Annotated in this window: 54 protein-coding genes and 1 riboswitch (1 of these 55 only partly in view); of the genes, 32 read left to right on the forward strand and 22 right to left on the reverse strand. The window is 73.0% G+C overall.

Annotated features, from left to right (window positions below; translation table 11 throughout):
* The 3 genes from ABZ478_RS17370 to ABZ478_RS17380 form a co-directional block, all read left to right on the forward strand.
* Nucleotides 1-462 (forward strand): C40 family peptidase (locus tag ABZ478_RS17370; RefSeq protein ID WP_359550055.1); only part of this gene is annotated, 462 nt, incomplete at its 5' end.
* A 235-nt stretch (nt 463-697) separates the two neighbouring features.
* Nucleotides 698-1,720 (forward strand): NlpC/P60 family protein, encoded by a 1,023-nt coding sequence (locus ABZ478_RS17375; protein WP_359550058.1) that lies wholly within the window; start codon nt 698-700, stop codon nt 1,718-1,720.
* Nucleotides 1,721-1,749: 29 nt separating this feature from the next.
* Entirely contained in the window at nt 1,750-2,952 is a 1,203-nt protein-coding gene (locus tag ABZ478_RS17380; RefSeq protein ID WP_359550060.1) for a hypothetical protein, read from the forward strand.
* Here the strand turns inward: ABZ478_RS17380 and ABZ478_RS17385 are convergent.
* Nucleotides 2,909-4,138 carry a glycosyltransferase family 87 protein gene (locus tag ABZ478_RS17385; protein WP_359550062.1) on the reverse strand — a complete coding sequence of 410 codons (1,230 nt, stop codon included), beginning with the start codon at nt 4,136-4,138 and terminating at the stop codon, nt 2,909-2,911. The genes ABZ478_RS17380 and ABZ478_RS17385 overlap by 44 nt on opposite strands.
* Before the next feature lie 83 nt (nt 4,139-4,221).
* Between ABZ478_RS17385 and ABZ478_RS17390 the strand changes: the two genes are divergently transcribed.
* Nucleotides 4,222-5,364 carry a glycosyltransferase family 4 protein gene (locus ABZ478_RS17390; RefSeq protein ID WP_359550065.1) on the forward strand — a complete coding sequence of 381 codons (1,143 nt, stop codon included), beginning with the start codon at nt 4,222-4,224 and terminating at the stop codon, nt 5,362-5,364.
* Nucleotides 5,365-5,507: 143 nt separating this feature from the next.
* On the opposite strand, the gene ABZ478_RS17395 is transcribed toward ABZ478_RS17390, so the two are convergent.
* Nucleotides 5,508-7,304 (reverse strand): AMP-dependent synthetase/ligase, encoded by a 1,797-nt coding sequence (locus tag ABZ478_RS17395; RefSeq protein ID WP_359550068.1) that lies wholly within the window; start codon nt 7,302-7,304, stop codon nt 5,508-5,510.
* A gap of 307 nt (nt 7,305-7,611) precedes the next feature.
* Between ABZ478_RS17395 and ABZ478_RS17400 the strand changes: the two genes are divergently transcribed.
* From ABZ478_RS17400 to ABZ478_RS17425, 6 genes are all read left to right on the forward strand, one after another.
* The gene (locus ABZ478_RS17400) at nt 7,612-8,409 is read left to right on the forward strand and encodes a metallophosphoesterase (RefSeq protein WP_359550070.1); all 798 of its coding nucleotides are present in this window, start codon (nt 7,612-7,614) and stop codon (nt 8,407-8,409) included.
* 127 nt (nt 8,410-8,536) lie between these two features.
* A complete protein-coding gene (locus ABZ478_RS17405) occupies nt 8,537-8,977 on the forward strand; it encodes an SRPBCC family protein (protein WP_359550072.1) in 441 nt (146 codons plus the stop codon).
* A 123-nt stretch (nt 8,978-9,100) separates the two neighbouring features.
* Nucleotides 9,101-10,321 carry an ArsA-related P-loop ATPase gene (locus tag ABZ478_RS17410; RefSeq protein ID WP_359550075.1) on the forward strand — a complete coding sequence of 407 codons (1,221 nt, stop codon included), beginning with the start codon at nt 9,101-9,103 and terminating at the stop codon, nt 10,319-10,321.
* A gap of 56 nt (nt 10,322-10,377) precedes the next feature.
* The gene (locus ABZ478_RS17415; RefSeq protein ID WP_359550078.1) at nt 10,378-10,860 is read left to right on the forward strand and encodes a DUF5304 domain-containing protein; all 483 of its coding nucleotides are present in this window, start codon (nt 10,378-10,380) and stop codon (nt 10,858-10,860) included.
* Nucleotides 10,861-10,926: 66 nt separating this feature from the next.
* Entirely contained in the window at nt 10,927-11,880 is a 954-nt protein-coding gene (locus ABZ478_RS17420; RefSeq protein WP_199210230.1) for an ROK family glucokinase, read from the forward strand.
* 68 nt (nt 11,881-11,948) lie between these two features.
* Nucleotides 11,949-12,701 carry an endonuclease/exonuclease/phosphatase family protein gene (locus ABZ478_RS17425; protein ID WP_359550081.1) on the forward strand — a complete coding sequence of 251 codons (753 nt, stop codon included), beginning with the start codon at nt 11,949-11,951 and terminating at the stop codon, nt 12,699-12,701.
* 30 nt (nt 12,702-12,731) lie between these two features.
* On the opposite strand, the gene ABZ478_RS17430 is transcribed toward ABZ478_RS17425, so the two are convergent.
* Both ABZ478_RS17430 and ABZ478_RS17435 read right to left on the reverse strand, forming a co-directional pair.
* Nucleotides 12,732-13,292 (reverse strand): hypothetical protein, encoded by a 561-nt coding sequence (locus ABZ478_RS17430; protein WP_359550084.1) that lies wholly within the window; start codon nt 13,290-13,292, stop codon nt 12,732-12,734.
* Nucleotides 13,285-14,064, reverse strand: coding sequence for an alpha/beta fold hydrolase (locus ABZ478_RS17435; protein WP_359550086.1), 780 nt, complete (start codon nt 14,062-14,064; stop codon nt 13,285-13,287). The genes ABZ478_RS17430 and ABZ478_RS17435 overlap by 8 nt, the downstream gene beginning before the upstream one ends.
* A gap of 150 nt (nt 14,065-14,214) precedes the next feature.
* Between ABZ478_RS17435 and ABZ478_RS17440 the strand changes: the two genes are divergently transcribed.
* The 4 genes from ABZ478_RS17440 (at nt 14,215) to ABZ478_RS17455 (ending at nt 18,051) form a co-directional block, all read left to right on the forward strand.
* Complete coding sequence (locus tag ABZ478_RS17440) at nt 14,215-14,967, forward strand: lysophospholipid acyltransferase family protein (protein WP_359550483.1); 753 nt, start codon at nt 14,215-14,217, stop codon at nt 14,965-14,967.
* Between the two features lie 30 nt (nt 14,968-14,997).
* Entirely contained in the window at nt 14,998-16,230 is a 1,233-nt protein-coding gene (locus ABZ478_RS17445; RefSeq protein ID WP_359550089.1) for a DUF5931 domain-containing protein, read from the forward strand.
* Nucleotides 16,227-16,898, forward strand: a complete 672-nt coding sequence (locus ABZ478_RS17450) for a response regulator transcription factor (RefSeq protein ID WP_359550092.1) — start codon at nt 16,227-16,229, stop codon at nt 16,896-16,898. The genes ABZ478_RS17445 and ABZ478_RS17450 overlap by 4 nt, the downstream gene beginning before the upstream one ends.
* Before the next feature lie 124 nt (nt 16,899-17,022).
* Complete coding sequence (locus ABZ478_RS17455) at nt 17,023-18,051, forward strand: 6-phosphofructokinase (RefSeq protein ID WP_359550093.1); 1,029 nt, start codon at nt 17,023-17,025, stop codon at nt 18,049-18,051.
* A gap of 80 nt (nt 18,052-18,131) precedes the next feature.
* Here the strand turns inward: ABZ478_RS17455 and ABZ478_RS17460 are convergent, their stop codons facing one another.
* Both ABZ478_RS17460 and ABZ478_RS17465 read right to left on the reverse strand, forming a co-directional pair.
* On the reverse strand, nt 18,132-20,030 hold the full coding sequence (locus ABZ478_RS17460; RefSeq protein ID WP_359550096.1) for an anthranilate synthase family protein: 1,899 nt from the start codon (nt 20,028-20,030) through the stop codon (nt 18,132-18,134).
* A 104-nt stretch (nt 20,031-20,134) separates the two neighbouring features.
* Complete coding sequence (locus tag ABZ478_RS17465; protein ID WP_115913573.1) at nt 20,135-20,191, reverse strand: trp operon leader peptide; 57 nt, start codon at nt 20,189-20,191, stop codon at nt 20,135-20,137.
* A gap of 105 nt (nt 20,192-20,296) precedes the next feature.
* Here ABZ478_RS17465 and ABZ478_RS17470 point away from each other — a divergent pair, with 105 nt between their 5' ends.
* Nucleotides 20,297-21,649, forward strand: a complete 1,353-nt coding sequence (locus ABZ478_RS17470) for a class II 3-deoxy-7-phosphoheptulonate synthase (protein ID WP_359550099.1) — start codon at nt 20,297-20,299, stop codon at nt 21,647-21,649.
* A 136-nt stretch (nt 21,650-21,785) separates the two neighbouring features.
* Entirely contained in the window at nt 21,786-22,010 is a 225-nt protein-coding gene (locus tag ABZ478_RS17475) for a (2Fe-2S)-binding protein (RefSeq protein ID WP_359550101.1), read from the forward strand.
* Nucleotides 22,011-22,033: 23 nt separating this feature from the next.
* Here ABZ478_RS17475 and bfr read toward each other — a convergent pair whose 3' ends face one another.
* Nucleotides 22,034-22,552 carry a bacterioferritin gene (gene bfr / locus ABZ478_RS17480; RefSeq protein WP_359550486.1) on the reverse strand — a complete coding sequence of 173 codons (519 nt, stop codon included), beginning with the start codon at nt 22,550-22,552 and terminating at the stop codon, nt 22,034-22,036.
* A 174-nt stretch (nt 22,553-22,726) separates the two neighbouring features.
* On the opposite strand from bfr, the gene ABZ478_RS17485 reads away from it, so the two are divergent.
* Entirely contained in the window at nt 22,727-23,359 is a 633-nt protein-coding gene (locus ABZ478_RS17485) for a sulfite oxidase-like oxidoreductase (protein WP_359550103.1), read from the forward strand.
* Nucleotides 23,360-23,378: 19 nt separating this feature from the next.
* Here ABZ478_RS17485 and ABZ478_RS17490 read toward each other — a convergent pair whose 3' ends face one another.
* The 6 genes from ABZ478_RS17490 to thiO form a co-directional block, all read right to left on the reverse strand.
* Nucleotides 23,379-23,915, reverse strand: a complete 537-nt coding sequence (locus ABZ478_RS17490; protein WP_359550106.1) for a DUF4396 domain-containing protein — start codon at nt 23,913-23,915, stop codon at nt 23,379-23,381.
* A gap of 77 nt (nt 23,916-23,992) precedes the next feature.
* A complete protein-coding gene (locus tag ABZ478_RS17495; RefSeq protein WP_359550109.1) occupies nt 23,993-24,895 on the reverse strand; it encodes a deoxyribonuclease IV in 903 nt (300 codons plus the stop codon).
* A 65-nt stretch (nt 24,896-24,960) separates the two neighbouring features.
* Nucleotides 24,961-26,886 carry a Stk1 family PASTA domain-containing Ser/Thr kinase gene (gene pknB, locus ABZ478_RS17500; RefSeq protein WP_359550111.1) on the reverse strand — a complete coding sequence of 642 codons (1,926 nt, stop codon included), beginning with the start codon at nt 26,884-26,886 and terminating at the stop codon, nt 24,961-24,963.
* Nucleotides 26,887-26,988: 102 nt separating this feature from the next.
* On the reverse strand, nt 26,989-27,783 hold the full coding sequence (locus ABZ478_RS17505; protein WP_359550113.1) for a thiazole synthase: 795 nt from the start codon (nt 27,781-27,783) through the stop codon (nt 26,989-26,991).
* Between the two features lie 2 nt (nt 27,784-27,785).
* Nucleotides 27,786-27,986, reverse strand: a complete 201-nt coding sequence (gene thiS, locus ABZ478_RS17510) for a sulfur carrier protein ThiS (protein ID WP_358931296.1) — start codon at nt 27,984-27,986, stop codon at nt 27,786-27,788.
* A gap of 2 nt (nt 27,987-27,988) precedes the next feature.
* Nucleotides 27,989-29,149: a glycine oxidase ThiO gene (thiO, locus tag ABZ478_RS17515; protein WP_359550115.1), complete on the reverse strand. Its 1,161-nt coding sequence runs from the start codon at nt 29,147-29,149 to the stop codon at nt 27,989-27,991.
* A riboswitch (TPP riboswitch) is annotated at nt 29,147-29,258 on the reverse strand. It overlaps the preceding gene by 3 nt.
* A gap of 52 nt (nt 29,259-29,310) precedes the next feature.
* On the opposite strand from thiO, the gene ABZ478_RS17520 reads away from it, so the two are divergent.
* The 6 genes from ABZ478_RS17520 (at nt 29,311) to ABZ478_RS17545 (ending at nt 34,146) form a co-directional block, all read left to right on the forward strand.
* Nucleotides 29,311-29,661: a hypothetical protein gene (locus ABZ478_RS17520; protein ID WP_359550118.1), complete on the forward strand. Its 351-nt coding sequence runs from the start codon at nt 29,311-29,313 to the stop codon at nt 29,659-29,661.
* A 32-nt stretch (nt 29,662-29,693) separates the two neighbouring features.
* Complete coding sequence (locus tag ABZ478_RS17525; protein WP_359550120.1) at nt 29,694-30,926, forward strand: FAD-dependent oxidoreductase; 1,233 nt, start codon at nt 29,694-29,696, stop codon at nt 30,924-30,926.
* 66 nt (nt 30,927-30,992) lie between these two features.
* Complete coding sequence (locus ABZ478_RS17530) at nt 30,993-31,358, forward strand: Rv2175c family DNA-binding protein (RefSeq protein WP_359550123.1); 366 nt, start codon at nt 30,993-30,995, stop codon at nt 31,356-31,358.
* Nucleotides 31,359-31,448: 90 nt separating this feature from the next.
* Nucleotides 31,449-32,096 carry a thiamine phosphate synthase gene (gene thiE / locus ABZ478_RS17535; RefSeq protein ID WP_359550126.1) on the forward strand — a complete coding sequence of 216 codons (648 nt, stop codon included), beginning with the start codon at nt 31,449-31,451 and terminating at the stop codon, nt 32,094-32,096.
* A gap of 137 nt (nt 32,097-32,233) precedes the next feature.
* Nucleotides 32,234-33,157, forward strand: coding sequence for a methylenetetrahydrofolate reductase [NAD(P)H] (gene metF / locus ABZ478_RS17540; RefSeq protein ID WP_359550128.1), 924 nt, complete (start codon nt 32,234-32,236; stop codon nt 33,155-33,157).
* A gap of 56 nt (nt 33,158-33,213) precedes the next feature.
* Nucleotides 33,214-34,146: a hypothetical protein gene (locus ABZ478_RS17545; RefSeq protein WP_359550131.1), complete on the forward strand. Its 933-nt coding sequence runs from the start codon at nt 33,214-33,216 to the stop codon at nt 34,144-34,146.
* A gap of 22 nt (nt 34,147-34,168) precedes the next feature.
* On the opposite strand, the gene ABZ478_RS17550 is transcribed toward ABZ478_RS17545, so the two are convergent.
* The 5 genes from ABZ478_RS17550 to ABZ478_RS17570 all read right to left on the reverse strand — a co-directional run bounded on the left by ABZ478_RS17550 (nt 34,169) and on the right by ABZ478_RS17570 (nt 40,310).
* The gene (locus ABZ478_RS17550; protein WP_359550132.1) at nt 34,169-35,683 is read right to left on the reverse strand and encodes an NAD(P)/FAD-dependent oxidoreductase; all 1,515 of its coding nucleotides are present in this window, start codon (nt 35,681-35,683) and stop codon (nt 34,169-34,171) included.
* Nucleotides 35,684-35,740: 57 nt separating this feature from the next.
* On the reverse strand, nt 35,741-36,355 hold the full coding sequence (locus ABZ478_RS17555; protein WP_359550135.1) for a DUF4126 domain-containing protein: 615 nt from the start codon (nt 36,353-36,355) through the stop codon (nt 35,741-35,743).
* 373 nt (nt 36,356-36,728) lie between these two features.
* The gene (locus ABZ478_RS17560) at nt 36,729-37,358 is read right to left on the reverse strand and encodes a TetR/AcrR family transcriptional regulator (RefSeq protein ID WP_143636475.1); all 630 of its coding nucleotides are present in this window, start codon (nt 37,356-37,358) and stop codon (nt 36,729-36,731) included.
* Nucleotides 37,359-37,405: 47 nt separating this feature from the next.
* Nucleotides 37,406-39,490 (reverse strand): YhgE/Pip domain-containing protein, encoded by a 2,085-nt coding sequence (locus ABZ478_RS17565; RefSeq protein WP_359550136.1) that lies wholly within the window; start codon nt 39,488-39,490, stop codon nt 37,406-37,408.
* Nucleotides 39,462-40,310 carry an ATP-binding cassette domain-containing protein gene (locus ABZ478_RS17570; RefSeq protein ID WP_359550139.1) on the reverse strand — a complete coding sequence of 283 codons (849 nt, stop codon included), beginning with the start codon at nt 40,308-40,310 and terminating at the stop codon, nt 39,462-39,464. Before ABZ478_RS17570 ends, ABZ478_RS17565 begins: the two co-directional genes overlap by 29 nt.
* 163 nt (nt 40,311-40,473) lie before the next feature.
* On the opposite strand from ABZ478_RS17570, the gene ABZ478_RS17575 reads away from it, so the two are divergent.
* From ABZ478_RS17575 to ABZ478_RS17585, 3 genes are all read left to right on the forward strand, one after another.
* The gene (locus ABZ478_RS17575) at nt 40,474-41,037 is read left to right on the forward strand and encodes an SAV_6107 family HEPN domain-containing protein (RefSeq protein ID WP_359550142.1); all 564 of its coding nucleotides are present in this window, start codon (nt 40,474-40,476) and stop codon (nt 41,035-41,037) included.
* Between the two features lie 180 nt (nt 41,038-41,217).
* Nucleotides 41,218-41,988: a methyltransferase gene (locus tag ABZ478_RS17580; protein WP_359550144.1), complete on the forward strand. Its 771-nt coding sequence runs from the start codon at nt 41,218-41,220 to the stop codon at nt 41,986-41,988.
* A 276-nt stretch (nt 41,989-42,264) separates the two neighbouring features.
* Entirely contained in the window at nt 42,265-42,651 is a 387-nt protein-coding gene (locus tag ABZ478_RS17585) for a DUF3040 domain-containing protein (protein WP_359550147.1), read from the forward strand.
* 124 nt (nt 42,652-42,775) lie between these two features.
* Here the strand turns inward: ABZ478_RS17585 and ABZ478_RS17590 are convergent, their stop codons facing one another.
* From ABZ478_RS17590 to ABZ478_RS17605, 4 genes are all read right to left on the reverse strand, one after another.
* Nucleotides 42,776-45,166, reverse strand: a complete 2,391-nt coding sequence (locus ABZ478_RS17590) for a DUF3488 and transglutaminase-like domain-containing protein (protein ID WP_359550149.1) — start codon at nt 45,164-45,166, stop codon at nt 42,776-42,778.
* Nucleotides 45,166-46,524, reverse strand: a complete 1,359-nt coding sequence (locus ABZ478_RS17595) for a DUF58 domain-containing protein (protein WP_359550152.1) — start codon at nt 46,522-46,524, stop codon at nt 45,166-45,168. Before ABZ478_RS17595 ends, ABZ478_RS17590 begins: the two co-directional genes overlap by 1 nt.
* The gene (locus ABZ478_RS17600) at nt 46,524-47,540 is read right to left on the reverse strand and encodes a MoxR family ATPase (RefSeq protein WP_358931298.1); all 1,017 of its coding nucleotides are present in this window, start codon (nt 47,538-47,540) and stop codon (nt 46,524-46,526) included. Before ABZ478_RS17600 ends, ABZ478_RS17595 begins: the two co-directional genes overlap by 1 nt.
* Before the next feature lie 324 nt (nt 47,541-47,864).
* Nucleotides 47,865-48,413: a carbonic anhydrase gene (locus ABZ478_RS17605; protein ID WP_358931038.1), complete on the reverse strand. Its 549-nt coding sequence runs from the start codon at nt 48,411-48,413 to the stop codon at nt 47,865-47,867.
* A 384-nt stretch (nt 48,414-48,797) separates the two neighbouring features.
* On the opposite strand from ABZ478_RS17605, the gene rsmH reads away from it, so the two are divergent.
* From rsmH to mraY, 6 genes are all read left to right on the forward strand, one after another.
* Nucleotides 48,798-49,754, forward strand: coding sequence for a 16S rRNA (cytosine(1402)-N(4))-methyltransferase RsmH (rsmH, locus tag ABZ478_RS17610; protein ID WP_359550153.1), 957 nt, complete (start codon nt 48,798-48,800; stop codon nt 49,752-49,754).
* A 63-nt stretch (nt 49,755-49,817) separates the two neighbouring features.
* Nucleotides 49,818-50,396 carry a septum formation initiator family protein gene (locus ABZ478_RS17615; protein WP_359550155.1) on the forward strand — a complete coding sequence of 193 codons (579 nt, stop codon included), beginning with the start codon at nt 49,818-49,820 and terminating at the stop codon, nt 50,394-50,396.
* A 5-nt stretch (nt 50,397-50,401) separates the two neighbouring features.
* On the forward strand, nt 50,402-52,405 hold the full coding sequence (locus tag ABZ478_RS17620) for a penicillin-binding protein 2 (RefSeq protein ID WP_359550157.1): 2,004 nt from the start codon (nt 50,402-50,404) through the stop codon (nt 52,403-52,405).
* 30 nt (nt 52,406-52,435) lie between these two features.
* Nucleotides 52,436-54,088, forward strand: coding sequence for a UDP-N-acetylmuramoyl-L-alanyl-D-glutamate--2,6-diaminopimelate ligase (locus tag ABZ478_RS17625; protein ID WP_359550160.1), 1,653 nt, complete (start codon nt 52,436-52,438; stop codon nt 54,086-54,088).
* Between the two features lie 4 nt (nt 54,089-54,092).
* Complete coding sequence (murF, locus tag ABZ478_RS17630) at nt 54,093-55,499, forward strand: UDP-N-acetylmuramoyl-tripeptide--D-alanyl-D-alanine ligase (protein ID WP_359550162.1); 1,407 nt, start codon at nt 54,093-54,095, stop codon at nt 55,497-55,499.
* On the forward strand, nt 55,496-56,256 hold the 5' portion of the coding sequence (gene mraY, locus ABZ478_RS17635) for a phospho-N-acetylmuramoyl-pentapeptide-transferase (protein ID WP_359550165.1). The gene runs 313 nt beyond the window's last position; only the first 761 of its 1,074 coding nucleotides appear in the window; the start codon lies at nt 55,496-55,498; its stop codon lies off the right edge, out of view. Before murF ends, mraY begins: the two co-directional genes overlap by 4 nt.

Below are 56,256 nucleotides of genomic sequence, written 5' to 3' on the forward strand. Positions count from 1 at the left end.
CAGAAGCTGCTCAACACCCTGACCGCCAAGGAGAAGGCGGCCCTCGCCGCCGAGCAGCAGCGGGCCAACCGCTCCTCCAGCGACCGGGTGGACCTCGGCAACGACTCCTCCGCGTCCGGCCGGGCCGCCGCGGCGTTCTCCGCCGCGCAGAGCAAGATCGGCACCCCGTACGTCTACGGCGCCTCCGGTCCGTCCTCCTTCGACTGCTCGGGCCTGACCTCCTGGGCCTACGCCCAGGCCGGCGTCTCCATACCCCGCACCTCCGAGGCCCAGGCGAACTACGGCGCCCACCTGTCGCAGAGCCAGCTCCAGGTCGGTGACCTGGTGTTCTTCTACGGCGACCTGCATCACGTCGGCCTCTACGCCGGCAACGGCCAGGTGCTGCACGCCCCGCACACCGGCGCCGTGGTCCGCTATGAGGCGATCGGCAACATGCCGTTCCAGTTCGGCGTCCGCGTCTGACCCCGTCCGACGCCGGCTCCCGGGCGCCCGAACGGGCGAATCCCGAGTACCACGACTGACTCCCCGCCCCGCCCTGACCTGCGTCAGTGGCGGGGCGCGCTGGTCGTGGGGCCGTTGACGGCCTTTGGCCGCCGTCCTTCCGCACGGTTACTGTCTGCCGCGTTTCCCCGGCGCGGGGGTCTCCCCGTCCCCCGCGCCGGGGAGACCGTTCCTGTCCGCCAGCAGAAGGACCGCCGTGGGTTCGCATCGCCGTCTCGCACCGTCCGGGTTCGACCGGGGCACCTCGACCGCCCTGTGCGCGTTGTCGGCGGCGGCCGCCGCCCTGGGGGCCGTACCGGCCGACGCGGCGCCGCACCACAACACCCGTGCCGAGGTGGACCGCCTCTACGAGGAGGCCGAGAAGGCGACCCAGGCCTACGACAAGGCCGACGAGCGGGCCGACGCGCTGCGCCGCGAGGTCCGGGACGCGCAGGAGCACATCGCGCGCCGCCAGCAGCGCGTGAACACCATGCGGGAGCGCCTGGGTTCGCTGGCCGGCGCCCAGTACCGCTCCGGCGGCCTCGACCCGGCCGTCGCGCTGCTCCTGTCCGACGACCCGGCCGACTACCTCGCCAGGGCCGCCACCCTCGACCGCATCGGAGTCCAGCAGGCCGGACGGCTGCGGGAGTTGCGCGTGCAGATGCGGCAACTCGCCCAGGAACGGGCCCAGGCCGCCGGGAAGCTCGCCGAGCTGGAGCGCGGCCGCAAGGCCGTCGACGGCCACAAGCGGATCGTGGAGCGCAAGCTCGCCCGGGCCCGGCAGCTGCTCAACTCCCTGCCCGCCGGTGAACGCGCCGCCTACGACCGCGCCTCCCGCGGCGGCCGCGCCGATCTGCCTGGACTGCCGGACCTGGCCGGCGCCGTCGTCCACGACGCCCGCGCCGCGGCCGCCGTCGCCGCCGCCCGGTCCGCGCTCGGCCGCCCCTACGTGTGGGGCGCCAGCGGACCGTCCGGCTTCGACTGCTCGGGGCTGATGCAGTGGTCGTACGCCCAGGCCGGCGTGCATCTGCCGCGCACCTCCCAGGACCAGCGGCACGCCGGCCGGCAGATCCCGCTGTCCCAGGCGCGCCCCGGCGACCTGGTCGTCTACCGTTCCGACGCCAGTCACGTGGGGATGTACGTCGGCAACGGCCGGGTGATCCACGCGCCCCACCCGGGCGCCCCGGTGCGCTACGACCCGGTCGGGATGATGCCGATCTCCTCCGTCACCCGTCCCTGACCTCGGCCCCCGCGCCGTACGATCGGCGGGTGACTGTTCGTGGACGGGCGCGGCGGACGTGGCGCGCCGCGGCGGCGGGGCTCTGCCTGCTGCTCCTGCCGCCCCTGGCCGGCTGCGGCGGGCGGACCACCGCCGACCCGGTCACCGCAGAGGTGCAGCGGGTCCTCGACCGGCGGTCGGCGGCCCTGCTCGGACACGACGAGACGGCCTTCGGCGCGACCGGCTCCCGCACCGCCTACGTCCGGCTGCGGGCCCTGCCCCTGGCCTCCTGGGCGTACCGCGTGACGGCCCTGCGCCGCGGCGGCTCCGGCGCCACCGCCGACACCGAGCTGCGCTACCGGGTCGCCGGCTACGACCGGGCACCGGTCAGCGTCCGCCGCACCCTCACCCTGCGCCGTACCGGCGGCGGCCGGTGGTACGTCACCGGTGACCGGCCCGCCGCCAAGTCCGGGCAGCAGCTGTGGGACCAGGGCCCGGTCACCGCCGTCCGGGGCGCGCACAGCCTGGTCCTCGGGGCCGGCCAGAGCGCCGCCGAGCTGCGCCGTTACGCCCGGCTCGCCGACCACGCCGTACCGGCCGTCTCCGCGGCGTGGGGGACGGCCTGGACCCGGCGGCTCGTCGTCCTGGTCCCGCGGAGCCTCACGGGCATGGCCGGACTGCTCGGCTCGCCCGCCTCCGGCTACCGGGGCATCGCCGCGGTCACCACCGGCGAGGCGGGGAGCCCGGGGAGCACGCCGGCGGACCGGGTGGTGGTCAACCCGGAGGCGTACGCGGTGCTCGGCGACACCGGCAAGCAGGTGGTGCTCACCCACGAGACCACCCATGTGGCCACCCGGGCGCACACCACCGCCGCCACCCCGCTCTGGCTGTCCGAGGGCTACGCCGACTGGATCGGCTACCTCGGCACCGGCCGCACCCCGGCCGAGGCCGCGCCGGAACTGAGCCGCGCGGTCCGGGACGGCAAGGTGCCGGCGGCCCTGCCCACCGACAAGGACTTCGCCTTCAGCGGCGACCCCGACCGCCTGGCCCAGGCCTACGAGGGCGGCTGGCTGGCCTGCCGGATGATCGCCGCCCACTGGAACGAGAGCCGTCTCGGCGCCTTCTACCGCGCCGTCGGCGCCCACGACAAGCGCGCGGGCGCCCTCGACGAGGCCCTGCGCAAGACCCTCGGCACCACCCCGGAGGCGTTCACCGCCCGGTGGCGCGACTACGTGCGGGATCAGCTGGGCTGACCGGTACCGGCGCGGTGGTCGCCGGGACGGTGGCGCGCCACAGGGCGCGGGCCGCGGTGAGGGCAGCGGCGAGGAGGAGGGCGTTGCGCAGCAGGAGCAGGGCGACGCCGTAGGTGTCGCTCGCGATGACGTGCGCGAAGCCGATGGGGAACTCCAGCAGCGTGACGAGGGCGGCCGCCAGGACCAGGGCGGCTGGCCTGCGCGTGCGGCTCGCCGGGAAGCACCCGCAGACGGCGGCCAGGCCGATCAGCCACACCAGGTACTGCGGGCTGATCACCCGGCTGGTGACGGTGAGGAGCAGCACCGCGGTGAAGGCCGCGTCCGCGAGCGTGTGCGGCTCGGACCGGGCCGACCGCAGCCGCCACAGCAGCAGCCAGCTGAGGGCGCCGGCGCTCAGCGCCACCGCCGCCTTGCCGGCGAACCCGGCGTACGGGCCGAGGAACTCCGCCGAGCCGTAGTTCAGCACCACCTCGCCCGGCCAGCCGAAGCGCCGGGCCACATGGAGGACCAGGCCGCCCAGCGACTCCACCTCGGTGCCCCGGTCCCGCTGGAAGGCCAGGAAGGCGAAGGCGCCCGGCATGGCCACCCCGAACAGCGCCGCGACCCCGCCCGCGGTCACCGCCGCCGAGAGCCACGCCCGCAGCCGTGCGGCGCCCACCAGCAGCAGGGCGGGCCACACCTTCAGCAGTGCTGCGAAGCCCGCCAGCGCGCCCATCAGCCGGGGGTACCGGGTCCCCGCGAGCAGGGCCGCCACGGCCACCGCGGTCACCATCAGGTCGTACCGGGCGTACGCCGTCGGGCCGAGCAGCGGCAGACCCGCCACCCAGATCCACGCACCGCGCGACGACCGCTCCGGCCGCCGGCCCGCGTACGTCAGCAGCCCGGACACGACCAGGTCGGCGAGGCAGCTCAGGACGAAGAAGGCGGGCGCGTAGCCGAGGAACGGCAGCAGGGCGGGGGACAGGACGGCCAGGGCGGCCGCGGGCGGATACTGCCAGGTCACGTCGTTCACCGGGAACGTGCCCTGGCGCAGCACCTCGGACCAGCCCTGGTAGATCACCGACACATCGGTGGTGACGTCCGCGCCGGGGAGGGAGACCACCCGGAAGACCAGGAGCAGCAGCGCCAGCCGGGTGGCGCACCAGGTCCACGGCAGCGCCGCCGGCCATCCGCCCGTCCTCTTCACCCGTGCTCCCGCCGTCCGACGTCCATGGGCCAGGGAACCATGATTCCCCGGCCCGCCGCAGGCGCGCGGTAGGGTCGGCGGCGATGCACAAGACCCTCATCGTCACCAACGACTTCCCGCCCCGGCCGGGCGGCATCCAGGCCTTCCTGCACAACATGGCCCTCCGGCTGGACCCCGAGCGGCTCGTCGTCTACGCCTCCACCTGGAAGCGCGGCCAGGAGGGCGCCCGGGCCACGGCCGCCTTCGACGAGGAGCAGCCCTTCACCGTCGTACGCGACCGTACGACCATGCTGCTGCCGACGCCCGCGGCGACCCGGCGGGCGACCGCGCTGCTGCGGGAGCACGGCTGCGCCTCGGTGTGGTTCGGGGCGGCGGCGCCGCTCGGTCTGATGGCGCCGGCCCTCAGGAAGGCGGGCGCCGAGCGGCTGGTGGCGACCACTCACGGGCACGAGGCCGGCTGGGCCCAGCTGCCCGCCGCCCGGCAGCTGCTGCGCCGGATCGGCGATTCCACGGACACCCTCACCTACCTCGGCGAGTACACCCGCTTCCGGATCGCCACCGCCCTCACCGAGGACGCGGCCCGGCGCATGACGCAGCTCCCGCCCGGGGTCGACGAGAAGACCTTCCACCCGGACTCGGGCGGCGACGAGGTGCGGGCACGGCTCGGGCTCACCGAGCGGCCGGTGGTGGTGTGCGTCTCCCGGCTGGTGCCGCGCAAGGGCCAGGACACCCTCATCCGGGCCATGCCGCGGATCCTGGCCGCCGAGCCGGACGCCGTGCTGCTGATCGTCGGCGGCGGGCCCTACGAGCGGGACCTGCGCCGGCTGGCCCGGGAGACCGGCGTCGAGGCCTCGGTCCGCTTCACCGGCGCCGTGCCCTGGTCCGAGCTGCCCGCGCACTACGGCGCCGGTGACGTCTTCGCCATGCCGTGCCGCACCCGGCGCGGCGGCCTGGACGTGGAGGGCCTCGGCATCGTCTACCTGGAGGCCTCCGCCACCGGGCTGCCGGTCGTCGCCGGTGACTCGGGCGGCGCCCCGGACGCGGTGCTGGACGGCGAGACCGGCTGGGTCGTCCGGGGCGGCGAGCCGGCCGAGGCGGCCGAGCGGATCACCGCCCTGCTCGGCGACGCCGGGCTGCGCCGCCGGATGGGCGAGCGCGGCCGCCAGTGGGTCGAGGAGAAGTGGCGCTGGGACCTGCTGGCGGAGAAGCTCAGAGCCCTGCTCTAGGCGAACGCGCGACGCGCACGGCCGACGCGCCGACGCACGCGGAACGCGGAACGCGGAACGTAGAACACAGAACGCACGACCGACGCACGACGGCGCGGGTCCTCACCGAGGACCCGCGCCGTGAGGCGTTTTCAGCGGGCGGTCTACTTCGCGTAGATCGCCTCGATCTCGTTCGCGTAGTCCTTCGCCACCACGTTCCGCTTGAGCTTCAGCGACGGGGTGAGATGGCCCGACTCCTCCGTGAACTGGGAGGGCAGAATGCGGAACTTGCGCACCGACTCGGCCTTCGACACCGCGGCGTTGCCGTCGTCGATCGCCGACTGGATCGCCGCTCGCAGCTCGGGGTCCTCGCGCAGCGACGCCGCGGTGCAGCCGGCCGGCTTGCCGTGCTCCTCGGCCCAGCGGCCCAGGAACTCCTCGTCGATGGTGACCAGCGCGCCGACGAACGGCCGCCCGTCGCCCACCACCATGCACTCGGCGACCAGCGCGTGCGCCCGGATCCGGTCCTCGATCACGGCCGGGGCCACGTTCTTGCCGCCCGCCGTGACGATGATCTCCTTCTTGCGGCCGGTGATCCGCAGATAGCCGTCCTCGTCGAGGGTGCCTATGTCACCGGTGTGGAACCAGCCGTCCGCCAGTGCCTCGGCGGTCGCGCCCGGGTTGTTCCAGTACTCCTTGAACAGGTGTTCGCCGTGCAGCAGCACCTCGCCGTCGTCCGCTATCCGGACCACCGAGCCGGGCAGCGGCTGGCCGACCGTGCCGATCTTCTGCCGGTCCCACGGGTTGAACGCGGTGGCCGCGCAGGACTCGGTCAGGCCGTAGCCCTCCAGCACCGTGAAGCCGATGCCCCGGAAGAAGTGGCCGAGCCGCTCGCCCAGCGGGGCACCGCCGGAGATCGCGTACTCGCCCCGGCCGCCGAGGACCGCGCGCAGCTTGCTGTAGACCAGCCGGTCGAAGACCTTGTGCTTGATCTTCAGGCCGATGGACGGGCCCGACGGGGCGTCCAGCGCCTTGCTGTAGGCGATCGCGGTGTCGGCCGCCTTGTCGAAGATCGCGCCCTTGCCGTCCGCCTGCGCCTTGGCGCGGGCCGTGTTGTAGACCTTCTCGAAGACCCGCGGCACACCGAGGACCAGGGTCGGCCGGAACGCGGCCAGCTCGTCGGTGAGGTTCTTGATGTCCGGGACGCAGCCCAGCTTGATCGGCGCCATCATGGGGGCGATCTGCACCAGGCGGCCGAAGACGTGCGCGAGCGGCAGGAAGAGCAGCACCGAGCACTCGCCGGTGCGGAACAGCGGACGCAGCCGCTCGACGATGTTGCCGCACTCGGCGAAGAAGCTGCGGTGGGTGAGCACACAGCCCTTGGGGCGGCCCGTCGTACCGGAGGTGTAGACGATCGTCGCCGGGTCGTCGGCCCGGGCGAGCGAGCCGCGCTCCTCGACGGTCGCGTCCGCGACGCCCTGGCCGAGCCGGGCCAGCTCCTCGAGGCCGCCGGCCTCGATCTGCCAGACGTGCTTCAGCGCGGGCAGCGAGGCCCGCACCGACTCGACGGCGGCCGTGTGGCCGTCCAGTTCCACGACACAGGCGGTCGCGCCCGAGTCGGACAGGATCCACTGCACCTGCTCCGGCGAACTGGTCTCGTACACCGGCACGGTCACCGCGCCGGCGCTCCAGATCGCGAAGTCCATCAGCGTCCACTCGTACCGGGTGCGGGACATCAGCCCCACCCGGTCGCCCGGCTGCACACCGGCGGCGATGAGGCCCTTGGCGGCGGTGTGCACCTCGGCGAGGAACCGCGTCGCCGTGACGTCCTGCCAGACACCGCCCACCTTGCGGGCGATGACGGCGACGTCGGGATGCTGCGCGGCGTTTCTGCGGACGATGTCGGTCAGGTTGCCGTCGGCAGGGACCTCGTACAAAGCCGGAAGGCTGAACTCGCGCAAGACTGCTGCTCCTCATAGGGCGCCGGCGCCACGACTCTGTGTGATGCGACGGTGCGGTCCAAGGCTCGGGAGTGCTCCGGGAATCACATGCGGATTCACATGTTGAAATCCAGAGCACGACTGGACGGGCCGGACGTTACCCGCCGGTATGGCTTCTACGACAGGGGGTCCCGGTGAGATGTTCGCTGCGTCACACAGGTTGGCGTTCCTTCGCGCACAGTAGTCCACGGCACAACCGACCGGCGAGTAACCGCAGGCCGGGCCGCCACTGTTCACAAGGGCCGCGCGCCACCTACCCTTGATCGCCATGGCACCCACACCCACCGGCAGCCGAAGGACACGTGTCCACGTGGTCAGCGACGTGCACGGCAACGCCCGTGATCTCGTCCGGGCCGGCGAGGGTGCGGACGCCCTGATCTGCCTCGGCGACCTCGTCCTCTTCCTCGACTACGCCGACCACTCGCGCGGGATCTTCCCCGACCTGTTCGGCGAGGAGAACGCGGACCGGATCGTCGAGCTGCGCACCGCCCGCCGGTTCGAGGAGGCGCGTGCCTTCGGCGCCCGGCTGTGGGCCGGGATCGGCACCGACCGGGCCGCCGCGATCGAGCGCGCGGTGCGCAAGCAGTACGCCGAGCTGTTCGCCGCGTTCCCGACACCGACATACGCCACCTACGGCAATGTCGACATGCCGCCGCTGTGGCGGGAGTACGCCCGGCCCGGCACCACGGTGCTGGACGGCGAGCGGGTGGAGATCGGCGGCCGGACCTTCGGCTTCGTCGGCGGCGGGCTGAGGACGCCGATGCGCACGCCGTACGAGATCGACGACGAGGAGTACGCGGCGAAGATCGAGGCGGTCGGCGAGGTGGACGTGCTGTGCACCCACATCCCGCCGGAGGTGCCGGAGCTGGTCTACGACACGGTCGCCCGCCGTTTCGAGCGGGGGAGCCGGGCGCTGCTGGACGCCATCCGCCGCACCAGACCGCGCTTCGCCCTGTTCGGGCACGTCCACCAGCCGCTGGTGCGCCGGATGCGGATCGGCGCGACCGAGTGCGTGAACGTGGGGCACTTCGCGGGCACGGGCCGGCCGTGGGCGCTGGAATGGTGATCGGAACGCCGATGCGGACGGGGTGAAGGCGGCAGGTCGGGGGCGCGGTAGCCTTCACGCTGCACACACGTGCGCGGCCCGCGCACGGCAAGAGTCTCTTCGGTCCGTATCTGGAGGAGCCACGGCGATGGCGGAACACACCAGTTCGAGCATCACGATCGAGGCGGCTCCGGCCGACGTCATGGCGGTGATCGCCGACTTCGCCCGCTATCCGGACTGGACCGGCGAGGTCAAGGAGGCCGAGGTGCTCGCGACCGACGAGCAGGGCCGCGCCGAGCAGGTCCGCCTCGTCATGGACGCCGGCGCCATCAAGGACGACCAGACGCTGGCGTACACCTGGGCCGGGGAGAACGAGGTCTCCTGGACGCTGGTGAAGTCCCAGATGCTGCGTTCCCTGGACGGCTCCTATCTGCTGAAGCCGGCCGGGCAGGGCGCCACCGAGGTGACCTACCTGCTCACCGTCGACGTCAAGATCCCCATGCTCGGCATGATCAAGCGCAAGGCCGAGAAGGTCATCATCGACCGGGCCCTGGCAGGTCTGAAGAAGCGCGTGGAGTCGGACCACTAGAACCGCCGGGACCGCTCCGGCTCCGCGGCCCGCGGCGCCGGGTGCCCCGGGCGCACCGCCGGCGGCGGCCCAGACCTCGGCGGCGGCACGGGGCGCCCTCCCACTCCGTTACCGTTCACCCTCATGCGCACCCTCCTGATCACGGGCCCGGGCGGCGGCGGCCGTACGACCATCGCCGCCGCCACCGCACAGCGCGCCGCGGCCGCCGGCACCCGCACCCTCCTGCTCGGCGCCGATCACACCGACACCCTCGGAGCGGCGCTGGGCACCGGAACAGGACCGGCCCCCGCCGAGGCCGCCGAGAACCTCACCGTCTGGCGTCCCGACGCCGCCGACCGCTTCCGGCAGGACCTGACCGCCTTCCAGTCCCGCGCCGCGAACGTCCTGGACCTCCTCGGCGCCGCCCGGCTGGATGCCGAGGAGGTCACCCCGCTGCCCGGCGCTCAGGAACTCTCTTTCCTACGGGCCCTGCGGGACGCCGCCCTCTCCGAGCGCTACGACCTCCTCGTCGTCGACCTCCCGCCCCTCCCGCAGGCCCTGCCCCTGCTCGCCCTCCCCGAGGAACTGCGCCGCTATCTGCGCCGGCTGCTCCCGCCCGAGCGGCAGGCGGCCCGCGCCCTGCGCCCGGTCCTCGGCCGGCTGGCCGGCATCCCCATGCCCGCCGAGTGGCTCTACGAGACGGCGGCCCGCTGGGACATGGAACTGGCGGCCGTGGAGGCGGTGCTCACCGACCGGCACACCTCCGTACGCCTGGTCGCCGAACCCGGCCCGGCCGGCGCCGACGCCGTACGCGCCGCGGGCCTCGGCCTCGCCCTGCGCGGCCTGCGCACCGAGTCCCTGGTCGCCAACCGCGTGCTGCCCGACACCGTGCCCGACAGCTGGCTGCCCCACCCGTCGCCCGACCACCGCCCCTCAACGAGCTTCGCGCCCCTGCTGACTCTCCTCGCCCAGCAGCGCAAGGCGCTCGCCGAATGGCAGACGGAGCACGACGTCCACTGCGTCCCGCACCTCGGCCGCGACCCGCACGGCACCGACGACCTCGACGCCCTCGCCGTGCCCGGCGTCAACCCGGCGCCCGCCCCGGTCGAGTGGCCCGTCACCGACGCCCTCGCCACCGACGGGGTGCTGGTCTGGCACATCCCGCTGCCCGGCGCCGTACGGGACGACCTGGACCTGATCCGGCGCGGCGACGAACTCGTGGTGACCGCGGGTCCCTTCCGGCGGATCGTTCCGCTGCCCTCCGCCCTGCGCCGCTGCACCGTGGCCGGCGCCGGGCTGCGCGAGGGCGAGCTGCGCGTCCGGTTCGCCCCCGACCCCGCGCTGTGGCCCGCGGCCGGCCGGTGAACCGGGTGGGCCGTTCGGGTAACGTCGTAGGGGCGAACCGTAGTCAGGAGTCCGCCATGAGCGAAGAGCGCCCCGCACCCGACCCCGCCGCGGAGGTCCGTGAGGAGGGGGCGACCGACGCCGACGCCTGGTCCACGGCCTGCGCCGAGGATCTCGCCGCCGAGAAGGCCCGCCGCCGCTCCGAGCAGGGCCCGCCCCCGGGCTCCGCCGCCGAGGAACTGCGCAGACTCGTGGACACCGTGGCCGACAAACTGTCCGGCCTGCAGTCCCCGCTCCTCGGGGGCCTCGCCGGACCCGCCGCCCAGCAGGCGGTGCGGCAGGCCGTCCAGCAGGCCAAGGCCGCCGTGGAGCCCGTCCTCGAGCGCAACCCGGACGTGTTCGACCACCTCGCCGCCGCCGGCAACGAACTGCTGGCCGCCTACCGGTCGGCCGTCCAGAACCAGGAACGCCGCTGGACCACCGGCTCCGGGGAGCAGTGGCCCGACGGCCCCGGCCGGGGCGAGGACGGCGGTCCGGGGGAGCGCATCGACCTGGACTGAAGCCCTCCCACGGCAGGGCCTCGGGTACGGTTGGCCGTAGCGGGGCTCGACCGAACTGAGGGATTCATGGGACTCACCATCGGCGTCGACATCGGCGGCACCAAGATCGCGGCCGGCGTGGTCGACGAGGAAGGCAACATCCTCTCGACCTTCAAGGTGCCGACCCCCACCACGCCCGAGGCCATCGTGGACGCCATCGCCTCGGCGGTGGAGGGCGCGCGTGCCGGGCACGAGATCGTCGGCGTGGGCATCGGTGCGGCCGGTTACGTGAACCGGCAGCGCTCGACGGTCTACTTCGCGCCCAACATCGACTGGCGCAACGAGCCGCTCAAGGAGAAGGTCGAGGCCCGCGTCGGCCTGCCCGTCGTGGTCGAGAACGACGCCAACGCCGCCGCCTGGGGCGAGTACAAGTTCGGCGCCGGCAAGGGCCACCGCAACGTCATCTGCATCACGCTCGGCACCGGCCTCGGCGGCGGCATCATCATCGGCAACAAGCTGCGCCGCGGCCACTTCGGCGTGGCCGCCGAGTTCGGCCACATCCGGATGGTGCCGGACGGCCTGCTGTGCGGCTGCGGCTCGCAGGGCTGCTGGGAGCAGTACGCCTCCGGCCGCGCCCTGGTGCGCTACGCCACGCAGCGCGCCAACGCCACCCCCGAGCGCGCCGAGGTGCTGCTCTCCCTCGGCGACGGCACCCCCGACGGCATCGAGGGCAAGCACATCTCCATGGCGGCCCGCCAGGGCGACCCGGTCGCCGTCGACTCCTACCGCGAACTGGCCCGCTGGGCCGGCGCCGGCCTCGCCGACCTCGCCTCCCTCTTCGACCCCTCCGCGTTCATCGTCGGCGGCGGCCTCTCCGACGAGGGCGACCTGGTCCTGGACCCGATCCGCAAGTCCTACAAGCGCTGGCTGGTGGGCGGCAACTGGCGTCCGGTCGCCGATGTGATCGCCGCGCAGCTCGGCAACAAGGCGGGCCTGGTGGGCGCGGCCGACCTGGCCCGCGAGCCCGACCCGATCATGTAGCGAGCCCGTACGGCAGTGCCCGCCGAGTCCGGTCCCGGGACGGCGGGCATCGTCGTATGTTGATCGTCATGGCAACCCCGACGCTTCCCAACTCCCGTACCGAACCGGACGGTTCCGCCGTCATCCGGGTCCTCGCCTACAACGTCCGCTCGATGCGCGACGACACCGACGCGCTCGCCCGGGTGATCACCGCCTGCGCCCCCGACCTGGTCCTCGTCCAGGAGGCCCCGCGCTTCTTCCGCTGGCGCAAGAAGCTGGCCCGGCTCGCCGCGGCCTCCGGCCAGACCGTCCTCACCGGGGGCGCGACGGCGGCGGGGCCCGCGATCCTGTGCTCGCTGCGGGCCACGGTCGAGCGCACGCGGGACGTGCTGCTGCCGCTCACCCCGGGACTGCACCGGCGCGGATTCGCCACCGCCGTCGTACGGTTCGGCGGCGTCCGCCTCGGTGTGCTGAGCTGCCATCTGAGCCTGCGGCAGGACGAGCGGTACGAGCAGGGCGGGATGCTCCTGGACCGCCTCGCGGCGCTGGGCGTGGAGCACGCCGTGGCGGGCGGTGATCTCAACGAACGCCCCGACGGGCGCACCTTCCGCCGCCTCGCCGCCGCCCTCCGGGACTGCCGGGCCGTCAGCCCCTGGGGCGGCGAGTTCACCTCCACCGCCACAGACCCCCACCAGCGCATCGACGCCCTGTTCGCCACCGAGGGCGTCGAGGTCCTCGGCTGCGGGGTGCCGCTCGGCCTGCCGGGCTTGAGCGAGGCGGATCTGAGGAGAGCCACGGACCACCTTCCGGTCCTGGCCGCCCTCAGGATCCCGGCGTCGTAGCGTCGAGCGGCGGGTCAGCGGGTCAGCGGGTCAGACCACGGCCCCGCGCCCCGGGTCGTCCCCGTCCTCGTCCGTCCGCATCCGCGTCACCAGCGTCACGAAGCCACCGAGGAACCCGCCGATGCCCAGGGTCGCCAGATACCAGGTCATCTCCCAGCCGAGCAGCACGGCCAGCAGGAGCAGGACCGGTCCGCCGACCACCCCCAGCCAGGCGAACCTGGCGGTCGTGTCGGCAATCGGCAGCGGCGGCGGCTCGGGCGGCACGAAGTGGCCCTCGTCGTCCTCGCCGAGGTCGTCCTCGGAGGGCTCGGCCACGCGGTAGTCGCGCGGCCCCACCCCGGGCGCGAACGAGACCGAGCTGCCCAGCGGCCGGTCGGACCGCGGCTCACCGGGTCCTTCGGCGTCCTCGCCGGGGGGTTCCTTCTCGAGCAGCGCGAGATCCTCGACCGGCTTGTAGGGCCGGCTGCCCGGCGGGTCCGGCGGCTCGGCGCCGTAGCCCGCGACGATCGCCTGCCACGCGGCCTCCTCGTCGAAGGGGACTCCCTTCTCGTCCGGCTCGCGGTCCCCGCGGTCGGACTCGTGCTCAGCCAACTGCGGCCGTCCCTTCCTTGCCGGTCATGGGTGCGAGCCGGCCGACGAAGGCGAGGCTCCCCTCGAAGATCCGGTCCGCGTCGTAGTCCAACGTCGCCACATGGCGGCTCTGTTCCAGCACGGTCTCCGTGACGTCCCTGGAGGACACCCGGCTCAGCACACGCGCCGAGTCGGCCGCCGGGACCACGTGGTCGTGGGCGCTGCGCAGCAGCAGCAACGGCTGGGTCACCTGGGGCAGCTCGCCGTCCAGCCGGCGCAGGAACTCCCGCAGGGAGTGCGCCGCGTGCAGCGGCACCCGGTCGTAACCCAGCTCCGCGGCGCCCTCCTTGGCGATGTCACCGGTGACGCCCTTCGTCGTGCGCGCCAGGTGCCGGGCCACCGGAAGGGCGTACGCCGACAGCCCGTGCACCCGGTTCACCGGGTTGACGACCACCACACCCGCGACGTCGTCACCGTGCCTCGCGGCGAGCCGCAGCGCCAGTGCCCCGCCCATCGACAGGCCGCCGACGAACACCCGGGAGCAGCGCCCGGCCAGCAGCCGCAGCTCGCGGTCCACCTCCGCGTACCAGTCCTGCCAGCCCGTGACCTGCAGGTCCTCCCAGCGGGTGCCGTGCCCGGGCAGCAGCGGCAGCGACACGGTCAGACCGTGTGCCGCGTGGTGCTCCGCCCAGGGGCGCAGCGACTGGGGCGAGCCGGTGAAGCCGTGACAGAGGAGGACACCCACCTCCCCGCCCTCGTGGCGGTACGGCTCGGCTCCGGGGAGAACCGGCACCTTTCGGACTCCTGTTCCTGAGAAAGGCGTGAAGAACTGGCGGATGTGGTTCACCGTACGCGACCGCACCGACACCGACCAGGGTCGTCGGGCCCATTGGCGGCACTCCGGGTTATGGTCTGACCGTCGGAAACAGGAGGCACGCGGGTGTTGTACGGCACGATGAAGGTCGCCATCGGAGGGCCGCTGAAGGTCGCCTTCAGACCCTGGGTGGAGGGCCTGGAGAACATTCCGCCCGAGGGCGCCGCCATCCTGGCGAGCAATCACCTCTCGTTCTCGGACTCGTTCTTCCTGCCCGCGGTCCTCGACCGCAAGGTGACCTTCATCGCGAAGGCCGAGTACTTCACCACCCCCGGCGTCAAGGGCCGCCTCACCGCGGCCTTCTTCAAGGGCGTCGGACAGCTCCCGGTGGACCGCTCCGGGGCGCGCGGCGCCGGCGAGGCGGCGATCAAGAGCGGCATAGAGGTGCTGGAACGCGGAGAGCTGTTCGGCATCTATCCCGAGGGCACCCGCTCGCCCGACGGCCGGCTGTACCGGGGCAAGCCCGGCGGCCTCGCGCGCGTGGCGCTCGCCACCGGCGCGCCGGTCATCCCGGTCGCGATGATCGACACCGAGAAGATCCAGCCGCCCGGTCAGGTGATGCCCAAGCTGATGCGTCCGGGCATCCGCATCGGCAAGCCCCTGGACTTCAGCCGCTACCTCGGCATGGAGCACGACCGGTTCGTGCTCCGCGCGGTGACCGACGAGGTCATGTACGAGATCATGAAGCTCTCCGGCCAGGAGTACGTCGACATGTACGCGACCGCCGCCAAGCGGCAGATCGCGGACGCGGCGAAGGCGGCCAAGGAAGCCGAGAAGGCGGAGAAGGCGGAGAAGGCGGAGAAGAAGCAGCCCGGGAGCTAGCGGGGAACCGGGGGATCGGGGGGCGGGGCCATGCCCAGGCGCGAGCGGGTCATGAGGATGTCGGTCGAACTGCCGCTGTGGCGCGCGCTCGCCGGCTACCGCGTGCTGACGATGCTGTACGCCATCGGCCTGTGCGCCACCGCGTACGACCACTTCGTGCGCCCCTGGGTCGCCGTCGGCTACTACGCGGTGCTGGTCGTGTGGACCCTCGCCACCCTGCCCCGGGTGGCGAACGCGGCGAGCTGCACCAGGGGCTTCCTGGCCGCCGACCTGACCGTCGCGCTCACCGGCATCCTGCTCACCCCGCTCGCCGACAACCACGAGCGGATCGCGGGCGGCGGCCCGACCCTGCCGTCGATATGGACCGCCGGCGCCGTGCTGGCCTTCGCCATCAAGGGCGGCTGGCGCTGGGCCGCCGTGGCCTCCACGGCCGTCGCCGCCGTCAACCTGGTGGAGCGCGGCAGCCCGGCCCGGGACACCGTGCACAACGTGATCCTGGTCTGGGTCGCCTCCATCGCCATCGGCTACGTCGTGGAGGTCGCCCGGGCCTCCGAACGCACCCTCGCCCGCGCCCTGGAGATCGAGGCGGCGACCCGCGAGCGCGAGCGGCTGGCCCGGGACATCCACGACGGCGTGCTCCAGGTGCTGGCCATGGTGCAGCGGCGCGGCGCGGTCATCGGCGGCGAGGCCGCCGAGCTGGGGCGGCTGGCGGGCGAGCAGGAGGTGGCGCTGCGCACGCTGGTCTCCGGCGGCCTGCTGCCGGTGTCCCGGGTCTCGGAGGACGCCGCCGCCGGAGCCGTCGTACGCGCTGTCGACGAGCCGTACGACGACGAACCGGACGGCCCGGTCGACCTGCGCGCCCTGCTCGCCCGCCACGCGGGCGCCCGGACCAGCCTCGCCGAGCCCGGCGCCCCGGTCGAACTGCCGCGGCCGGCCGCGCGGGAGCTGGCGGCGGCGGTCGGGGCGGCGCTGGACAACGTGCGCGAGCACGCCGGAGCCGAGGCCCGGGCCTGGATCCTGGTCGAGGACGAACCGGACGAGATCGTCGTGACCGTGCGGGACGACGGGCCCGGCATCCCCGAGGGCCGGCTGGCCCAGGCCGAGGGCGAGGGCCGGCTGGGCGTGGCCCAGTCGATCCGCGGCCGGCTGCGCGACCTCGGCGGCAGCGCCGAGCTGATCTCGGTGCCCGGACAGGGCACCGAAGTCGAGTTGAAGGTACCGAAGGGCGCCGTGCGGGCGCGGGGGAAGGCGGAGCGACGATGACGCAGGCGCAGGAGCCGATCAGGGTCATGGTGGTCGACGACCACCCCATGTGGCGCGACGCGGTCGCCCGGGACCTCGCCGAGTCCGGCTTCGAGGTGGTCGCCACCGCCGGCGACGGCGAACAGGCGGTCCGCCGTGCCAAGGCCGTGGCCCCGGACGTCCTCGTGCTGGACCTCAACCTGCCCGCCAAGCCCGGTGTGACGGTGTGCAAGGAGCTGGTGGCCCACAACCCCGCGCTGCGCGTCCTGGTGCTCTCCGCCAGTGGTGAGCACGCCGATGTACTGGAGGCGGTGAAGTCCGGCGCGACGGGCTACCTGCTGAAGTCGGCCTCCACCGCGGAACTGCTGGACGCGGTGCGCCGTACCGCCGTCGGCGACCCGGTGTTCACCCCGGGCCTCGCCGGGCTGGTCCTCGGCGAGTACCGGCGCCTGGCCGCCGAGCCCGCGCCCGCCCCGGACTCCCCCGGAGCGCCCCGGCTGACCGAGCGGGAGACCGAGGTGCTGCGGCTGGTCGCCAAGGGCCTGAGCTACAAGCAGATCGCCGAACGCCTCGTCATCTCCCACCGCACCGTCCAGAACCACGTCCAGAACACCCTCGGCAAGCTCCAACTGCACAACAGGGTCGAGCTGGTGCGGTACGCGATCGAGCGCGGCCTCGACGAGGAGTGAGACGGGCCGGTCAAGCGGTCTCCTGACAATTCACCGGAATCGCCCTCCCCGCCTCTCGCCGTGTGACCCGCATCACCATTACCGTGAGTGAGCATCAGGTAACCGCGGTGAAGGGACGTGTGGCATGCGGGTGGGAGTACTGACCGGGGGCGGTGACTGCCCCGGCCTCAACGCCGTCATCCGGGCAGTCGTCCGCAAGGGCGTGCAGGAGTACGGATACGACTTCGTCGGCTTCCGGGACGGCTGGCGGGGCCCGCTCGAGAACTACACGGTGCGCCTCGACATCCCCGCGGTGCGCGGCATCCTGCCCCGCGGGGGCACCGTGCTCGGCTCCTCGCGGACCAACCCCCTCAAGGTGGAGGGCGGCATCCGCCGCATCAAGGAGAACCTGGCCAAGCAGGAGGTCGACGCGCTCGTCGCGATCGGTGGCGAGGACACCCTCGGTGTCGCCGCCCGCCTCTCCGACGAGTACGGCGTGCCCTGCGTCGGCGTGCCGAAGACCATCGACAACGACCTGTCCGCCACCGACTACACCTTCGGCTTCGACACCGCGGTCGGCATCGCCACCGAGGCCATCGACCGCCTGCACACCACCGCCGAGTCCCACATGCGGGTCCTGGTCTGCGAGGTGATGGGCCGTCACGCCGGCTGGATCGCCCTGCACTCCGGGCTGGCCGGCGGCGCCAACGTCATCCTCATCCCCGAGCAGCGCTTCGACCTCGACCAGGTGTGCGCCTGGATCACCTCCCGCTTCAAGGCCTCGTACGCCCCGATCGTCGTCGTCGCCGAGGGCGCCATGCCCAAGGACGGCGACATGGTCCTCAAGGACGAGTCGCTGGACTCCTTCGGGCACGTCCGGCTCTCCGGGGTCGGCGAGTGGCTGGCCAAGGAGATCGAGAAGCGCACCGGCAAGGAGGCCCGCACGACCGTGCTCGGGCACATCCAGCGCGGTGGCACCCCCAGCGCCTTCGACCGCTGGCTCGCCACCCGCTTCGGCCTGCACGCCATCGACTGCGTGCGCGACGGCGACTTCGGCAAGATGGTCGCCCTGCGCGGCACCGACATCGTGCGCGTCCCGATCGCCGAGGCCACCGCCAAGCTCAAGACGGTGGACCCGAAGCTGTACGACGAGGTCGGAGTGTTCTTCGGCTGACGGAACGTCAGGGCCGGCGGCGGAGGCCCGGGGACCGCGATCCGGTCTCCGGGCGCCCCGGCCGTCAGTCCGTCAGCCCGTCAGACCGCCCCGCTCACCCCGCGCAGCTCGCCGATCAGCTCCCGCACGACCGCCGCCCCGTTCAGGGTCAGCACCGACTCCGGGTGGAACTGCACCCCGGCGAACCCGGGGCCGCGCACCGCGTGCACCTCCCCGTTCTCCGCCCGGCTCACCTCCACGTGGTGCGCGGCCAGCTCCCGGGCGGCCTCGTCGTCGCAGCGGGCCGTGAAGCTGTTGTAGAAGCCGACCGTCTCCGGCCGCCCGAACAGGTCGATCGTGGTCTGCGCCCCCTGGTACGGGACCTCCTTGCGGACGATCTCGAGACCCAGCTCCGCCGCGATCAGCTCGTGCCCCAGGCAGACCCCGAGCACACCGTGCCGGTGCTCCCCGACCACCGCGGCGGCCAGGTCCCGCAGGACGCGCATCTTCGGGTCGGCCGGGTCGGACGGGTCGCCCGGGCCCGGCCCCAGCACCACCGGCCCCGGGTGCGCGAGCACGGTCCGGCGCAGCCCCGGCTCGTCGTAGCGCCGGACCGTCACCTCCAGCCCGGCGGAGCGCAGCACGTGCGCCAGCATCGCCGTGAAGGTGTCCTCGCCGTCGACGACGAGCGCGTGCCCCGCGAGGGCGTCGGAGCGCTCCTGCATCCGCAGCCAGAACGGGGCGAGGGAGGCCCGGCGCCCGTCCAGCGCGGCCCGCACCCGGGGGTCGTCGGCCAGCCGCGGGCGCCTGCGCTCCGTGCGCGGCGCGGACGGCCGTACCCCGAGGGCCGCGAGCACTCCCGCCGCCTTCGCGTGCGTCTCCGCCACCTCGCCCGCCGGATCCGAGCCGCGCACCAGCGTCGCGCCCACCGGGACGCGCAGCCGGCCTCCCCCACTCTCGGCTTCGCTCGAGCGGGAGGTGCCCCCATGGGCGATGTCGGCGGTGCGGATCAGGATGGGGGAGTCCAGCGTCTGGGCACCGCCGGAGTCCCGCCCGAGCAGGGCCAGCGCGCCCGCGTAGTAGCCGCGTCCGCCGGCCTCGTGCCGTTCGATCACCCGGCAGGCGTTCTGCACCGGCGATCCGGTGACGGTGGCCGCGAACATGGTCTCCCGCAGCACCTCCCGCGCGTCCAGGGAGGACTTCCCGCGCAGCTCGTACTCGGTGTGCGCGAGGTGCGCCATCTCCTTCAGGCGCGGCCCGACGACCACCCCGCCCATGTCGCCGACGGTGCACATCATCTTCAGTTCCTCGTCGACGACCATGGACAGCTCCTCGATCTCCTTGCCGTCGGCGAGGAAGTCCAGCAGATGCTCCGGCGTCGGCCCCCCGGCCGGATAGCGGTACGTCCCGCTGATCGGGTTCATCACGACCGTCCCGCCCGACATCCGCACGTGCACCTCCGGGCTGGCGCCGACCAGCGTCCGTTCCGGGGTGTGGACCAGGAACGTCCAGTAGGCGCCCCGCTCGCCCTCCAGCAGCCGCCGGAACAGTGCCAGCGCGTCCGCCCGCCCGAAGCCGGGGATCCCGCCCTCGTACGTCCGCCGGATCACGAAGTTGGCGCCCTCGCCCCCGCCGATCTCCTCGCGCAGCACCCGCCCGACGATCTCGGCGTACTCCTCGTCGCCGACGTCGAAGCCCCCGCCCTCGACCCGCACCTCATGGCCGGGCAGCGACCGCAGGGCCTCGGCGAGCGGGAACTCGTACGACTCCTCGGGGGTCAGCACCAGCAGCGGGGTGCCGTCGTCCCGGACGTCGAAGCCGCGCTCGCGGATCTGCCGGAACGGGACGAGCGCCAGGCCCTCGTCGGGCAGGTCGGCCAGCTTGTCCCGGGCGGTGACGGGGCCGAGCAGCAGCTCCACCGGGTGCTCGTCCCGGCCCGGGGTGCGCCGGCGGAGCAGCGCGAAGGGGCGGGGGTCGGACAACAGGTCCTTGAGGTTCACGGGTGGGGCTCCTTCTCGGTCGTCTGCCTGACGGAGAGGAACGGCCCGGAAAACACCGAAGGCCGCCCCTCGGGCGGCCTTCGCGAAGTCTTGCGTACGCGCAGTCAGTGGGCCGCCGGATGAGCGGTCCACCACCAGTTCTGGATCGAAAGCGCGAACATGCCGGAAACCCTACCGCACCGGCCCGGCGTCCACGGGGCAAACTGTCCGTCTCACCCTTCGAGCCGAAAGCAGAGCATGCGACACGACCCCGTAATGTTTGAGGGGTGACCGTGAACGCTAAGACCAGCGCGAGCGCTGGCAACACCTGGCGAGACCTGCCCGCGGCGCAGCAGCCCGAGTACCCCGACACCGAGGCTCTGCGCGCAGTGATCGCGGACCTCGAGTCGTATCCGCCGCTCGTCTTCGCGGGCGAGTGCGACCAGCTGCGCGCCCGGATGGCGGCCGTCGCCAAGGGAGAGGCGTTCCTCCTCCAGGGCGGCGACTGCGCCGAGGCCTTCGACGCGGTGTCCGCCGACCACATCCGCAACAAGCTCAAGACGCTGCTCCAGATGGGTGCCGTCCTGACCTACGCGGCCTCCGTGCCGGTGGTCAAGGTGGGCCGGATCGCCGGCCAGTACTCCAAGCCGCGCTCCAAGCCGACCGAGACCCGGGACGGCGTGACGCTGCCGACCTACCGCGGCGACTCCGTCAACGGCTTCGACTTCACCGAGGAATCCCGCGTCCCGGACCCCGAGCGGCTGAAGCGCATGTACAACGCCTCGGCCTCCACGCTGAACCTGGTGCGCGCCTTCACCACCGGCGGCTACGCCGACCTGCGCCAGGTGCACGCCTGGAACCAGGACTTCGTGAAGTCCTCCCCGTCCGGGCAGCGCTACGAGCAGCTGGCGCGGGAGATCGACAGCGCGCTGAACTTCATGCGGGCCTGCGGGACCGACCCGGAGGAGTTCAAGACCGTCGAGTTCTTCTCCTCGCACGAGGCGCTGCTGCTGGACTACGAGTCCGCCCTGACCCGGGTCGACTCCCGCACCGGCAAGCTGTACGACGTCTCCGGGCACATGGTGTGGATCGGTGAGCGCACCCGGCAGCTCGACGGCGCGCACATCGAGTTCGCCTCGCGCATCCGCAACCCGATCGGCATCAAGCTCGGCCCGACCACCACGGCCGAGGAGGCGCTGCGTTACATCGACCGCCTCGACCCCGAGCGGGAGCCGGGCCGGCTGACCTTCATCGTCCGCATGGGCGCCGACAAGATCCGCGACCGGCTCCCCGAGCTGGTCGAGAAGGTCACGGCGTCCGGCGCCACGGTGGCCTGGGTGACCGACCCGATGCACGGCAACACCTTCGAGGCGGCCTCCGGCCACAAGACCCGCCGCTTCGACGACGTGCTCGACGAGGTCAAGGGCTTCTTCGAGGTGCACAAGGGGCTCGGCACCCACCCGGGCGGCATCCACGTGGAGCTGACCGGCGACGACGTCACCGAGTGCGTGGGCGGCGGCGACGAGATCTTCGTCGACGATCTGCACCAGCGCTACGAGACGGCCTGCGACCCGCGGCTGAACCGCAGCCAGTCCCTCGACCTGGCGTTCCTCGTCGCGGAGATGTACCGCGACCAGTGAGTGATCTGGGGCGCGGATCACACCGGATCCGCGCCCCACGCACTTTTGCGCCCTCGACGCGATGGGTAAGGTTAGGTTTGCCTCACCGGGAACGGGACGGCATGACAACAGCGACCCAGTCGGGAGGTGAATCCGCGTGTACGTCTGCAGCTGCTTCGGCATCACCGAGGCCCAGGTCAAGCAGCACGCGGAGGACGGTGCCGGCACCCCCCGCCAGATAGCCTCCGCCTGCAAGGCCGGCACGGACTGCGGCGGCTGCGTACGGCGCATCCAGGCACTGCTCGGCCGGGGCGCCTGCCCCCGCCGGGAACTGATCGACCGGCGCACACCGGCCCTCGGCCGGCTGGACGACGCCGCCTGACACGCGCCGCCCCGCGCGGCCGCTCAGTGCGTGGAGAAGCCCCCGGTGCCCGGTCCCGACGGGTCGGGCTGGCTCTGCTCGATCACGGTCGACAGGTAGAGCGCCTCACCGAGCTTGTCCACGAGCTCGAGCTGGGTGTCGAGGTAGTCGATGTGGTGCTCCTCGTCTGCCAGGATCGCCTCGAAGATGTTCGCCGACGTGATGTCGTCCTTCTCGCGCATCAGCTGGACGCCGCGGCGCAGCCGGTCGATGGCCTCCACCTCGATCTGCCGGTCGGCCCGGAACATCTCGGCCACCGTCTGCCCGACCTGCACATGGAAGAGCCGCTGGTAGTTCGGCAGGCCGTCCAGCAGCAGGATGCGGTCGGTGAGGACCTCCGCGTGCCGCATCTCGTCGAACGACTCGGCCCGGGTGTACTGGGCGAGCTTCGTCCATCCCTTGTGGTCCTGCAGCTTGGCGTGCAGGAAGTACTGGTTGATCGCGGTCAGCTCGGCGGTCAGCTGCTCGTTGAGCAGTTCGATGACCTCGGGGTCGCCCTGCATCGCGATGGACTCCTTCACGTGGTCGAACCAGGTCGCTAGCGCCGCATGATTTCACCGGCCGGGAAGATCGTCCAGTAAGTGCGTACTAATTACGTAAGTGGCGCACTAATGGCATTTGTCCGGCTCGGGGGTGGGTGGTCAAGGGCACTGCCCGAGGTCTGTCAGGATGGATACATGGGTCATCCGGTGGAGCGAGCGTCTGGAGAAGCGGCAGGGCCCGAGCTTCCGCCGGGGCAGCGGCTGCAGCGTGGCTGGCCGGTCACGCACTACGGTCCGGTGCCGAAGTTCCGGCCCGAGCGCTGGGAGTTCCGCGTCTTCGGCGCCACCGCCGACGGCGACCAGCACACCTGGGGCCATGAGGAGTTCACCGCGCTGCCCTACACCACCGTGGTGGCCGATCTGCACTGCGTGACGAAGTACAGCATGACCGGCGCGGAGTGGGGCGGCGTCCCGGCCCGCGCGGTGCTGGACCTCGCCCCGCCGGCCGCGGACGTCACCCATGTGATGGTGTGGGCGGAGTACGGGTTCAGCTCCAACCTGCGGCTCGCGGACTTCGCCTCCGACCGCACGATCTTCGCCACCCACAAGGACGGCGAACTCCTCACCGCCGAACACGGCTTCCCGGTCCGCCTGATCGTCCCGAACCTGTACGCCTGGAAGGGCCCCAAGTGGGTCCGGGGCGTGGAGTACATGACCGCCGACCGCCGCGGCTTCTGGGAGGAGCGCGGCTACCACAACATCGGCGACCCCTGGAAGGAGCAGCGCTACTCCTACCAGGAAGAGCCCGGGGAGGGCCCCGAGCTCTGATCCTGGCGTCCGTGCCGGGTCAGTGGTGGTACTGGTGCACCACGGCGTGCCCCTTGCCCCGCCCGATCGTCCACTTGTTGACCGGGGTGGTCACGACGAAGGCGATCACCAGCGAGACGGCCAGCGAGATCCAGAACAGCGCGTCGGCGAGGGTGGCGTCCATCGCGGACGGCCAGACCAGGATCACCCCGTTGTCGATCAGCTCCATCACGGCGATGGACAGGGTGTCCGCGGCCAGGGCCACCCGGATCGCGGTCCGCAGGTCGACACCGGCCCGCAGGACCCCGCGCATGGTGAGCGAGTAGCCGAAGAAGAAGGCCAGGACGATCGCCAGCAGGGTGGTCGGCAGGTTCCCCCAGCCGGCCGCGGTGCCGATGACCATGCCGAGCACCTCGCCGATGGCGCAGCCGGTGAGGCAGTGCAGGGTGGCCTGCGCGGCCGTCGCCCAGCTTGCCGTGCCGGAGCCGTGGCCGGATCCGTGGTCGTGACCCTGGCCGTGCCCCTGCCCCTGGTGCTGGTGCTGGTGCTGGTGCTCGGTGTGTGCCGTGTGCTCCATGACGTCCCCCAATGCCGGACGGGCGGTTCCCGTACCCACCGGAACCGCATACCCCCTGGGGGTATTCCCCGTGAGGGTCAGGAATCCCGGAGCTTCTTCAGCCGCGCGACGTCCGCCGCGTGCCCCTCTTTGCCGCCGGGGGTCTCGATGACGAGCGGCACGCCCGCCGTCGCCGGGTGGGTCATCAGCGCCCGGAACGGGTCCTCGCCGATGTGACCGGCGCCGATGTTCTCGTGCCGGTCCTTGTGCGCGCCGGCCACGTCCTTGGAGTCGTTGGCGTGGATCAGCTTCAGCCTGCCCTCGCCGACGGTGCCCACCAGCAGATCGAGCGTCTGGTGCATGCCGCTGGGGCCGGTCAGGTCGTGCCCGGCGGCGAAGATGTGGCAGGTGTCCAGGCAGACGCCGAGCTTCGGATGGGCGTCCAGCGCCTCGAAGTACGGCCCGAAGTCCCAGGTGCGCGAGCACAGCGAGGCGCCCTGCCCGGCGGTCGACTCCAGCAGCAGGAACGGGTCGTCGTCGTGGGTCAGCTCGTCCAGCAGCGGCAGCAGATGGGCGCGCACCTGCTTCAGCGCCACCTCGCGCGCCCGCCCGCCGGTCGCGCTGCCCGTGTGCACCACCACGCCGAGCGCCCCGATCTCCCGACCGCGTCGCAGCGAGTGCCGCAGCGACTCCACCGAGCGCTCCACGGTCGCCTCGGTGTGCGAGCCGAAGTTGATCAGATAAGGAGCATGGACATACGCCGGGACCGACTCCGCGGCGCACGCCTCACGGAACGCCTCGTCCTGCCGCGGGTTCCCGGCCGGGGTGGCCCACCCGCGCGGGTTGGCGACGAAGACCTGCACGGTCTCGGCCTTCAGTTCGCGGGCGTAGGACAGCCCCACCGAGTGCAGACCGCCGGCCACCGGGACGTGACCGCCGATCGGGTTGCGGGCGGAGCCCGGGAGGGTCGGGGCGGCGGGGCGGGACGGCTGGGATGTCACCCGTTCAGGGTGTCATGCCGTCCCCCGCCGCCGGACCGCGGTCCCCGGTGACCCCGCTCACCGGGTCAGCGGATGGTGATCGTGATCGTCGACCCCTTGGGCGCCTTCTCGCCCGCGTCCACCGACTGCTCCTTCACGGTGTCGCCGAACAGCCCGAGCAGGCCCCGGTCCTCGTTCACCTCGAAGCCGGCGGCCTCCAGCCGCTGTGTGGCGTCGTCCACGCTCGACCCGACCACGTCCGGCACCGTCACCATCACCGGGCCCTTGGACAGGGTCAGCGTCACCGTGTCGCCCTCGGCGGCCCGGCTGCCGGCCCCCGGGGTCTGCCGGGCCACCTGGCCCTTGTCGTACTCGGAGTTGACCTGCTGCGCGGAGATCCGCACCTTCAGACCCGCGTCCTCCAGGTCCTGCCGGGCGCTGTCCGGGTCCTCACCGGTGACGTCCGGCACGTCGACCGGGTTGCCCTTGCTGACCAGGAGCGCGATCGCCGAGCCCGCGTGCCGCTTGACACCCGTCTGCGGGTCGGTGCTGATCACCGATCCCCGGTCCACGCTGTCGCTGAAGGCACGGTTGACCATGCCCGGCTCCAGCCCGGCCGACCTCAGCCGCGAGCGCGCCTCGCCCAGCGGCACCCCGCGCAGGTCGGGCACCTTCACGATCTCCGGGCCCCGGGAGATGACGAGGGTCACGGAGCCGTTGCCCCGGATGCGGGACCCGGCCGTCGGATCGGTGCTGATGACGGTGCCGCTGCCGACCGTGTCGTTGTACTCGCGCTTGATCTCCTTGACGTGGAGCCCGGACGACTTCAGCCGCGCCGTCGCCTGCTCCTCGGTCTTGGCCAGCAGCGGAGGGACCTTGGTGAACTGCCCGGAGTTGATGTACCAGACGCCCGCGCCCACGCCGAGGACCACGAGCACGGCGGCGACGAGCGCGGCGAGCCGGCGTCCCGGCCGCAGCGGCGCCCGCCGTTCGGGCACCGGCGGGCTCTGCAGCCGGCTGGTGTGCCGGACGTCCGCCGGGCCGTCGTCCTCGTTGACGGGCAGCGGCCGGGGCACGGTCAGCGAGCGCGGGATCACGCTCGTACGGTCCCCGGCGTTGTCGTGCTCCGCGGACAGCGCCTGCGGCGGCACGGCGTCCAGCTGACCGGCGCTGAGCCCGGCCCGGGCCCGCAGCACCTGGCCGAGCAGCGCGGCGGCGTCGTCCGGCCGGAGGTCCGGGGTGCGCGCGGTCGCCGAGGCGACCAGCTCGTCCAGCTCCGGCGGCAGCCCCGGTACGAGCGCGGAGGGCGGCGGCACGTCCTCGTGGATGTGCTTGTACAGGATCTGCGCCGGGGAGTCCCCGGAGTGCGGCTTGCCGCCCGTCAGCATCTCGTAGAGGACGACACCGCAGGCGTAGACGTCGACACGCGGGTCGGCGGTGCCCTGCTCCATCTGCTCGGGAGCGAGATACGACACGGTCCCGAGGACGGAGCCCGTGGTGCTGGTCACCGTGTCGACCGACCGCACCAGCCCGAAGTCGGCGACCTTGACCCGCCCGTCATCGCCTATCAGCACGTTCTCGGGCTTCATGTCCCGGTGCACGAACCCGGCCCGGTGCGCGGCGCCGAGCGCGGCGAGCACCGGCTCCAGGATGTCCAGCGCCGCCCGCGGCTGAAGCGCCCCCCGCTCGCGCAGCACGTCCCGCAGCGTGCACCCCGCGACGTACTCCATCGCCAGATACACGTAGGACGCGTCGGTGCCCTGGTCGAAGACCTGCACCACGTTGGGGTGGGCGAGCCGGGCGACCGACTTGGCCTCGCGGATGAACCGGTCCACGAACGACCCGTCGGCAGCCAGGGCCGGGTGCATCACCTTGAGCGCGAGCACGCGGTCCAGGCGGGTGTCCAGGGCCCGGTAGACCGTGGCCATCCCGCCGACGGCGATCCGCGCTTCGACGCGATAGCGTCCGTCGAGCACCTGCCCGACGAGCGGGTCCTGAAGGGTCGTATCCACGCAGGCGAGTGTACGAGGACCGACGGACACCGCCGTGCGCTGCGCCGTTCCGGTGACGTACTGCAGCAGACCTGTGACTGTCCCGCGAGGCGGAAGGGCGAACTAGAACGCGGGCCGCTCGGGGTCCAGGTCGGCGCGGCCCCCGGTGGGGGAGGAGGCCTCGGCGAAGTGCCTGCGCGGGATCCGGCCCGCCAGCCGGGCCAGCCGCCCCGCCTCCACCGCGTGCCGCATCGCCGCCGCCATCGTCTCGGGCCGCTGGGCCCGCGTCACGGCGGAGGCGAGCATCACACCGGCGCAGCCCAGCTCCATCGCCAGCGCGACGTCCGAGGCCGTACCGGCGCCCGCGTCCAGGATCACCGGCACGCGCGCGTGCTCCACGATGAGCTGGAAGTTGTGCGGGTTGCGGATCCCGAGCCCGGAGCCGATCGGGGAGCCCAGCGGCATCACCGCCGCACAGCCCACGTCCTCCAGCTTCCGCGCGAGCACCGGATCGTCGTTGGTGTACGGCAGCACCGTGAACCCGTCGTCGACCAGCGTCTCCGCCGCCTCCAGCAGCTCCACCGGATCCGGCAGCAGGGTGCGCTCGTCGGCGATGACCTCCAGCTTCACCAGGTCGGTGCCCAGCGCCTCGCGCGCCAGCCGGGCCGTCAGCACGGCCTCCCCGGCGGTGAAGCAGCCCGCGGTGTTCGGCAGCACCCGGATGCCCAGCCTCTCCAGCACCGACAGCACCGAGCCGTGCACCCCGGGATCGACCCGCCGCATGGCCACGGTGGTCAGCTCCGTGCCGGAGGCGACCAGCGCGCGCTCCAGCACGTCCAGGCTGGGCGCGCCGCCGGTGCCCATGATCAGCCGGGACCCGAAGGGCACCCCGCCCACCAGGAAGGGATCGTCGGTCATGGTCAGCCTCCCTGGACGGCGGTGAGGACCTCGACACGGTCACCGTCGAGGAGCGCGGTGGCCGCCCACCGCGCGCGCGGTACGACGGTCTCGTTGACGGCCGCGGCCACCCCGGAGGGTGCCACGGTCAGGGTCTTCACCAGCGCGTCCAGCGCGGTGCCCGGGGCGATCTCCCGGCGCTCGCCGTTGACCGAGACACAGATGCTCATGCGGGCTGCTCCACGAGTGCGGCGCCGAAGCGCTCCGGGGTGAACGGACGGGCTGTCTCCGGCAGCTCGCCGCCGGTCAGCAGCTCGGCCATGACGTCTCCGGTGACGGGAGTGAGCAGCACGCCGTTGCGGTAGTGCCCGGTGGCCAGCAGCAGCCCGTCGAGCCCGGACGGGCCGAGCAGCGGGGCGTTGTCGGGGGAACCGGGGCGCAGACCGGCCCGGGTCTCGGTCAGGGGCAGCTCGGTGATCCCCGGCACCAGCTCATGGGCGTCGCGCAGCAGCTCGTACACGCCTCCCGCGGTCACCGTGGTGTCCCAGCCCAGCTCCTCGCTGGTCGCGCCGACGACCAGCTCGCCGTTCTCCCGGGGCACCAGGTAGACCTGGCTGCCGCGCACCACCGCCCGCACGGTACGGCTCAGGAACGGCGCGTACCGCCGGGGCACGGTCAGCCGCAGCACCTGCCCCTTCACCGGCCGCACCGGGGGCAGCAGATCGTCCGGGACGCCCGCGAGACGCCCGCTGAGGCTGCCGCCGGCGAGCACCACCCGGCCCGCGCCCAGCCGGGTGCCGTCCGCCGCGGTGACCCCGGCGGCCCGGCCCCCGGCGACGTCGAGCCGCTCGGCCCAGCACCGGTGGAACACCACCCCGGCCCGCTCGCACGCGTCCACCAGGGCGGACGCCAGCCGTCGGGGGTCGATCTGGTGGTCGCCGTCGACCCGCAGCCCGCCCCGCACCCCGGGCGCGAGCATCGGTTCGAGGCGCCGGCACTCCCGCCCCGACAGCCACTCGGAGTCGAGCCCCGAGCGCCGCTGCAGGGCGTGCAGCTCCCGCAGATGGGCGCGGTCGTCCGAGTCGAGCGCCACGGCGAGCGTGCCGCAGCGCCGGTAGCCCAGGTCGTGACCGGTCAGTTCGGTCAGCTCGGCCGCGAAGTCCGGGTAGCGGCGGGCCGATTCCAGGTTGAGGGCGAGCAGTTTCTCCTCGCCGTAGTGCAGTTCGGTGACCGCGGCCAGCATCCCCGCAGCGACCCGCGCGGCTCCGCCGCCGGGCTCGGGGTCCACCACGGCCGTGGTGAGCCCGCGCTGCGCGGCACGCCAGGCCGTGACCAGGCCGATGATCCCGCCCCCGATGACGAGGACGTCGGACGTACGTGACGGCATGGGCGTCCAGCCCCTCCCTTCGCCGGCATGACCCGGATCAGGTTCGTACGGTCGGAGGCCGCCAGCCTCCCTCTCAGCCCGGTGCGTCCGGGCTCCCGCGAGTGCTTGTACGGTGGCCACCCTAGCCCTCGGCCCCCCGACCCCGTAAGGAGCCCCGCCCCATGGCCCGCTCGCTCGACGGACTCTTCCTCGCCCCGGTGGCGGACCAGGCCCCGGGTCAGGTGGGTACGCGCACCCGCTTCGCCTACCACGAGCAAGGCGGCGAGATCTGGGCCGAGTACGCGGGCGGCGACGTGGTGCGCGGCCATCTGGTCGGCACCCGGGAGGGCGACCGGCTGGACTTCCGTTACGTACAGCTCAAGCAGGACGGGACCACCTCCTCGGGGCACTGCGTGTCGACGGTCGTGGAGCTGCCCGACGGGCGGGTGCGGCTGGAGGAGACCTGGGAGTGGGAGTCGCAGGAGGGCGCCGGGACCAGCGTCGTGGAGCAGGTCACCGAGCACGCCCGCTGACTGACGTTCCGTCAGTTGTCTAAGGTGATCGGGTGAGCGAGCAGACAGCACAGCAGGACACGCCGCCGCGGCGGCGCGTGGTGGTCGCCGGCGCGGGCATGGCCGGGGTGCAGACCGCGGTGGCCCTGCGGGAACAGGGCTTCACGGGCACCGTCACCCTGATCGGCGCCGAGCCCCACCAGCCCTACGACCGGCCGCCGCTGTCCAAGGCCGTGCTCCTCGGCACGGCCGAGGGCTCCGCCTTCGACGTGGACTTCGAGTCCCTCGGCATCGAACTCAGGCTCGGCTGCGAGGCGCTGGGTGTGCGCCCCGCCGACCACGAACTGGACACCGAGGCCGGTCCCGTGCCGTACGACGTCCTGGTCCTCGCCACCGGCGCCGAGCCGGTCACACTGCCCGGCACCGAGGGCGTGCCCGGCGTGCACCTGCTGCGCACCCTGGACGACGCCGAGCGGCTGCGGCCGGTGCTGGCCCGGCAGCACGACATCGTGGTCGTCGGCGCGGGCTGGATCGGCGCCGAGTTCGCCACCGCCGCCCGCGAGGCGGGCTGCGCCGTGACCGTCGTGGAGGCCGCCGACCGGCCGCTCGCCGGCGCGCTGCCCGCCGAGGTCGCCGCGCCCATGACCGCCTGGTACGCCGACAGCGGCGCCGAACTGCGCACGGACGCGCGCGTGGAGCGCGTGGAACCGGGTGCGGTGCTGCTCGACGACGGCACCCGGCTGCCCGCGGACGCCGTCGTGGTCGGCATCGGCGCCCGCCCCGCCACCGCCTGGCTGGCCGGCTCCGGCATCGAGCTGGGCCCGCAGGGCGAGATCCTCGCCGACGACCGGCTGCGCGCCTCCGCCGAGGACGTGTACGCCGTCGGCGACTGCGCCTCCTTCCCGTCCGCCCGCTACGGCGCCCGGCTGCTGGTCCACCACTGGGACAACGCCCTGCAGGGGCCGCGCACGGTCGCCGCGAACATCCTCGGCGAGATCCCCGCGGTCTACGACCCGGTGCCGTACTTCTGGTCGGAGCAGTTCGGCCGGTTCGTCCAGTACGCGGGCCACCACGCCGCCGCCGACCGCATGGTGTGGCGCGGCGAGCCGGACGGCCCCGCCTGGTCCGTCTGCTGGCTGCGCGAGGACCGGCTGGTGGCCCTGCTGGCCGTGGGCCGGCCCCGCGACCTGGCCCAGGGCCGGCGGCTGATCGAGACGGGCCGCCGCATGGACCCCGAGGTCCTGGCCGACCCGGCGCGGCCCCTGAAGAGCGCCACCCTCGACTAGGGGGGTGGCCCCCACGCGGACCGGCCTGGCTTCCGACTGTCGGTGACGGATGGCAGGCTAGATCCCGTGACCGAGATTGACGCAAAGATCGATGCACTCGTCCCCGGCTGGCTCACCCTCCCCGACATCGCCGAACGGCTCGATGTCGAGGTGACGCGCGTGCGGCAGCTGGTCAAGGAGGGCCAGCTCATCGCCGTACGCCGAGGTGAGAACCGGGCGCTGCACGTCCCCGCCGCCTTCATCGACGAGGACAAGGTCGTCAAGGGCCTGTCCGGGACCCTGACGCTCCTGCGTGACGACGGCTTCACGGTCGAAGAAATGATCGAGTGGCTCTTCACCCCCGACCCGACCCTGCCCGGCACCCCCGCGCAGGCCCTGAGCGAGAATCGCGGCACGGAGGTGAAGCGGCGCGCCCAGGCGCTCGCCTTCTGAACCGATCCGCACCGCGCGGTGGCGTACCGGCCCCTGTCCGTACGCCACCCGCTCGCACACCCATGGACACCGACCCGGGGGGACCCACGCATGTCCGACACCGCCCGCGACCGACTCGCCGACGCCCGTCTGTACCTCTGCACGGACGCCCGCAGACGGCAGGGCGACCTCGCCGAGTTCCTGGACGCGGTCCTGGCGGGCGGTGTCGACGTCGTTCAGCTGCGTGACAAGGGCATGGAGGCCGCCGAGGAACTGGAGCACCTCCAGGTGTTCGCCGACGCCTGCGCCCGGCACGGCAGGCTGCTCGCGGTCAACGACCGGGCCGATGTCGCCCACGCCGCCCGCGCCGACGTGCTCCACCTGGGCCAGGGCGATCTCCCCGTGCCCGCCGCCCGCGCCGTCCTCGGTGACGGCGTGCTGATCGGCCGCTCCACGCACACCGAGTCCGAGGCCGCCGCGGCCGCCGTCCAGCGGGGCGTGGACTACTTCTGCACCGGCCCGTGCTGGCCCACCCCGACCAAGCCCGGCCGGCCGGCCCCCGGCCTCGGCCTGGTGCGGTACACCGCGGGCCTGGGCACCGACCGCCCCTGGTTCGCCATCGGCGGCATCGACCACGGCAACCTGGAGCAGGTGCTGGACGCGGGCGCCCGCCGGGTGGTCGTGGTCCGCGCGATCACCGAGGCCGACGACCCGGGTGACGCCGCGGCCCGGTTCGCCAAGCGGCTGCGCCGGCGGTAGCGGCGGCGGCGCCGCGGACGGGGTGCGGTCCGGGGCCTGTCCGGGTTTCTGTCCAAGGGGTGGACGAGGAAGCGGCAAATCGGGCAAATGACCGGCGTCCGGTTGGGGTACCGCCCACCCCTGGCTAACCTGCGGGTATGGCCCTCGGAACCGCATCCACCAGGACTGATCGCGCACGCACCGTGCGCGACATCCTCGCCACCGGCAAGACGACGTACTCGTTCGAGTTCTACGCGCCGAAGACGCCCCAGGGCGAGCGGAACCTGTGGAACGCGCTGCGCAGGGTCGAGGCGGTGGCGCCGGACTTCGTGTCCGTCACCTACGGCGCCGGTGGCACCACCCGCACGACCACGGTCCGGGAGACCGAGCAGATCGTCGTCGACACGACGCTCACACCCGTCGCCCACCTCACCGCGGTCGACCACTCCATCGCCGAACTGCGCAACATCATCGGCCAGTACGCGGACGCCGGCATCCGCAACATGCTCGCCGTGCGCGGCGACCCGCCCGGCGACCCGATGGGCGACTGGATCCCGCACCCCCAGGGCCTGGAGTACGCGGCCGAACTCGTCCGGCTCATCAAGGAATCGGGCGACTTCTGCGTGGGCGTCGCCGCGTTCCCGGAGATGCATCCGCGCTCCGCCGACTGGGACACCGACGTCCGGCACTTCGTGGACAAGTGCCGCGCGGGCGCCGACTACGCCATCACGCAGATGTTCTTCCAGCCGGAGTCGTATCTGCGGCTGCGCGACCGGGTCGAGGCCGCGGGCTGCGAGACACCCGTGATCCCCGAGGTCCTGCCGGTCACCAGCGTGCGGATGCTGGAGCGGGTGCCCAAACTCAGCACCGCGCTGTTCCCGGACGCCCTGAAAGAGCGCATCCTCACAGCGAAGGACGATCCGGCGGCGGTACGCTCCATCGGTATCGAGTTCGCCACGGAGTTCTGCGCACGGCTGCTGGCCGAGGGAGTGCCCGGACTGCACTTCATCACGCTCAACAACTCCACGGCGACCCTGGAAATCTACGAGAACCTGGGCCTGCACCACCCCCCGCAGGCCTAGACCGGCCGCACCGCGATACGACACACTGCGTAGCGGCCACTGGGAGAGGGGCGTACATGGGCTGGACGGTCCTCTACATCGCGTTCGGCGTCGTCGCACTGTGGCTGCTCGGTGAGGTGCTGCTGCAGTACAAGGCGCGGTTGCGCTGGCGGCTGCTCGCCTTCGCCGGCTTCCTCGGCGTGGTCGTCGGTGTGCTGATGCCATCGGTCGTCGTCATCGGCGCGGGCGCGATCGCCTTCGCGCTCGGCCAGACCTACGTCACGCTGTCCTTCCGCCGCGGCTTCGCCGCCGGCTGGGCGGTCAAGCGTCCCGAGGACGAGGCGGAGGGCGGCAGCAAGCGCCGTCGCGGCAGGACGGAGCGTCAGGACCCGACGCTGGAGGTCTCCGACCTGGAGGCGGGCGAGGGCCACGACGACGCCGGCTACGGCCACGACGGTGACGGCTACGGCCGCGAGCGGCTCGCCCACGGCGACGACTACGACCGGGACGACGTCTTCACCCCGGCCCGCTCCGCCGAGCCGTCCGCCGCCGAGACCACCGACGTCTACGAGCCGCAGCCGCTTCCGGACGACACCGGCTCCTACGGCGTCTACGGCGACACCGCCTACGCGGCCGCGGCCCAGCCCCAGGGCGCCGACCAGAACTACGCCTACGACTACTCGGGCTACGGTCAGCAGAACTACGGCTACGACACCGGCGGCCAGCAGGGCTACGCCAACTACTCCGACCCCTACGTCGGAAGCCAGGGCTACGGCGGTACCGCCTACGACGCCGGCTACGGCCAGCAGCAGTACGGCCAGCAGGGCTACGGCCAGGACCCCTACGCCATCGGCGGCTACGGCGAGACCCCGGCCGGCGGGGTCTGGGTCCCGCAGCAGCGCAGCGACGACAACTACGGCGGCGAACTCCCGCAGGAGCAGCCGTACCCGTACCAGGGCAACGGGCAGCAGCAGCCCGGAGCCGGGTACGACGAGCAGTACCGCTTCTGACACCCGGTACCCGGCTCCCGGCTCACTGGGAGCCGCGGAACCCGGGTCCTTCCACGATCAGCCCGGCCACCAGCGCCCCCGACATGCCGGCGTGCGGCAGCCCGCCGCCGGGGTGGGACCAGCCGCCCACTCGGTACAGCCCGGGCAGACGCGTCGTGTTCGCCGGGTACAGGAATCGCCCCCGGCCCGCGGCGAGTGCGGGAGCGGGCACGGCCCCGGTCGGGGCGCCCGTCTCCGCTTCCGTGTGCGCGGGCGTGCGTACCTCGTGCCACAGCAGACGCTCCCGCAGCCCCGGCACCGCACGCTCGGCGGCTTCGAGCAGGAAGTCCGTGTAGCACCGGACCGTGCCCTCGTCCTCCCAGGCGGTCCCGGCCGGGACCACGGCGGACACCACCACGGACTCGTGCTCGCCGTCGGGTGCCAGTGCGGGGTCGTCCGGGCGCAGCACGGTCACCGTGGGAAACACCGGCCGGTCGCCGCCGGGCGAGGCCAGGAGGTCCAGCTCGGCCTGGTTGTCGGGAGCGTGGACGACCGTGCGATGGACGGCTCCGGGCTCGCGCCCGCCCCGCAGGGCCAGCAGGGCCGTGAACCGTCCGGGCCGGGGCAGGACCGGATCGTCGGCACGTACGTCCCCGTCCGCGTCCAGCGGACGCTGCGTCAGGGCCCGCAGCCGCGCCGGGTCCACGTCCGCCACCACGAAGTCCGCCTCGGCCGTCGAACCGTCGGAGAGTTCCACCCCCGCCGCCCGGCCGTCCCGCTCCAGGATCCCGGTCACCTCGGCGCCGAAACCGAACTCGACCCGCCGCTTCAGGCACCGCTCGTACACCGCGCCCGCCAGCTCCCGCATGCCTCCGCGCACGTACCAGGTGCCGAAGGCGTGGTCCATGTACGGCAGCACGGCCGCGCTCGCCGGCACGGTCCGGGGGTCGAGGCCGTATCCCAGCGCATGGCTCTCCAGGAGGGCCGCCAGACGCTCGTCGCGCAGCTCCCAGGCGCCGATCTCGGCCAGGGTGCCCGCCCGGCGGGTGCGCAGCAGCCGTTTGTGCGGCACCGACGGATAGGGGTCGCGCTCGGCCAGCACCTGCCAGTTCGGCCAGAGCGGCTCCTCCAGCAGCGGCCGGCGGGTGCGGTCCCAGGCCTCCCGGGCCCGCACCAGGAAGTCCCCCCAGCGCTGCCCGGCGCCGGCGCCCAGCGCCTCGTCCAGGGCCTCGACCACGCCCGCGCGCGAGGCGTTCGGCAGGGCCACCTCGGTGCCGTCCGCGAAGACGTGCCGCGCGGACGGGTCGACCTGTACCAGCTCGACGACGTCCTCCAGCGCCTCCTTGCCCGTTTTGACGAACAGGTCGCGGTACACGGCGGGCAGCGGCAGCAACCCCGGCCCGGTGTCGAAGGCGAACCCGTCCCGCTCGAAGCGGCGCACCGCTCCGCCGTACGTCCCCGTACGCTCGTACACCGCCACCCGGTGGCCCGCGACGGCCAGCCGGGCAGCGGCCGCCATCGCGCCCATCCCGGCGCCGATCACCGCAATCCGTGCCATGACCGTGACTTTATCCACCGGCACCGACAGCCCGGCCGACGGGCGGTGCGGACCGGGTCAGCCCGGCGGTCCGGACGCCCGGGAGGCCAGCCGCCGTTCCTCCCGCCGCTGCGCCCGGCGCCGCAGGAAGCGCCGGATGCGGGAGACCAGGAACCACAGCACCACCAGCCCGGCGGCCAGCAGAACCGCCGCGATGACCGCGGCCGCCTCGGGATGGAACATCGCGAACGACACGATGCCGGCGACCCCCAGGTCCTCCGCGGTGCTCAGCACGAAGTTGCTGAACGGTTCCGGTGAGGTGTTGACCGCCATCCGGGTACCGGCCTTCACGCCGTGGCTGGCCAGCGCCGTCGAACCGCCGAGCAGCCCGGCCGCCACGTCCGTCATCGAACCGCTCTGCCCGGCCAGCAGCGCTCCGACCCAGGCGCCCGCGAGCGGCCGTACGACGGTGTGCGCGGTGTCCCACACCGAGTCGACGTACGGGATCTTGTCGGCAACCGCCTCGCACAGGAACAGCACGCCCGCCACGATCAGCACCTCGGGCCGCTGCAACGTCCGCGGGACGTCGTCGCTCACCCCGGTCATGCCGAACAGCCCGAGCAGCAGCACCACCGCGTAGGCGTTGATGCCGCTGGCCCAGCCGCTGGTGAAGACCAGAGGGAGTACGGACACGCAAGGGATCGTAGCCATCCGGCGGGCCGCCGTCCCGGGCACGCGCTCGGCACTGAGTATCCGTACTCAGACGGCCAGATGAGTACGCGCACGGATGGGGCGCGACCGCCGGGCACGGGAGAGTGGGGGCACGGCAGGGGGCGCGGGCCCGGCACCGCCGGCACGGGGCGGCGGAACGGCGCCCGCGCCCTGGCCGCTCCTTCCGCCGATCCGTCGGCGGAAGCGAGGCACGGGGGACCCGCGGCGGACCACCACGGGGGACCATCGGGGGAGAACCGTACGGGGGCGCACGGGGGAGTACGGGAAGTACGGGGGAGTGGGAAGGCGCCGGTCCGGCAAGGGACCGGCGCCTTCTCCGTGTTCCCGGCGCGTCTCAGCCCTTCCCGCTGACCCGTCCCTGGAGCAGCCGGGACAGGGCCGCGTGGACGTCGTCCAGGGAGCGCTCCGGCTGGAACGACTTCCAGTCCAGGGCGGCCACCAGCACCATGCCGACCAGCGCGGCCGCCGTCAGCTGGACGTCGATCTCGTCGCTGAACTCACCGGCCGCCACGCCCTCGCGCAGCACCCCCTCCACGACGGCGACGGCCTCCTGCCGGACCACCATCAGCGTGGACTGCCAGGCACGGTTGGTGCGCCACAGCTCGGCCACGTAGAGCTGGGTGAAGGCCGGGTAGCGGTCGATGAAGACCAGGCCCGCGCGGACCATCGCGTCCAGCGCGTCCACCTTGCCGCCGCCCTCCGCCGCGGTCCGCTCGGCCGCCTCCCTGAGGGAGGCGGTGAGCAGGCCCACGCCGTGCCGCAGCAGCTCCTCGAAGAGGACCGACTTGCTCGCGAAGTTGTAGTAGACGGTGCCCTTCGCGACCCCGGCCCGCTCGGCGATCTCGTCCACGGTGGTGGCGGAGAAGCCCTGCTCGGCGATGAGCGTGACGGCGGCCTCGTAGAGCTTCTGCCGGGTGGCCTCGCGACGCGTGCTGCCGCCGGAGGTGGCGCTGCTGCTTTCCATGGCCCCGATTGTCACAGGTACGCGCGCGTGCGGGGACGTCCCCGGGATCACAGGCTCAGTTCCGGGTGCAGCCGGTCCAGCGTCCACACCTGCCGGCGCCGGGCCGCGAGGGCGGTCAGCGCGACGGCGCCCGCGGTGAAGGCGGTCAGCACACCGCACGCCTGCCAGACCGGGCCGAGCCCGCCGCCCGTGATCAGCCGGCGCAGGGCCTCCACGATGTAGCTCATCGGCAGGAAAGGGTGGATGGCGTTGAAGAAGCCCGGGCTGGTCTGCACGGGGTAGGTGCCGCCCGCCGAGGTGAGCTGGAGCATCAGCAGCGCCAGCACCAGGATCCGGCCCGCCGCGCCGAAGCGGGCGTTCAGCCACTGCACGATCGCCGCGAAGCACGCCGCCACCAGGAACAGGAACCCGACCGTGCCGGCCGCCCGCGCCATCTGCAGCCCGATCGCCCAGTGCAGCACGGCCATCAGCGCGGCCGTCTGCAGCACGCCCACCGCGACGACCGGCAGCCAGCCGGCCAGCGCGATCCGCCAGGCCGGCGAACCGGCCGCCAGGGCGCGCCGGTTGAGCGGCGGGATCAGCATGTACGCCACCATCGCGCCGACCCACAGGGACAGCGGGATGAAGTACGGGGCGAAGCCGGTGCCGTAGTTGGGCGCCTTGTGCAGGTCGTGGGAGGCGAGCTGGACCGGGTCGGCCATCACGCCGGTGCGCTGGTCGCGGTCCTGCTTGTCGTAGTCGGGGATCTTCTTCGCGCCGTCGTGCAGGCCGCCGGCCAGCTTGCCGGAGCCGCCGACCAGCTTGTACATGCCGCCGCTGAGGGTCTGGGCGCCCGACTCGGCGGTGCCGATTCCCTCGTCGAGCTTCGCCGCCCCGGTGCCGGCGGTGCCGATTCCGGCGTGCAGCTTCTTGGCGCCTGCGGCGACCTCGGCCGCGCCGTCGTTCAGCTCGTTGATCTTCTTGACGGCGTCGTCGACGTCCTCGTAGAGGTGCGGGGCGCGGGCGGCGAGTGCCTGGGCCTGCTTCTGGAGCGTGGCCAGGTTGGCCCGCATGGTCTTCAGGGAGCCGTCCTGGTCGGCGATCAGCGTGTTGAGGTCGTCGGCGACGGTGGCCACGTCGGCCGCCGCCTGCTTGGCCTTCTTCAGGTCGGGACAGGCCGGGTCGGGGATCACCGCCTTCTCGCAGCGGGCCTCGTAGATCGCGTCCAGCGCGGCCGAGGAGGCGTGGGCGGTCCTGGCGGCGCCCGGCGCCAGCTTCACCATGGTCTCGAGGTTGTGCCGGACGGTCGCGGCCGAGTCGGCGACCAGCCGGGCGGTGTCCCCGATGGTCTTCTCGTTGTCCTTCAGGAACGGACCGGCCTGCTTGTAGACGCCGTTGACGTTGTTCGCGAGGGTCTGGGTGCCGTCCGCGACCCGCCGGGAACCGTCCTCCAGCCTGCCGGCGCCCGAGTCGAGCTTCTTCAGCCCCTTGGCCAGCTTGCCGCTGCCGCTCTTCGCGTCCTTCAGGCCGGCCGCGAGGTCCCTGGAGCCCTTCTCGGCCTTGCCGATGCCGCCCTTGAGGCGGTCGGCGCCCTTGGCGGCCGTCACGGTCTTGCCGTGGATGTCGGAGAAGGAGATGAAGATCCGGTCCAGGAAGGTCCGGGACGTCTTGCTGGACGCGGCCGAGCGGACCTCGTTGAAGACGGTCCTGGAGATCTGACCGACGATGTAGTTGTTCGCGTCGTTGGTGCGCACCCTGAGCGCGCTCGTCTCGGGGGAGTCGCCGGAGCTGGACGCGATCCGGCCGCTGAAGTCGGCGGGCATGGTCAGCGACAGGTAGTAGGTGCCGTCCTCGACGCCCCGGCGGGCCTCGGCGTCGCTCACCTCGTGCCACTCGAAGGTCCGGCTGTCGCGCAGCCCGGCCACGATGTCGTCGCCGGCGGTGACCTTCTTTCCGCCCGCCGTGGCGCCCTTGTCGTCGTTCACCAGCGCCACCGGGATACGGTCCAGACGGCCGTAGGGGTCCCAGAAGGACCACAGGTACAGGGCGCCGTACAGCAGGGGCAGCACGAGCAGCGCGACCAGCGCGGCACGCGGCAGCTTCCCCCGTCCGAAGCGCCTCAGCTCAAGAGCGGCCAGCCTGGGCGTGCGCATCCGCCTCCTCCTTCCGGCCGTTGTCGTCGTCGGTGTCCGGGGCGGCGTCGTCGCCCGGTTCCGGGCTGCCGTTCCCGGCCGTCCGGTTGCTGTCGCCGGCCGGGTCGGGCCCGCTGTCGCCGCCGGTCCTCCCGGCCGGCTCGGTGGAGACGGCGAGGCAGTCCGCGGGGGCGGTGCGGCACACGGTCACCACCGTCGTGCCCGCGCGCGCGAGCGAGCGCAGCAGGTCCCAGATCCCCTCGCGCTCGGCGTCCGAGAGCTTCATGTCGATGTCGTCCACGCCGAGCAGCCGCGGCCGGCCCAGCAGGGCGAGCGCGATGGACAGCCGCAGTTCCGCCGGGCGCTCCAGGTCCCGCACCGCCGTGCGGGAGCCCTTGGGGAGCGTCTCCGGATCGAGTCCGGCGGCGGCCAGGGCGGCGTCGACGCGCAGCCGGGCCTCGTGCGCGCGGTCCCGGCGGGGCCGCAGCACCTCCCGCAGGGAGTCGCCGAACCGGTGCTGCAGCAGGGCCCGTTCGCGCAGGTGCTCCCCGACGGTCAGGGCCGGCTCCAGGTCGGTGACACCGGCCACGTTGGCGACGGCGCCGACCCGGCGCACGGCGGCCATGTGGCGGGGGAGTTTGAAGCCGGCCACCGTGGCCACTCCCTCGGTGGGCTTCATCCGTCCGGTGAGCGCGAGCAGCAGACACGTACGGCCGGAGCCGGACGGTCCCTCGATCGCGATCAGCGAGCCGGGCTCCGCGTCGAGCGTGACGTCCCGGAAGACCCACCCTCGTGGTCCCTTGAGCCCGAGGCCCTCGGCGGTCAGGTGCGCGCCGTCCACAGCTTCCCCCTTGCCTGCTGTTTTTGCACTGACTGGTCAGTACAAAACTACTCCCGAACCCCTGATCGAAGCAAAGCGGCAGGTCAGAACGGATTGTCAGTGCCATACCTCACGATGGGCACATACGGCATCCGTGCCGTCACCAGACGACAGGAGGTTCGTCATGGCCAACCCGTCCGCAGCCGCCGCCCACCGGCGCCGCGCCACCGGCCCTGCCCCCTCACTGACCGGCCCGGCGGGCGACGTGCACCCCGTGCTCCGCCGGGCCACGGCCCCGCCCGCTGTCCTCGACCTGCTCGCCCAGGCCCGCGCCGGACTCGAGGAGGCCGGCCGCCTGGAGACACCCAACGAGCGCTACGCGACCGCCCACCTCGCCGCCCTGCGCACCGCCGCCGCGGTGCTCGCGGCGCGGGGCCGTCCGGAGACCTCCCCGCGCCGCCGTGCGCGCATCCGCAGCGCCTGGGAGGTGCTGCCCGAGATAGCTCCCGAACTGACCGAGTGGAGCGCGCTGTTCGCCTCCGGCGCGGCCCGCCGCGCCCGGGCCGAGGCGGGCATCCAGGGCGCGGCCGGCCGGCGGGACGCCGACGACCTGACACGCGACGTGGCGATGTTCATCCGCATCGTCGAGCGGATGCTGGTGCTCCAGCCCGTCCTGCCCCAGCCGCGCCACGACACCGGGGAGCCACCGGGCCCACCCGCCCGCGAGGACCTCCCGGACGCGGGCTGACCTCGGCCGTCCGCCCTGCGAGACGGACGGGGCCCACCCCACCGCGATGACCGGGCACGGCGGCGGAGGCAATAGGGTGGAGGCGCCTGAAGCCTTCCTTCCTCCCGCATCCGGGCCGGGGAGGGCACCCCGTTCGCGCCGCCGGGCAACAGGCGGTGCCGCGCCGAGGAGTCAACTGCCGTGTCGGACCCGATGCGCCCCCGTTCCTCCCTCCGTACCGCAGTGGTCTGGGAGGTCCTCCAGGACGCCCTGGACCGCCGGATCAAGGCCACGGGGCGGGAATCGCTGGACGTCCTCGACACCGGGGGCGGCAGCGGCAACTTCGCCGTGCCCCTCGCCGGCCTCGGTCACCGGGTCACCGTCGTCGACCCCAGCCCCAACGCGCTGTTCGCCCTCGAACGCCGCGCCGCCGAGGCCGGGGTCGCCGACCGGGTCCGGGGCGTCCAGGGCGATGCCCACGGCCTGTTCGACGTGGTCGAGCGCGGCGGCCACGACGTGGTGCTGTGCCACGGGGTCCTGGAGTACGTGGACGACCCGGCCGAGGGCGTGCGCAACGCGGTGGCCGCGCTGCGCTCCGAGGGGGTCCTCAGCCTGCTCGCCGCCGGTCTCGGCGGTGCCGTGCTCGCCCGTGCGCTGGCCGGTCACTTCAAGGAGGCCAAGCAGGCCCTCCAGGACCCCGAGGGCCGCTGGGGCACCGGGGACCCGGTGCCGCGCCGCTTCACCGCCGAGCAGCTCACCGCGCTGGTGGAGGGCGCGGGCCTGCGGGTCGGCGCCGTGCACGGCGTACGGGTCTTCGCCGACCTCGTGCCCGGCGTCCTGGTGGACACCGAGCCCGGTGCCATGGACGCCCTGCTCAAGCTCGAGGCGGCGGCGGCCGAGCTGCCCGCCTTCCACTCGGTCGCCACCCAGCTCCATGTGCTCGGTGAGACGCGGGCGGCCACCGAGGCCTGAGTGCTCCTGGTGACCCGCCGCTGATCAGGGGCTCGGCGGCGGATGGAGTACGCCACAAGCCACCCGATCGAGCGGTTTGCGCCGTATGATCGAGGTACGCCGTCCGGCATGACGGGTCGGCCGCCGGGGAATGGAAGCCTCAGCGAGCCGGGACGGCCTGGATGGATTCCGGTTGGCCAATTGGCGCAGAGGGGCGGGTTTCACGGGGGCGATTCCCTGCCTATCCTGAAGGGACCCCCCGGGTCGCCCCGGCGACTGCACGATGAGGAGGACTCCGTGCCGCTCTCGGAGCACGAGCAGCGCATGCTCGAGCAGATGGAGCGAGCGCTGTACGCCGAAGATCCCAAGTTCGCGTCGGCGCTTGAGGGAAGTGGGCTGCGGACGTACACCCGGCGGCGGGTCTACCAGGCGGTCGTGGGCTTCCTCGTGGGTATCGCGCTCCTCATGGCCGGAATGGTCGCACAGCAGATCTGGGTCAGCGTGGTGGGCTTCCTGGTGATGCTGGGCTGTGCCGTGCTCGCCGTCACCGGCTGGCGGAAGGCCCCCAAGCCGGGTGAGCAGCCCGCGGGCGCCCCGCGCCCCCAGGTACGGCAGAAGCGCTCCATGATGGACCGGATCGAACAGCGCTGGCAGCGCCGCCGCGACGAGCAGCAGGGCCACTAGCGCCCGGCGTTCGGACCGGGTCGGCACGGCGGCGAGCGACGAAGGACATCCGTGAGGGGTGACCACCATCCGGTGGTCACCCCTCACGTGTGCCCTGGGGCCGCCGGTCCGCGGCCCCGCGGCCTCAGCCCCGCTGGCCCGACGGCCGGCGCCACGACGGCCGGGCCGCCACCGCGCGTTCCCTGAGCGCCGTCCACCGGTCCGACGCCGCCCACAGCACCCGCACGGCCGAACGCGGCGCGAACAGCGCCCGCAGCCTCGTCCGCCGGCGCACGCCTCCGTACAGGGCGGCGACCACCCGGCGCACGTCCTCGGCGAGGCCCGCCACCGGTCGCGGCCGGGGCGCGTACAGCACCTGCTCCACCGCGTCCGCCACCCGGTTCACCGCGGCTCCGGAGGTCGCGTCGAGACGGCCCAGCCGCACGATCCTGGCCGCCGCGTTGCGCGGGGTCAGCGACTCGTCCGGGAGGATGCCGAGGTCCCAGGCGCTGTCGGTCAGCTCCTGCCAGGCCAGCAGCGCGTGGGCGCCGGCGCCCTCCGCCGTCCGCGCGTGCCCGCCCAGCCGGACGGCCCGCAGCCGGGCCCGCCACAGCAGTGGCAGGAACGGCACCGCGAGCACGGCCAGGACGCCAAGCCCGATCAGCCCGAGCCACAGCAGATCCCAGCCGCTGCCGCCACCGCCGGAAGGCGCGACCGCGGCGGCCGGACTGTCGCAGGCCTCGAGCCTGCGCAACTGCGCCGAGCAGCTGTCGCTCGGCGAGGCCGCGGCCGAGGGCGCCCGGGACGCCCCGCGCGACGGCAGCGCCTCGTCCGGCTCCGACGTGCCCGGCGTGTTCGACTGGGTGTACGAAGGCACCGTGCCCCGGGTCGGGGTCGGCTCGAAGCGGGTCCAGCCCACGCCCTCGAAGTACAGCTCGGGCCAGGCGTGCGCGTCCTTCAGCGACACCGAGACCGAGCCGTCGGCCTGCGGGGTGCCGGGCGCGAAACCCACCGCGACCCGGGCCGGGATCCCCAGCGTGCGGGCCATCGCGGCCATCGCGAAGGAGAAGTGGACGCAGAAGCCCTGCTTCTTCCGCAGGAAGTTCGCGATCGCGTCCGGGCCCTGGCCGACCTCCACCTCGGTGTCGTACTGGAAGCCGCCGTTCACCGCGAACCAGTCCTGGAGCTTGACCGCCTCGTCGTAGTGGCTGGACGAGCCCGCGGTGATCTCCTCGGCGGTCCTGGCCACCACCTTCGGCAGCCTGGACGGCACCTTGGTGTACTCGCGCCGCAGGGCCACGGGCGCCTGGGGCGCGGCGGCCAGCTCGGCGGCGGTCGGCCGCACGTCGAGGCTGCGTACCTCGTAGACCTCGCCGCGGGTGTTCTGGCCGTGGTCGCCGACGAGCGTCATGCCGACGGGCTCGTACCGCCAGTTGCCGCTGATGCTCACCCGGCTCGGCGGGTACGGCATCGGCAGCCAGTCCTGGGCGTACCAGTCCGCCGCGGTGATCCTGGTGCGCACCGCGGTGCGCTTGACGCCCGAGTCCAGGCCGGCGGGGGTCGGCAGGACGTCCGGCAGCGCGACGATGTGCCGTTGGGACGGCTTCCAGGTCGTGCCGTCGAAGTCGTCCAGGGACACGATCCGCAGATACATGTCCGACAGGTCGCCCGCCGTGGTCCGCAGCGACAGCACCTGGCGGTCGTTCTCCACGTTCAGGCTGTCGCGCAGCGACACCAGCGGGTTGACCGCGGAGATCGTGCCGCCCCTGCCGTTGCCCGCGCCGACGCCCGTCCCCGGGGCGTCCAGCAGCCCGCCCTGGATCGAGAACAGGGGAATGGCCGGCACCAGTACGGCGACACCGAGAGCCACCGCGCCGAGCCGGCGACCGGCGCGCACCGGCGCCACCGCCCCGCTCTCCGGTGTGTCCGGGTCGCGGGCGGCGCCGCCGAAGACGCGGCCCCACTGGGCCAGCCGGTCCCGGCTCTCGGCGAGGAGCAGCATCAGATAACCGGCCGCCGCGATCAGGAAGGACAGCCAGTCGGTGCCGCTGTCGGACAGCCCGGCCGCCACCGAGTACAGCGCGAGCAGCGGCAGACCCGCCGGGGCCGCGCTGCGGAAGGTCACCGCCAGGGTGTCGACCAGCAGACCGATCACCAGGACCCCGCCGATCAGCATCAGCTCGATGCCGTCGGTGAGCGGAGCCGGTATCGCGTAGCGGCTGACGTCGTCGGAGCCCTGCTGGAGCAGATCGCCGAAGTACCGGAACGCGTCCGGGCCGGGAACCAGCCCGCCGACCGCCTGCCGCCGGGCGAAGACCAGGGTCAGCAGCATCAGCGTGACCAGAGCCTGCGCCGCCACGGTCAGCGGCCGCGCCAGCGGCACTCGCCGGGCCGCCGCGCCCACCCCGGTCTGCACGGCGACCAATAGCACCGTCGTGAACAGCCACGTCGGCTGGTCGACCAGGGGCAGCAGCGCGCACGCGGTCATCAGCGTGGCCGCGGCGGCGCACAGGGCCAGCCGGGCCCGCCCGCTCATCACCGTGCCTCCCCGCCGACGCCGGTCAGGCCCGAGCGCTCCCGGTCCGCCTGCCGCCACAGCTCGTTCAGCGACGCCCCGCGCGGCACGCCCAGCGCCGTCCAGCCCGCCTCGCGCAGCATGCGCAGCCGCTCCTCCTGCCGACTGCCGGGAGCCGGCGCACCGGTCGTCTCCCGCACCCACGCGTCCGGGTCCAGCACGAACGCCAGCGCTCCGCCGCTGCGCTGGCGCATCTTGGCGACCACCGCCGCCTGCTCCTCGTCCAGGTCGCCCAGGAACGCCACCAGCAGCCCCTCGTTACCGCCGCGCAGCGAGTCGTACGCCCGGGACAGGCCCGTGCCGTCGGAGTGGTCGATCACCGCGAGGGTGTCCATCATCAGTCCGGCCGCGTCCGCGCTGTCCGGGCCGCTGCCGGCGAACCCGTCGGCGCCCTCCCCGGGCACCGAGGTGCCACCGTCCGTCAGCAGCCGCACCGAGAAACCCTGTTCGAGCAGGTGCGTCAGGACCGACGCGGTACCGGAGACGGCCCACTCGAACGCCGAGTCGGGGCCCGCGCCCTCGTAGCCGATCGCCCGGGTGTCCAGCAGCACCGTGCAGCGCGAGCGCCGCGGCTGCTCCTCGCGGCGCACCATCAGCTCGCCGTAGCGCGCGGTGGAGCGCCAGTGCACCCGGCGCAGGTCGTCGCCGTACCGGTAGCCGCGAGGGATCACGTCGTCCTCGCCGGCCAGGGCCAGGGACCGCCGGCGCCCGTCGCCGTACCCCCTGGCCTCGCCGCTGAACCGGACCGGTGTCAGTGGCTCGGTGCGCGGTATGACGGTCAGCGTGTCGTACGTCGAGAAGGACCGCGTCAGCTCGCACATCCCGAACGGGTCGGTCAGGCGCAGCTGCAGCGGACCCAGCGGATAGCGGCCGCGCAGGTCGGAGCGGACCCGGTACGACACCTCGCGGCGCCCGCCCGGCTCCACCCGGTCCAGCACGAAGCGGGGCCGGGGCCCGAGGACGTAGGGCACCCGGTCCTGGAGCATCAGCAGGCCGGTGGGCAGCCGGGAGACGTTGTCCATCCGCAGGTGCACGCGCGCCTCGCCGGCGGCGGGCACGCGCGCGGGGGAGAGCCGGCGGCTGCCGGCCACCCGGTAGCGCGTGCGGTACAGCACGGCCGCGCAGAGCAGGGGCAGCACCGCCAGCAGCAGGCCGACCCGCAGCAGATCGCTCTGGCCCAGCACGTACGCGCAGACCGCGGCCGCGATCCCGGCCGCGAGGAAGGAACGCCCGCGCGTGGTGAGCCCCGCCAGGGCGGTCCGGACGCCGCCCGCGTCCCCGCGGTCGGGCTCCGCCCGCCCCGCCCCCCCGGTGCTCATCAAAGACCCCGAGGGGGCTGCTGGGGGTAGGCGGGCATGGTCCGGCCCAGCGAGCCGAAGCCGCCGTGCTGCTGCGGCGACGCGGGTACGGCGGTGTGCTGCAGGATCTCCAGCACCACCTGTTCGGCCGTACGCCGGTTGAGCTGGGCCTGTGCGGTGGGCAGCAGCCGGTGGGCGAGGACGGCGACGGCGAGTTCCTGCACGTCGTCCGGCAGCGCGTAGTCCCGGCCGGCGAGGGCGGCGGACGCCTTGGCGGCGCGCAGCAGATGCAGGGTCGCGCGCGGGGACGCGCCGAGTCTGAGGTCGGGGTGGGTGCGCGTGGCCGAGACCAGTTCCACCGCGTACCGGCGCACGGCCTCGGAGACGTGCACCCCGCGCACGGCCTCGATCAGCTTCACGATCTCGTGCGCGTGCGCCACCGGCTGCAGGTCCTCCAGCGGGCTCACCCCGCCGTGCACGTCGAGCATCTGCAGCTCGGCCTCGACGCTCGGGTAGCCGACGGAGACCCGGGCCATGAAGCGGTCGCGCTGGGCCTCGGGCAGCGGGTAGGTGCCCTCCATCTCGACCGGGTTCTGCGTGGCCACCACCATGAACGGGCTGGGCAGTTCATAGCTCTGCCCGTCGATGGTGACCTGCCGTTCCTCCATGGACTCCAGCAGGGCCGACTGGGTCTTCGGCGAGGCGCGGTTGATCTCGTCGCCGATCACGATCTGCGCGAAGATGGCACCCGGCTTGAACTCGAAGTCCCGGCGCTGCTGGTCCCAGATGGACACACCCGTGATGTCCGAGGGCAGCAGGTCGGGCGTGAACTGGATGCGTCGCACCGAGCAGTCGATGGACCGCGCCAGTGCCTTGGCCAGCATCGTCTTGCCCACGCCGGGGACATCCTCGATCAACAGGTGTCCCTCGGCGAGCAGTACGGTCAGCGAAAGCCGTACGACCTCGGGCTTGCCCTCGATCACACTCTCCACCGAACTGCGGACACGCTCCACAGTGGCGGTCAGATCATCCCCCACGCTCGACTGCGCTCGCGCGGGGACACCCCCATGGCTCGCACGATCGTCATAGGTCGTCACCCGGCCCTCCTCGGCCCTTTCTTACTCGGGCCGACGCTCTGCGCTGCGAAACCGGCCCACCCCGAAACACGGGCACCGCGCCGGAACGGTTCCGGGCGACGCCACACCCCGCATTCTTGCCGCCGTTACCGATTCGTGTCACTCGCCTGTGGACAACTGCCCGCACTATGTCGGCCTTGGGGCCTTTTCGGCTGCCGATCCAGACGGGCGGCGACGGAATGCCCGCGCGATGCGGGGGTGTTCGTGACGGGCCGGTGTGCTTCGTCAGGCGGGGTCGATCTCGCGCAGGCGGCCGGTCTTGACGTCGAACACGAAACCGCGCACGTCGTCGGTGTGCAGCAGGAACGGCGAGGTGCGCACGCGCTGCATGGACTGCCGCACGTCCTGGTCGACGTCCCGGAAGGCCTCCACCGGCCACGCGGGACGCTGGCCGACCTCCAGCTCCAGCTCGTGCCGGAAGTCCTCCGTGATGGACTCCATGCCGCATCCGGTGTGGTGGATCAGCACGACGCTGCGGGTGCCGAGCGCCCGCTGGCTGATGGTCAGGGACCGGATCACGTCGTCGGTGACGACCCCGCCCGCGTTGCGGATGGTGTGGCAGTCACCGAGCTGCAGACCGAGGGCCTTGTGCAGGTCGAGTCGGGCGTCCATGCAGGCCACGACCGCGACCCGCAGGACGGGCCGGGCGTCCATCCCGGGGTCGCTGAACTCGGCGGCGTACCGCTCGTTGGCCTCGAAGAGGCGGTCCGTGACGGTGCCGTCACCCGCTATGGTTCCATCGGCTCCGGGCTGAGCTGCTGCAGAAGTCGTCATACCCAAGACCGTACTGGTCATCCCCGCTCCGGTCCTGCTGTGCAGAGCGGACAAAGAACGCCATTGTGGCTTGTTGTGAGCGACTCCACACACAGCGCGAACCGTAATCGCGCCCGGTCGGGCGACGCGCAGGCCGGTTGATTGACCGCGCGACCCGGTGGACTAAAGTGACGCGAAGCGGGAGGCGCGGCTCTCCCTGCTGGTGAATCCCCCGGAGACCCCGGCCCTCACCCGGACGGTCTCCCCACGTGCGCGGCGCGTACGTACGGCTCGGCCTCCTCCCGCTCCCGGCCGGCCGACGCTTCCGGCGCCGGCGGGCCTCCCCTTCACGGAGCGGGCGGGGACCCGGCGGTGCGTACGGCCCGTCGGAAACGAGAGGCCCCCTTGAGCGAGAGTCGACACGTCCCGGTGATGCTCCAGCGGTGCCTGGACCTGCTGGCACCCGCCCTGGAGCGGCCGGGAGCGGTGGTCGTCGACTGCACCCTCGGCCTCGGCGGCCACAGCGAGGCGCTGCTGAGCCGGTTCCCCGAGGTGCGCCTGATCGGCCTCGACCGGGACAAGGAGGCGCTGCGCCTGTCGGGTGAGCGGCTGGCGCCGTACGGGGACCGGGCCACCCTCGTGCACGCGGTGTACGACGAGCTGCCCGAGGTCCTGGACCGGCTCGGCATCGCGCGCGTGCAGGGCGTCCTGTTCGACCTCGGCGTGTCCTCCATGCAGCTCGACGAGGCCGACCGCGGTTTCGCCTATGCCCAGGACGCCCCGCTCGACATGCGCATGGACCAGACGACCGGCATCAGCGCCGCCGAGGTGCTCAACACCTACCCGGCGGGCGAACTGGTGCGGATCCTGCGCGCCTACGGCGAGGAGAAGCAGGCCAAGCGGATCGTCTCGGCGATCGTCCGGGAACGCGAGAAGGAGGCGTTCAGCAACAGCGCGCGGCTCGTCGAGCTGATCCGGGACGCGCTGCCGCAGGCGGCCAAGCGCACCGGCGGCAACCCGGCCAAGCGCACCTTCCAGGCCTTGCGCATCGAGGTCAACGGCGAGCTGTCGGTCCTGGAGCGGGCGATCCCCGCGGCGGTCAAGGCCGTCGGCGTCGGCGGGCGCGTCGCCGTGCTGTCGTACCACTCGCTTGAGGACCGGCTGGTGAAACAGGTGTTCGCGGCGGGCGCCGCCACCACCGCGCCGCCCGGACTGCCCGTCGTGCCCGAGCGCTACCAGCCGCGGCTCAAGCTGCTCACGCGCGGTGCCGAACTTCCCACCGAGGAAGAGATCGCCGAGAACCGCCGGGCCGCCCCGGCCCGGCTGCGCGGCGCAGAGCGCATCAGGGAGGACGCCGAGTGAGCGAAACGGGTCGGCTGGGTTCCCGGACTCACCCGTCGGCGCACCGGAGCCACCGGAGGCCCAGTGAGTAGGAAACCCGAACTGCGGGGGAGGGCCGCCCGGCTCGCCCGGCTCCTCCCGGCCGGCCGCGCCCGCGCGGCCCGCGCCCCGTTCGTCCTGCTCGTCGTCCTGCTGCTCGGCGGCGGCCTCATCGGGCTGCTGGTGCTGAACTCCGCGCTCAGCGAAGGCTCGTTCCGGCTCGACGCCCTGCGCAAGCAGACGAAGAGCCTCACCGACGAGGAGCAGGCGCTCCAGCGGGACATCGACGGCTACTCGTCCCCCGACGCCCTCCAGCGCCGCGCCCGCGAACTCGGCATGGTCCCCGGCGGCGACCCGGCCTTCCTGGACCCCGGCGGGACCGTCAAGGGCGTACCCGGCGCCGCGAGCCCCGAGCCCGCCGCACTCAAGGGCCCGGCCGCCCCGGAGACCGTCACCCCGTCCGCCGGGCCGCCGTCCTCACCGGCGCAGACCCCCGGCACCCCGACGCCCGCCGCCACCCCGACGCCCACTCCCGCGGCCCCCGCCCCGGTGATCACCACCCCGGCGGCGTTGGCGCCGCTCTCCACCCTCCAGTCCGCCCCCACCCCGACCTCCGGCAGGTGACGGAAGTGTCCGACAGGGAACCGCCGCGCCGCCGCGTGCCCGGCCCCGCGAAGCCTTCCCCGGGTCCCCGGCCCCGTCCGGACCGGGCCGAGCCCCGCCGGGCGCGGGGCGCCGTCCGGCGGCAGCCCGGGCCCGGTGCCCGGCCGGCCCGCAGGCCGGGCGGTGCCCGGCCCATGCCCCCGCCGCCGCTCCGGCTCGGCCGGCCCAGGCCCCGGCTGCGCATGGTGGGCCTCGCCCTCACCCTGGTGATGAGCGCCTTCGTCGTACGGCTGCTCCAGGTCCAGGCCGTCGACGCGCACGCGTACGCCGCCAAGGCCGAGCAGAACCGCTACGTCGTGCACACCCTGGCCGCCGACCGCGGCGGCATCACCGACCGCAACGGCGTGGCCCTCGCCGTCAGCGAGGACGCGTACGACATCACGGCCGACCCCACGATGTTCAGCCGCAAGCAGCTGAAGATCGGTGACGGGCCCGAGCAGGCCGCCGCGCTGCTCGCGCCGATCCTCGGCCAGGACCAGGACACGATCGTCGGGAAACTGCGGCCCAGGAACGAGCTGTCCCGCTACGCCAAGCTGGCCGTGCGCCAGACCCCGCAGGTCTGGAAGCAGATCAAGGACCTGAAGGCGGCCCTCACCAAGAAGGCCGGCTCCGACGGCAAGGCGCCCAACGTGCTCGCCGGCGTCTTCGCCGACCCCAGCAGCCAGCGCGTGTACCCCAACGGCGACCTCGCCGCCGGGATACTGGGCTGGGTCAACGCCGACGGCCGGGGCGGCGGCGGCATCGAACAGGAACTCGACAAGCAGCTGTCCGGCAAGGACGGCAAGATCCGCTACGCCCAGTCCGGCGGCCGCGAGGTGCCCACCGCGGGCTCGACCGAGACCCCCGCCGTACCCGGCAGCGACGTCGAACTCACCATCGACCGCGACATCCAGTGGGCCGCCCAGAACGCCATCTCCGAGCAGGTGAAGAAGTCCAGGGCGGACCGCGGCTACGTCATCGTCCAGGACACCCGCAGCGGTCAGATTTTGGCCATGGCCAACTCGCCCGGCTTCGATCCGAACGACCTGTCGAAGGCCGACGCCGAGGCCATGGGCAACGCGGCCGTGCAGGACGCCTTCGAGCCCGGCTCCACCGCCAAGGTGATGTCCATGGCGGCCGTACTGGAGGAGAACGCGGCCACCCCGCTCACCCACGTCGTCGTCCCCAACCGGCTGCACCGGGGCGACCGGCTGTTCCAGGACGACGTCGACCACGCCACCTGGCACCTCACCCTCAACGGCGTGCTCGCCAAGTCCAGCAACATCGGCACGATCCTCGCCACCGGGCAGCTCGGCAAGTCGCAGTCCGAGGCCAACAAGGTCCTCCACTCCTATCTGCGCGACTTCGGCATCGGCCGGCCCACCGGGCTCGGCTTCCCCGGCGAGACCAAGGGAATCCTCGCCGCCCCCGGCAACTGGTCGACCTCGCAGCAGTACACGATTCCTTTCGGCCAGGGTTTCTCGCTCAGCGCCATGCAGGCCGCCTCCGTGTACTCGACGATCGCCAACGGCGGTGTCCGCGTCGAGCCGACCCTGGTGCGCGGCACCCGGGGCGCGGACGGCCGCTTCACGCCTGCTCCGCAGCCCGGGAAGTCCCGTGTGGTCAGCGCGAAGACGGCCAAGTCCGTCTCCCAGATGCTGGAGTCCGTGGTGGACGACGAGCAGGGCACCGGCATCAAGGCCCGCATCCCCGGGTACCGGGTTGCGGGCAAGACCGGCACGGCGAACCGAGTGGATCCGGCCACCGGCAGGTATCGCGGATACACCTCGTCGTTCGCCGGATTCGCACCCGCGGACAAGCCGCGGATCACCGTGTACTGCGCCATCCAGAACGCCACGTCCGGCAGCTACTTCGGCGGCCAGATCTGCGGCCCCGTCTACAAGCAGGTGATGGAGTTCGCCCTGAAGACGCTGCAGGTCCCGCCGACCGGCGCGAAGGCCGCGAACCTGCCCGTCGACTACAAGCCCTGATCAGCACCTCGGAAAGACCAGGAACCACTCGTGACAACGATCACTCCCGACCCCGGGAACCAGGGCACCCAGGAGCCCTCGCTTCGCTCCGGAGCCAGTGCGCCCGGTACGCTCACCGCCGTGCCACACGCTGATCAGTCCCCCATCACCCAGAAGGGCGCTTCCGTGACATATCCGGGACCGCCGCGACCGGTTCAGGTCTCCGCCACACCCCTCGCGGAGCTGGCCGATCAGCTGGGTGCCGCCGTCGAGGGCACCGCCGAGGTCACGGGCATCACCCATGACTCGCGCGCGGTCCGCCCCGGCGACCTGTACGCCGCCCTCCCGGGCGCCCGTCTGCACGGCGCCGACTTCGTCACCCAGGCCGCCGGCCTCGGTGCCGCCGCCGTGCTGACCGACCCGACGGGTGCCGAACGCGCCGCCGCGACCGGCCTGCCGGTCCTGGTCGTCGACGACCCGCGCGCGCGGATGGGCGCACTGGCGACAACGATCTACGGAGACCCGGGCCGCGACCTGCTCCAGATCGGCATCACCGGCACCTCGGGCAAGACCACCACCGCCTACCTGGTCGAGGGCGGTCTGAAGGCCACCCGCACCACGGGCCTCATCGGCACCGTCGAGATGCGCGTCGGCGAGGAGCGCATCAAGTCCGAGCGCACCACCCCCGAAGCCACCGATCTGCAGGCCCTGTTCGCCGTCATGCGCGAACGCGGCGTCGAGGCCGTCGCCATGGAGGTCTCCAGCCACGCCCTGGTCCTCGGCCGGGTCGACGGCTGCGTCTTCGACATCGCCGTCTTCACCAACCTCAGCCCGGAACACATGGAGTTCCACTCCGACATGGAGGACTACTTCCGGGCCAAGGCACAGCTCTTCACGCCGGAACGCAGCAAGCTCGCCGTCGTCAACACCGACGACGAGTACGGCCGCCGGCTCGCCCAGGAGGCGACCGTCCCGGTCGTCACCTTCTCGGCCGAGGGCCACCCCGACGCCGACTGGCGCGCGGAGGACGTCCAGGTCGGGCCCATGGACTCGACGTTCACCGTCCTCGGCCCCGACGGCGAGCGGGTCCAGGCCAGGTCGCCACTGCCCGGCCCGTTCAACGTGGCGAACACCCTCGCCGCGATCGTCGCCCTCGCGGTGGCCGGCCTCGACCCGCAGGCCGCCGCCGACGGCGTCGCCGCCGTGCCGGGGGTGCCGGGCCGCCTGGAGCGCGTGGACGCCGGGCAGCCCTACCTCGCGGTCGTGGACTACGCCCACAAGACCGACGCGGTCGAGTCGGTCCTCAAGGCGCTGCGCAAGGTGACCAAGGGCCGTCTGCACGTCGTGCTCGGCTGCGGCGGCGACCGTGACCAGACCAAGCGCGCCCCGATGGGCGCCGCCGCGGCCCGGCTCGCCGACACGGCCGTACTGACCTCCGACAACCCCCGCTCCGAGGACCCGCTGGCGATCCTCGCGACCATGCTCCAGGGCGCGGCCTCCGTGCCGTCCCACGAGCGTGGCGAGGTGCTCCTGTTCGAGGACCGGGCCGCCGCGATCGCCGCCACCGTCGCCCGGGCGCACGCCGGGGACACCGTGCTGGTCGCGGGCAAGGGGCACGAGCAGGGCCAGGACATCGCCGGCGTGGTCCGTCCCTTCGACGACCGCCAGGTGCTTCGCGAAGCTATCCAGAAGACCCAGGGATGAACTTGTGATCGCCCTCTCCCTCGCCGAGATCGCCGAAGTCGTCGGCGGGCAGACGCACGACATACCGGATCCGTCCGTCCAGGTCACCGGACCGGTCGTCCGGGACTCCCGAGAGGTGGTGCCGGGCAGCCTCTTCGTCGCCTTCGTCGGCGAGCGCGCCGACGGCCACGACTACGCGCGGGCGGTCGTCGAGGCCGGTGCCGCGGCCGTTCTGGCCTCCCGGCCCGTCGGTGTGCCGGCGATCGTCGTCGAGGACGTCCAGGCCGCCCTCGGCGCCCTCGCCCGCCACGTCGTACGCAGCCTCGGCGCGACCCTCGTGGCGCTGACCGGCTCCGCCGGCAAGACCAGCACCAAGGACCTCATCGCGCAGGTGCTGCGGCGCAAGGCGCCGACCGTGTTCACGCCCGGCTCGCTCAACAACGAGATCGGGCTCCCGCTGACCGCGCTCAGCGCCACCGCCGAAACCCGTTTCCTCGTACTGGAGATGGGCGCCCGCGGCATCGGGCACATCCGCTACCTCGCCGGCCTCACCCCGCCGAGGATCGGCCTGGTGCTCAACGTGGGCACCGCCCACATCGGCGAGTTCGGCGGCCGCGAGCAGATCGCCCAGGCCAAGGGCGAACTCGTGGAAGCGCTCCCGGAGGACGGCGCGGCGATCCTCAACGCCGACGACCCGCTGGTGCGGGCCATGGCCTCCCGTACCAAGGCGAAGGTGGTCCTTTTCGGAGAGTCGGCCGAAGCGGACGTACGCGCCGAGAACGTGCGACTCACGGACAGCGGACAGCCCGCCTTCAGGCTTCACACACCCTCCGGTGCAAGCGATGTGACCATGCGCCTGTACGGTGAGCATCACGTGTCGAACGCGCTCGCCGCGGCCGCCGTCGCCCATGAGCTGGGCATGTCCGCGGAAGAGATCGCCACCGCGCTCTCCGAGGCGGGCTCCCTCTCCCGCTGGCGCATGGAGGTCACGGAGCGCCCGGACGGCGTGACCATCGTCAACGACGCCTACAACGCCAACCCCGAGTCCATGCGGGCCGCCCTCAGGGCGCTCGCGGCCATGGGCAAGGGGCGCCGTACGTGGGCGGTGCTCGGCAAGATGGCCGAGCTGGGGGACGAGGCGCTCGCCGAGCACGACGCCGTCGGACGGCTCGCCGTCCGGCTCAACGTCAGCAAGCTCGTCGCGGTCGGGGGGATTGAGGCCTCCTGGCTGCAACTGGGCGCATATAACGAGGGTTCGTGGGGTGAGGAGTCGGTGCACGTGTCCGACGCACAGGCGGCGGTCGACCTGTTGCGCAGCGAGTTGCGCCCGGGGGACGTCGTGCTCGTGAAGGCGTCCCGTTCGGTGGGGCTCGAGGGCGTCGCCCAGGCGCTGCTCGAGACCGGTGCCGAGGGTGAGGTTGCCGCCCGATGATGAAGCAGATCCTGTTCTCAGGAGTCATTGGCCTCTTCCTGACGCTGGTCGGCACCCCGCTGCTGATCAAGCTCCTCGCCCGCAAGGGCTACGGCCAGTACATCCGTGACGACGGCCCGCGCGAGCACGCCAGCAAGCGCGGTACGCCGACCATGGGCGGTATCGCCTTCATCCTGGCGACCATCGCCGCGTACTTCCTGAGCAAGCTCATCACCGGATACCCCCCCACCTACTCCGGACTGCTGGTCCTCGGCCTCATGTTCGGCATGGGCCTGGTCGGCTTCCTGGACGACTACATCAAGATCGTCAAGCGGCGGTCGCTCGGTCTGCGGGCCAAGGCCAAGATGGCCGGCCAGCTCATCGTCGGCATCGGCTTCGCGGTGCTGTCGCTGATGTTCGCGGACGCGCGCGGCAACACCCCGGCGTCCACCAAGCTGTCGTTCATCACCGACTTCGGCTGGAGCATCGGCCCGGTGCTGTTCGTCCTCTGGGCGCTGTTCATGATCCTGGCGATGTCCAACGGCGTGAACCTCACGGACGGTCTGGACGGCCTCGCCACCGGCGCCTCCGTGCTCGTCTTCGGCGCCTACACGTTCATCGGCGTCTGGCAGTTCCAGGAGTCCTGCGCCAACGCGACGACGCTGACCAACCCGGGCGCCTGCTACGAGGTGCGCGACCCGCTGGACCTCGCCGTGGTCGCCTCCGCCCTGATGGGCGCCTGCCTGGGCTTCCTGTGGTGGAACACCTCGCCGGCCAA

It is taken from the genome of Streptomyces sp. NPDC005706, from assembly GCF_040631045.1.
In the GTDB taxonomy this organism is placed as follows: Bacteria; Actinomycetota; Actinomycetes; order Streptomycetales; family Streptomycetaceae; genus Streptomyces.

Bases quoted from the DNA above. Each gene is read 5' to 3' on its own strand.
- ABZ478_RS17390 (WP_359550065.1), top strand. From the start codon at position 4,222: ATGCACAAGACCCTCATCGTCACCAACGACTTCCCGCCCCGGCCGGGC.
- ABZ478_RS17400 (WP_359550070.1), top strand. From the start codon at position 7,612: ATGGCACCCACACCCACCGGCAGCCGAAGGACACGTGTCCACGTGGTC.
- ABZ478_RS17405 (WP_359550072.1), top strand. From the start codon at position 8,537: ATGGCGGAACACACCAGTTCGAGCATCACGATCGAGGCGGCTCCGGCC.
- ABZ478_RS17410 (WP_359550075.1), top strand. From the start codon at position 9,101: ATGCGCACCCTCCTGATCACGGGCCCGGGCGGCGGCGGCCGTACGACC.
- ABZ478_RS17415 (WP_359550078.1), top strand. From the start codon at position 10,378: ATGAGCGAAGAGCGCCCCGCACCCGACCCCGCCGCGGAGGTCCGTGAG.
- ABZ478_RS17420 (WP_199210230.1), top strand. From the start codon at position 10,927: ATGGGACTCACCATCGGCGTCGACATCGGCGGCACCAAGATCGCGGCC.
- ABZ478_RS17425 (WP_359550081.1), top strand. From the start codon at position 11,949: ATGGCAACCCCGACGCTTCCCAACTCCCGTACCGAACCGGACGGTTCC.
- ABZ478_RS17445 (WP_359550089.1), top strand. From the start codon at position 14,998: ATGCCCAGGCGCGAGCGGGTCATGAGGATGTCGGTCGAACTGCCGCTG.
- ABZ478_RS17450 (WP_359550092.1), top strand. From the start codon at position 16,227: ATGACGCAGGCGCAGGAGCCGATCAGGGTCATGGTGGTCGACGACCAC.
- ABZ478_RS17455 (WP_359550093.1), top strand. From the start codon at position 17,023: ATGCGGGTGGGAGTACTGACCGGGGGCGGTGACTGCCCCGGCCTCAAC.
- bfr (WP_359550486.1), bottom strand. From the start codon at position 22,552: ATGCAGGGCGACCCCGAGGTCATCGAACTGCTCAACGAGCAGCTGACC.
- ABZ478_RS17485 (WP_359550103.1), top strand. From the start codon at position 22,727: ATGGGTCATCCGGTGGAGCGAGCGTCTGGAGAAGCGGCAGGGCCCGAG.
- ABZ478_RS17490 (WP_359550106.1), bottom strand. From the start codon at position 23,915: ATGGAGCACACGGCACACACCGAGCACCAGCACCAGCACCAGCACCAG.
- ABZ478_RS17505 (WP_359550113.1), bottom strand. From the start codon at position 27,783: ATGACCGACGATCCCTTCCTGGTGGGCGGGGTGCCCTTCGGGTCCCGG.
- thiO (WP_359550115.1), bottom strand. From the start codon at position 29,149: ATGCCGTCACGTACGTCCGACGTCCTCGTCATCGGGGGCGGGATCATC.
- ABZ478_RS17520 (WP_359550118.1), top strand. From the start codon at position 29,311: ATGGCCCGCTCGCTCGACGGACTCTTCCTCGCCCCGGTGGCGGACCAG.
- thiE (WP_359550126.1), top strand. From the start codon at position 31,449: ATGTCCGACACCGCCCGCGACCGACTCGCCGACGCCCGTCTGTACCTC.
- metF (WP_359550128.1), top strand. From the start codon at position 32,234: ATGGCCCTCGGAACCGCATCCACCAGGACTGATCGCGCACGCACCGTG.
- ABZ478_RS17545 (WP_359550131.1), top strand. From the start codon at position 33,214: ATGGGCTGGACGGTCCTCTACATCGCGTTCGGCGTCGTCGCACTGTGG.
- ABZ478_RS17550 (WP_359550132.1), bottom strand. From the start codon at position 35,683: ATGGCACGGATTGCGGTGATCGGCGCCGGGATGGGCGCGATGGCGGCC.
- ABZ478_RS17560 (WP_143636475.1), bottom strand. From the start codon at position 37,358: ATGGAAAGCAGCAGCGCCACCTCCGGCGGCAGCACGCGTCGCGAGGCC.
- ABZ478_RS17565 (WP_359550136.1), bottom strand. From the start codon at position 39,490: ATGCGCACGCCCAGGCTGGCCGCTCTTGAGCTGAGGCGCTTCGGACGG.
- ABZ478_RS17575 (WP_359550142.1), top strand. From the start codon at position 40,474: ATGGCCAACCCGTCCGCAGCCGCCGCCCACCGGCGCCGCGCCACCGGC.
- ABZ478_RS17590 (WP_359550149.1), bottom strand. From the start codon at position 45,166: ATGAGCGGGCGGGCCCGGCTGGCCCTGTGCGCCGCCGCGGCCACGCTG.
- ABZ478_RS17595 (WP_359550152.1), bottom strand. From the start codon at position 46,524: ATGAGCACCGGGGGGGCGGGGCGGGCGGAGCCCGACCGCGGGGACGCG.
- ABZ478_RS17605 (WP_358931038.1), bottom strand. From the start codon at position 48,413: ATGACGACTTCTGCAGCAGCTCAGCCCGGAGCCGATGGAACCATAGCG.